The sequence below is a fragment of the Streptomyces sp. NPDC033221 genome, assembly GCF_055577005.1.
Map to the genome: position 1 here is coordinate 1 of NZ_JBVIQN010000051.1, position 45524 is coordinate 45524.

Annotated in this window: 42 protein-coding genes, 1 tRNA gene and 1 pseudogene; 19 read left to right on the forward strand and 25 right to left on the reverse strand. The window is 72.8% G+C overall.

The genetic code is table 11. From position 1 onward, the window contains the following. Positions 1-313: 313 nt before the first annotated feature. The 4 genes from ACZ53K_RS38955 to ACZ53K_RS38970 all read left to right on the forward strand — a co-directional run bounded on the left by ACZ53K_RS38955 (position 314) and on the right by ACZ53K_RS38970 (position 4139). A complete protein-coding gene (locus tag ACZ53K_RS38955; protein WP_468846754.1) occupies positions 314-646 on the forward strand; it encodes a DUF427 domain-containing protein in 333 nt (110 codons plus the stop codon). Positions 647-768: 122 nt separating this feature from the next. Continuing rightward, a complete protein-coding gene (locus ACZ53K_RS38960) occupies positions 769-1749 on the forward strand; it encodes a metallophosphoesterase family protein (protein ID WP_468846756.1) in 981 nt (326 codons plus the stop codon). 21 nt (positions 1750-1770) lie between these two features. Then, positions 1771-3033, forward strand: a complete 1263-nt coding sequence (locus tag ACZ53K_RS38965; RefSeq protein ID WP_468846758.1) for an MFS transporter — start codon at positions 1771-1773, stop codon at positions 3031-3033. A 74-nt stretch (positions 3034-3107) separates the two neighbouring features. Beyond that, positions 3108-4139 (forward strand): TolB-like translocation protein, encoded by a 1032-nt coding sequence (locus tag ACZ53K_RS38970; RefSeq protein WP_468846760.1) that lies wholly within the window; start codon positions 3108-3110, stop codon positions 4137-4139. Positions 4140-4222: 83 nt separating this feature from the next. Here ACZ53K_RS38970 and ACZ53K_RS38975 read toward each other — a convergent pair whose 3' ends face one another. Then, the gene (locus ACZ53K_RS38975) at positions 4223-4780 is read right to left on the reverse strand and encodes a DUF309 domain-containing protein (protein WP_468846848.1); all 558 of its coding nucleotides are present in this window, start codon (positions 4778-4780) and stop codon (positions 4223-4225) included. A 480-nt stretch (positions 4781-5260) separates the two neighbouring features. On the opposite strand from ACZ53K_RS38975, the gene ACZ53K_RS38980 reads away from it, so the two are divergent. After that, positions 5261-5545: an SDR family NAD(P)-dependent oxidoreductase gene (locus ACZ53K_RS38980; RefSeq protein ID WP_468846850.1), complete on the forward strand. Its 285-nt coding sequence runs from the start codon at positions 5261-5263 to the stop codon at positions 5543-5545. 212 nt (positions 5546-5757) lie between these two features. Here the strand turns inward: ACZ53K_RS38980 and ACZ53K_RS38985 are convergent, their stop codons facing one another. The 5 genes from ACZ53K_RS38985 to ACZ53K_RS39005 form a co-directional block, all read right to left on the reverse strand. Beyond that, positions 5758-7011, reverse strand: coding sequence for a D-alanyl-D-alanine carboxypeptidase family protein (locus ACZ53K_RS38985; protein ID WP_468846763.1), 1254 nt, complete (start codon positions 7009-7011; stop codon positions 5758-5760). Between the two features lie 317 nt (positions 7012-7328). Continuing rightward, positions 7329-8579 carry a cytochrome P450 family protein gene (locus ACZ53K_RS38990; RefSeq protein ID WP_468846766.1) on the reverse strand — a complete coding sequence of 417 codons (1251 nt, stop codon included), beginning with the start codon at positions 8577-8579 and terminating at the stop codon, positions 7329-7331. 59 nt (positions 8580-8638) lie between these two features. Continuing rightward, positions 8639-9943 (reverse strand): MAB_1171c family putative transporter, encoded by a 1305-nt coding sequence (locus tag ACZ53K_RS38995; protein ID WP_468846768.1) that lies wholly within the window; start codon positions 9941-9943, stop codon positions 8639-8641. After that, positions 9936-10418, reverse strand: coding sequence for a hypothetical protein (locus ACZ53K_RS39000; protein ID WP_468846771.1), 483 nt, complete (start codon positions 10416-10418; stop codon positions 9936-9938). Before ACZ53K_RS39000 ends, ACZ53K_RS38995 begins: the two co-directional genes overlap by 8 nt. A gap of 504 nt (positions 10419-10922) precedes the next feature. Beyond that, positions 10923-10999 (reverse strand) — tRNA-Pro (locus ACZ53K_RS39005). A 191-nt stretch (positions 11000-11190) separates the two neighbouring features. On the opposite strand from ACZ53K_RS39005, the gene ACZ53K_RS39010 reads away from it, so the two are divergent. Then, on the forward strand, positions 11191-11484 hold the full coding sequence (locus tag ACZ53K_RS39010) for a YiaA/YiaB family inner membrane protein (protein ID WP_361592677.1): 294 nt from the start codon (positions 11191-11193) through the stop codon (positions 11482-11484). Here ACZ53K_RS39010 and soxR read toward each other — a convergent pair. Continuing rightward, positions 11465-11962, reverse strand: a complete 498-nt coding sequence (soxR, locus tag ACZ53K_RS39015; RefSeq protein ID WP_468846774.1) for a redox-sensitive transcriptional activator SoxR — start codon at positions 11960-11962, stop codon at positions 11465-11467. The genes ACZ53K_RS39010 and soxR overlap by 20 nt on opposite strands. Before the next feature lie 55 nt (positions 11963-12017). Between soxR and ACZ53K_RS39020 the strand changes: the two genes are divergently transcribed. Next, positions 12018-12773, forward strand: coding sequence for a transketolase (locus ACZ53K_RS39020; RefSeq protein ID WP_468846776.1), 756 nt, complete (start codon positions 12018-12020; stop codon positions 12771-12773). Between the two features lie 106 nt (positions 12774-12879). Continuing rightward, positions 12880-13782, forward strand: a complete 903-nt coding sequence (locus ACZ53K_RS39025) for a transketolase family protein (protein ID WP_468846778.1) — start codon at positions 12880-12882, stop codon at positions 13780-13782. A gap of 37 nt (positions 13783-13819) precedes the next feature. Here the strand turns inward: ACZ53K_RS39025 and ACZ53K_RS39030 are convergent, their stop codons facing one another. After that, entirely contained in the window at positions 13820-14743 is a 924-nt protein-coding gene (locus ACZ53K_RS39030; protein ID WP_468846780.1) for an alpha/beta fold hydrolase, read from the reverse strand. 258 nt (positions 14744-15001) lie between these two features. Here ACZ53K_RS39030 and ACZ53K_RS39035 point away from each other — a divergent pair, with 258 nt between their 5' ends. Then, positions 15002-18244 carry an amidohydrolase family protein gene (locus ACZ53K_RS39035; RefSeq protein ID WP_468846782.1) on the forward strand — a complete coding sequence of 1081 codons (3243 nt, stop codon included), beginning with the start codon at positions 15002-15004 and terminating at the stop codon, positions 18242-18244. A gap of 92 nt (positions 18245-18336) precedes the next feature. Here the strand turns inward: ACZ53K_RS39035 and ACZ53K_RS39040 are convergent, their stop codons facing one another. Then, complete coding sequence (locus ACZ53K_RS39040; protein WP_468846785.1) at positions 18337-19536, reverse strand: Gfo/Idh/MocA family protein; 1200 nt, start codon at positions 19534-19536, stop codon at positions 18337-18339. Positions 19537-19925: 389 nt separating this feature from the next. Between ACZ53K_RS39040 and ACZ53K_RS39045 the strand changes: the two genes are divergently transcribed. Next, the gene (locus ACZ53K_RS39045; protein WP_468846787.1) at positions 19926-21212 is read left to right on the forward strand and encodes an acyl-CoA dehydrogenase family protein; all 1287 of its coding nucleotides are present in this window, start codon (positions 19926-19928) and stop codon (positions 21210-21212) included. A gap of 122 nt (positions 21213-21334) precedes the next feature. Here the strand turns inward: ACZ53K_RS39045 and ACZ53K_RS39050 are convergent, their stop codons facing one another. Genes ACZ53K_RS39050 through ACZ53K_RS39070 form a run of 5 tightly spaced genes read right to left on the reverse strand, consistent with a single transcriptional unit; the run spans position 21335 to position 25378 of the window. After that, a complete protein-coding gene (locus ACZ53K_RS39050) occupies positions 21335-21943 on the reverse strand; it encodes a GAF domain-containing protein (protein WP_468846790.1) in 609 nt (202 codons plus the stop codon). Then, on the reverse strand, positions 21940-22608 hold the full coding sequence (locus tag ACZ53K_RS39055) for a GTP-binding protein (protein ID WP_468846793.1): 669 nt from the start codon (positions 22606-22608) through the stop codon (positions 21940-21942). Before ACZ53K_RS39055 ends, ACZ53K_RS39050 begins: the two co-directional genes overlap by 4 nt. Further along, positions 22586-22996: a DUF742 domain-containing protein gene (locus tag ACZ53K_RS39060; RefSeq protein WP_468846796.1), complete on the reverse strand. Its 411-nt coding sequence runs from the start codon at positions 22994-22996 to the stop codon at positions 22586-22588. Before ACZ53K_RS39060 ends, ACZ53K_RS39055 begins: the two co-directional genes overlap by 23 nt. A gap of 2 nt (positions 22997-22998) precedes the next feature. Continuing rightward, a complete protein-coding gene (locus ACZ53K_RS39065; RefSeq protein WP_468846799.1) occupies positions 22999-23448 on the reverse strand; it encodes a roadblock/LC7 domain-containing protein in 450 nt (149 codons plus the stop codon). Beyond that, entirely contained in the window at positions 23438-25378 is a 1941-nt protein-coding gene (locus ACZ53K_RS39070) for a sensor histidine kinase (RefSeq protein WP_468846801.1), read from the reverse strand. The genes ACZ53K_RS39065 and ACZ53K_RS39070 overlap by 11 nt, the downstream gene beginning before the upstream one ends. 481 nt (positions 25379-25859) lie before the next feature. Here ACZ53K_RS39070 and ACZ53K_RS39075 point away from each other — a divergent pair, with 481 nt between their 5' ends. The 3 genes from ACZ53K_RS39075 to ACZ53K_RS39085 all read left to right on the forward strand — a co-directional run bounded on the left by ACZ53K_RS39075 (position 25860) and on the right by ACZ53K_RS39085 (position 28095). After that, on the forward strand, positions 25860-27110 hold the full coding sequence (locus tag ACZ53K_RS39075) for an MFS transporter (protein ID WP_468846804.1): 1251 nt from the start codon (positions 25860-25862) through the stop codon (positions 27108-27110). After that, a complete protein-coding gene (locus ACZ53K_RS39080; RefSeq protein WP_468846807.1) occupies positions 27107-27526 on the forward strand; it encodes a nitroreductase family deazaflavin-dependent oxidoreductase in 420 nt (139 codons plus the stop codon). Before ACZ53K_RS39075 ends, ACZ53K_RS39080 begins: the two co-directional genes overlap by 4 nt. 62 nt (positions 27527-27588) lie before the next feature. After that, complete coding sequence (locus ACZ53K_RS39085) at positions 27589-28095, forward strand: MerR family transcriptional regulator (RefSeq protein WP_468846810.1); 507 nt, start codon at positions 27589-27591, stop codon at positions 28093-28095. A 69-nt stretch (positions 28096-28164) separates the two neighbouring features. Here the strand turns inward: ACZ53K_RS39085 and ACZ53K_RS39090 are convergent, their stop codons facing one another. Then, positions 28165-29616, reverse strand: a complete 1452-nt coding sequence (locus tag ACZ53K_RS39090; RefSeq protein ID WP_468846813.1) for an MFS transporter — start codon at positions 29614-29616, stop codon at positions 28165-28167. A 155-nt stretch (positions 29617-29771) separates the two neighbouring features. Here ACZ53K_RS39090 and ACZ53K_RS39095 point away from each other — a divergent pair, with 155 nt between their 5' ends. Then, positions 29772-30644: a helix-turn-helix transcriptional regulator gene (locus ACZ53K_RS39095; protein WP_468846815.1), complete on the forward strand. Its 873-nt coding sequence runs from the start codon at positions 29772-29774 to the stop codon at positions 30642-30644. Between the two features lie 66 nt (positions 30645-30710). Here the strand turns inward: ACZ53K_RS39095 and ACZ53K_RS39100 are convergent, their stop codons facing one another. After that, the gene (locus ACZ53K_RS39100) at positions 30711-31910 is read right to left on the reverse strand and encodes an MBL fold metallo-hydrolase (protein ID WP_468846818.1); all 1200 of its coding nucleotides are present in this window, start codon (positions 31908-31910) and stop codon (positions 30711-30713) included. Between the two features lie 215 nt (positions 31911-32125). On the opposite strand from ACZ53K_RS39100, the gene ACZ53K_RS39105 reads away from it, so the two are divergent. After that, positions 32126-33271, forward strand: coding sequence for a hypothetical protein (locus tag ACZ53K_RS39105; RefSeq protein WP_468846821.1), 1146 nt, complete (start codon positions 32126-32128; stop codon positions 33269-33271). A 7-nt stretch (positions 33272-33278) separates the two neighbouring features. Here ACZ53K_RS39105 and ACZ53K_RS39110 read toward each other — a convergent pair whose 3' ends face one another. The 4 genes from ACZ53K_RS39110 to ACZ53K_RS39125 form a co-directional block, all read right to left on the reverse strand. Further along, positions 33279-34670 carry an NAD(P)/FAD-dependent oxidoreductase gene (locus ACZ53K_RS39110; RefSeq protein WP_468846851.1) on the reverse strand — a complete coding sequence of 464 codons (1392 nt, stop codon included), beginning with the start codon at positions 34668-34670 and terminating at the stop codon, positions 33279-33281. 226 nt (positions 34671-34896) lie between these two features. Then, on the reverse strand, positions 34897-35733 hold the full coding sequence (locus tag ACZ53K_RS39115; protein WP_468846853.1) for an SAM-dependent methyltransferase: 837 nt from the start codon (positions 35731-35733) through the stop codon (positions 34897-34899). Positions 35734-35792: 59 nt separating this feature from the next. Continuing rightward, a complete protein-coding gene (locus ACZ53K_RS39120; protein ID WP_030023883.1) occupies positions 35793-36080 on the reverse strand; it encodes a DUF397 domain-containing protein in 288 nt (95 codons plus the stop codon). 3 nt (positions 36081-36083) lie between these two features. Continuing rightward, positions 36084-36950 (reverse strand): helix-turn-helix domain-containing protein, encoded by an 867-nt coding sequence (locus tag ACZ53K_RS39125; RefSeq protein WP_468846824.1) that lies wholly within the window; start codon positions 36948-36950, stop codon positions 36084-36086. 139 nt (positions 36951-37089) lie between these two features. On the opposite strand from ACZ53K_RS39125, the gene ACZ53K_RS39130 reads away from it, so the two are divergent. Beyond that, positions 37090-37551, forward strand: coding sequence for an ATP-binding protein (locus tag ACZ53K_RS39130; protein WP_468846827.1), 462 nt, complete (start codon positions 37090-37092; stop codon positions 37549-37551). 52 nt (positions 37552-37603) lie between these two features. On the opposite strand, the gene ACZ53K_RS39135 is transcribed toward ACZ53K_RS39130, so the two are convergent. Next, positions 37604-38404 (reverse strand): SGNH/GDSL hydrolase family protein, encoded by an 801-nt coding sequence (locus ACZ53K_RS39135; protein WP_468846830.1) that lies wholly within the window; start codon positions 38402-38404, stop codon positions 37604-37606. Positions 38405-38764: 360 nt separating this feature from the next. Between ACZ53K_RS39135 and ACZ53K_RS39140 the strand changes: the two genes are divergently transcribed. Together ACZ53K_RS39140 and ACZ53K_RS39145 are read left to right on the forward strand one after the other, a co-directional pair. Further along, a complete protein-coding gene (locus tag ACZ53K_RS39140) occupies positions 38765-39574 on the forward strand; it encodes a tyrosine-protein phosphatase (RefSeq protein WP_468846833.1) in 810 nt (269 codons plus the stop codon). Between the two features lie 69 nt (positions 39575-39643). Continuing rightward, positions 39644-40306 (forward strand): hypothetical protein, encoded by a 663-nt coding sequence (locus tag ACZ53K_RS39145; protein WP_468846835.1) that lies wholly within the window; start codon positions 39644-39646, stop codon positions 40304-40306. Positions 40307-40324: 18 nt separating this feature from the next. On the opposite strand, the gene def is transcribed toward ACZ53K_RS39145, so the two are convergent. After that, a complete protein-coding gene (gene def / locus ACZ53K_RS39150; RefSeq protein WP_468846838.1) occupies positions 40325-40984 on the reverse strand; it encodes a peptide deformylase in 660 nt (219 codons plus the stop codon). Between the two features lie 107 nt (positions 40985-41091). Here def and ACZ53K_RS39155 point away from each other — a divergent pair, with 107 nt between their 5' ends. Beyond that, a complete protein-coding gene (locus ACZ53K_RS39155; RefSeq protein WP_468846840.1) occupies positions 41092-41679 on the forward strand; it encodes a helix-turn-helix domain-containing protein in 588 nt (195 codons plus the stop codon). Positions 41680-42047: 368 nt separating this feature from the next. On the opposite strand, the gene ACZ53K_RS39160 is transcribed toward ACZ53K_RS39155, so the two are convergent. The 3 genes and pseudogenes from ACZ53K_RS39160 to ACZ53K_RS39170 form a co-directional block, all read right to left on the reverse strand. Next, positions 42048-43430 (reverse strand): aspartate aminotransferase family protein, encoded by a 1383-nt coding sequence (locus tag ACZ53K_RS39160; RefSeq protein ID WP_468846843.1) that lies wholly within the window; start codon positions 43428-43430, stop codon positions 42048-42050. 13 nt (positions 43431-43443) lie between these two features. After that, positions 43444-45324, reverse strand: a complete 1881-nt coding sequence (dxs, locus tag ACZ53K_RS39165; protein WP_468846845.1) for a 1-deoxy-D-xylulose-5-phosphate synthase — start codon at positions 45322-45324, stop codon at positions 43444-43446. A gap of 35 nt (positions 45325-45359) precedes the next feature. Beyond that, a pseudogene (locus tag ACZ53K_RS39170) lies at positions 45360-45524 on the reverse strand (flavodoxin-dependent (E)-4-hydroxy-3-methylbut-2-enyl-diphosphate synthase); the annotation flags it as partial.

Sequence of the window (45524 nt, forward strand, 5' to 3'; positions counted from 1 at the left end):
CTCCAGTACCGCAGCGACGTCATCGACGGCTGCCTCACCGGCACCGGACTCATCCCCGCCCCACCATGACGACATCACGCATTCAAGGTCAGTAAGCGGCTTGGCGTGAAGGCCACCGTCACGGGCTGAAGGACGACGAACTCGCCGCGGTCGTCGAGGCCACCCGGCTCAAGGCCGCAGCTCCGGGAGGTGTAGGGCGGCGTTGCACGGCGTGTCCCCGGCTGGCCGGGGGCGCGCCGTCCCGGGTCGGCCGTCCATCCGCCGCGCGGTGCGACTCTAGGAGTGCCGCACCCCCGTCCGGAGAGGAACCGTCATGCCGTCCGTACCAGGCCACCGCATCACCGTCGAGCAGGGCACCGACCACGTCCGGGTCGTCCACGACGGCCAGGTCGTCGCCGACAGCCGCCGTCCGCTGCTGCTTCACGAGACCGGCTATCCGGTGCGCTATTACCTGCCGCCCGAGGATGTACGGACGGATCTGCTGGTTCCGTCCGACACCCGTACCCACTGCCCGTTCAAGGGAGATGCCTCCTACTGGTCACTTTCCGGTGGTCCGGAGGACATCGCGTGGGCCTACCCTGCGCCGAAGTCCGCGGTCGCGCAGATCAAGGATCACCTGTGCTTCTACGAGGCGGAGTTGGGGTAGGGGCACGGCACGGCGGTGAGTAGGAAAGTTTCCTAACTATTCCCCGTCAGGCTTATTGACGCGTACATGCGCTGTCGTCAAGATTCCTCCGAACGGCACCTCCGCCGACCGAGGAGACGGACATGACGCCCACCCCCCGCGCCGCGAAGTCCCGCACCACCCGCCCGGCCAGGCCCTTCCTCACCAACCCCCGCACCGGCATACCCACCGCCGCGGGCGCGGTCCTCGCGCTCGTCGGCGGTGCGCTGCTGTGGTCGCCGGCCGGGCGCGCGGACGCCGCGCCCGAGCGGACGGCCGCCAAGGCCGGTGCCTTCACCGTGGTCGCCGCCGGTGACATCGCCGAACGCTGCACCGCGAGCAGCAGCAGCTGTGTGCACCCGAAGACCGCGGCCCAGGTCAAGAAGATCGACCCGGCCTTCGTGCTCACCATGGGCGACAACCAGTACGACGACGCCCGGCTGGAGGACTTCCAGAAGTACTACGACACCTCCTGGGGCGCCTTCAAGGCCAAGACCCACCCGGTGGCCGGCAACCACGAGACGTACGACCCGGCCGGCAAGCTGGCCGGCTACAAGTCCTACTTCGGCTCCGTCGCCTACCCCAAGGGCAAGAGCTACTACAGCTTCGACCACGGCAACTGGCACTTCGTCGCGCTGGACTCCAACAGCCTGAACTCCACCCAGGCCAAGTGGCTCAAGGACGACCTCGCCGCCAACTCCAAGAAGTGCGTGGCCGCTTACTGGCACCACCCGCTGTACTCCTCCGGCGAGCACGGCAACCAGCCGGTCAGCCGCTCGGTGTGGAAGCTGCTGTACGACGCCAAGGCGGAGCTGGTCCTGAACGGGCACGACCACCACTACGAGCGCTTCGCGCCGCAGGACGCGGACGGCAAGGCCGACCCCAAGGGCCTGGTCGAACTGCTCGCCGGGATGGGCGGCGCCAACCCGTACACGATCGAGGAGGTCCAGCCGAACAGCGAGAAGCGGCTGACGAAGACCTTCGGCGTGGTCAAGCTGAACCTCACCGAGGACGGGTTCTCCTGGGACCTGATCGGCACGGACGGCAAGACGAAGGACAGCAGCCCGTCCTACCAGTGCCACTGACCGGCCCGGGACCCACCCGCCATGTATCTCGCCACCACGGACGCGGCCGCCGCCACCTCGAAGCTGACGCGCGGCCGCGTCGCCGGACCGGTCCTCGCGCTCGGCACGGTCAGCCTGGTCACCGACATCTCCTCGGAGATGGTCACCGCGGTACTCCCGCTCTACTTCGTCCTGCAACTGGGCCTCTCGCCCCTCCAGTTCGGGTTCCTGGACGGGCTCTACAACGGCGTCACCGCACTCGTACGGCTGGTGGGCGGACACGCCGCCGACCGCGGCGGGCGGCACAAGCTCGTGGCCGGCACCGGTTACGCGCTGTCCGCGCTCTCCCGGCTGGGCCTGTTGCTCGCGGGCGGCGGCACAGCCGGGATCAGCGCGGCCATCGCCGGCGACCGCATCGGCAAGGGCGTACGGACCGCCCCGCGCGACGCGCTGATCTCGCTCAGCAGCCCGCCCGACGCGCTGGGCCGGGCATTCGGCGTGCACCGCGCGATGGACACCACGGGCGCGCTGCTCGGACCGCTGGCCGCGTTCGCCCTGCTGTGGGCGACCGCCGATGCCTACGACGCGGTGTTCGTCGTCAGCTTCTGCGTCGGGCTGCTGGGCGTGCTGCTGCTGGTCGCGTTCGTGCCGGGGCGCGACGCCCTGGGCCCGGCGGCCGCCGCACCCGCCGCCGGGCCGCGGGTCCCGCTGCGCAGCCGGATCGCCGAGCCGCTGCGCGACGCCGCCTTCCGGCGCATCATGCTGGCCGCCGCCCTCCTGGGCGCGGCCACCATCGGCGACTCGTTCGTCTACCTGCTGCTCCAGCGGCAACTGGACTTCGCGGTGCGCTGGTTCCCGCTGCTGCCGCTCGGCACCGCCGCGGTCTACCTGCTGCTCGCGGTGCCCGCCGGGTGGCTCGGTGACCGCATCGGACGCCGGGTGCCGTTCCTCCTCGGCCACGCGGCACTGCTCGCCGCCTACCTGCTGCTGCTCACCGTCGGCGACGGCACTGTGCTGCTGGCCGGTGTGCTGGTGCTGGTCGGTGTGTTCTACGCGGCCACCGACGGCGTGCTGATGGCTCTGGCAGGGCCGGTCCTTCCGGTGGCGCGCCAGGCGAGCGGCATGGCCCTGCTGCAAACGGGCCAGGCGCTGTGCAGGCTGCTCGCTGCGGCCGGGTTCGGTGCCGTCTGGACACTGTGGGGCAGCCGGGCGGCGCTGGTCGCCGCCGCCTTCGTCCTCGCGGCCGCCCTGGCGGGCGCCGCCGCACTGCTCCCCCGTACGGAAAGGCGGTCCTCGTGGTCGTGACGGATACGGCAGACCTCCCGGAGACGGAGGACGCAACGGGCACGGCCCGCCGAAGCCACCCCGCCGGGTTCTCGATGCGCGCTCGCATCATCGCCATCGCGGTGGCCACGGCCGTCCTCACCACGGTCGCCGTGGTCTACACGGTGTCGGCGGCCCGGCGCGCTGACTCCGCCGACACACCCTCGGCGTTCGGCCTGGACCGCGGGCAGTTGTACTTCCGCAGTACGCGGGACGGGGAGGGAGCGGGGCGGATCGCGCGCGTGGCCGCCCCTGCCGCGGGTCCCGGCGCCGCCGCTGCGGCGTTGACAGCGGACGCGTCCCCGGCCCCGGACCGCCGCACCACCGGCGGCCCCGCCTGCGAACGTTTCTACGCGGCCGGCGGCACCGCCCTGTGCCTCCAGCGCCGCCCCGGCATCCCCCCGGCCTCGTACGCCGTCGTACTGGACGAACGGCTGCGGGAGAAGCGCCGTATCGCCCTGACCGGCATCCCCAACCGGGCGCGGGTCTCCGCCTCGGGCCGGATGCTGTCCTGGACGATGTTCGCCACCGGCGACTCCTACGCCACCACGTCCTTCTCCACCCGTACGTCCATCCTCGACACCCGCACCGGCTACCTGATCAAGAACATGGAGGACATCCCGCTCACTCTCGACGGCCGCCGCTACCACTCCCCCGACGTCAATTACTGGGGCGTCACCTTCGCCCGCGACGACAACCGCTTCTACGCCACGGTCTCCACCAAGGGCCGCACCCACCTCGTCGAGGGCGACATGCGCCGCTGGGAGGCCCGCACCCTGCGCGAGAACCTGGAGTGCCCGTCGCTCTCGCCCGACAACACCCGCCTCGCCTTCAAGAAGCGGGTACGGGAGGCGGCCCGCGACCCCTGGCGGCTGTACGTGCTCGACCTCCGCACCATGCGCGAACATCCGCTCGCGGAACAGCGCAGCGTGGACGACCAGGCGGCCTGGCTGGACGACCACACGCTCGGCTACGCGCTGCCGGGCAGCGGCGGCAAGGGCAGCGACATCTGGACCGTCCCGGCGGACGGCACGGGCGCCCCGGCGCTACGGGTGGCCGGGGCCTCGTCGCCGGCGCTGGTGCGCTGACCGGGGCGGGGGCCTGGGCCGGGGCTCCGGCCCAGGCCGAGACGCTGGCCGAGGCCGAGACCGGGCGCTGCTCCGCCGGGCGGCTAACCCGCCGTCCGGGGACCCTCGCCGACGCACAGGCGAGGCGCGCTCCCGGCCGCGTCCACCGGCCCGTCGAGCCGGTCCGCCAGCCCCTGCGCCCAGCGGGTGAGGCCGGACACGTCGATGTCGTACGGAACGGTGTCCGCGTACGGGCCGATGGCACCGGCGCCCCGGAGCAGCAGCGCCGCGCCGCCCTTGGCGTTGCCCCGGGCGGCGTGGGTCAGGCCGACGGCCAGCTGGGCGAGACCGCGCCACAGCTGCCGCTCCGCCTCGGGGGACATCTTCCAGGCGTCCTCCAGCACCTCGTGGGCGTGGAAGGGCAGTCCGCGGTCCAGGAGGTCCTGTGCCTCGGTGAGGGCCTCGCGGGGACTGCGTTCGACACCCTCGGGCTGGCGTGCCACGCCCGGCGCGCCGTACGGCAGCGGGCGCCCGAGACCGTCCCGCGGCCGGGCGTTACGGGCCCGGCCCTCGGGGTCCCGGTCCCGGACACCGGCCGGGTCCGCGCCCGGGGCTTCGGGCAGGCCGGTGTCCAGTCCTCGGTTCGGGTCGCGGGCAGCCATGGTCCGTCCTTCCGGTTGCGGCGGGGCCGCCACGGGAGCGTCGGCGGCCCCGGCACCGGCTCCGGACCTGCCTACGGTTCCAGCTCCGGCTCCGCAGTGTTCGCAGCCGGGCTCCGCCGGTCGGTCCGTGATCCGGCCGCACTCCCGGCACACCCGGTCCAGCCAGCAGGCCGGGTCGCCGCCCTCGTCGTGTCGTGTCACGTTCACGGTTTCGATTGTGCAGGGTGTGACCGGGCCCTGTTCTCCCGAGACTGCCGCGAAGTGATGCGGGCCGTAGCCGGAACCGACAGGAGGCGTCCCCGCGGACCGGTCCGCGCCGGGCGGGACCGTCGGCAAAGCGCAGGGAGTTTCCAAGGATCGACCGGCTGGAGAAGTGTGGCCTGGTCCGCCGTATGCCCCACCCCACCGACCGCCGCGTGAAAGTCATCAGCTCACCCCCGGGGGCTGCGCGCTGCGTGATCGCGTCATCCTGCACACCACCTGGTCAAGGCCGGGCACAGCGTCGTCCTTGTCGGCCGGGACGCGAAGCGCACCCGGGACGCCGCTGAAAGCCTGCACGGCCTGGGCTCTTCGGAGCGGGAAGCAGGCCCGCCGAGGACGTTCACCGCCGATCTGGATCAGTGGTCACAGGTACGGGCCCTGGCCGCGGAACTCGCTGCCGACAGCCGCCCGGTGGACATCCTCATCAACAACGCGGGGGCGGCCTTCCCCCGGTACGAGCAGACAGCGGACGGCACAGCAACGCCGGCGGGCCGATGCGGTTGAGCGCTCCGCTGTTCCGGCCGATCGCCATCACCCCGGACGAAGGGGTGCAGACCCCTGTCCGGCTCGCCACCGCCTCGTCCGCACCCCAGCCCAGCGGCGGCTTCTTCAGCGAGTCCCAGTCGGACACCCCTTTGCGCCTGGCTCTGGGCCGGCCGCGAGATGGCCGGAACACGACGGTGCCCAGCACCCGTACGTCCCTGGGGATCAGCCGTTCAGGAACCGTCCCCGGGCGTGCGCCGGCCGCGTACGTACATCCGCCAGCCGTACACCGCTCCCACCGCGAGGGCCACCGAGAAACCGCCGGCGACCGCCCACGCCGTGGTGTCCGACCACCGTCCGGGCTCCCGGGAGACCTGTGCGGCGACCGGCCGCGCCGAGGCGGAGCGGTGTCCGGACCCGCTCCGCGCTCCGTCGGCCGTCGGGGCTGCCCGGCCGCCCGGCGCGGCGGCGGCCTGGAGCGAGCCCACCGGGCGCGCCTTGCCCACGGCGCTGAAGCCCCAGTCCAGCAGTGCCGCCGCCTCGTTGTACACGGCGTTGGACGCGCCGGACTGCGGGTTCAGCACCGTCACCAGGAGCGTGCGACCGCCCCGTTCGGCCGCTGCGATCAAGGTGTTGCCGGCGTTGCTGGTGTAGCCGTTCTTGACGCCGACGATGCCGGGGTAGCGCCGCGTCCCGTTCGCGCCGGACAGCATCCGGTTGGTGTTCTGGATCTCGAACGAGGGACTGCCCCTGCTGGGGAACCGGGCTGTCGTCGTGCCGCAGTACCTGGCGAAGTCCGCGTGGGCGAGGCCCGCGCGGCCGAACACGCTCAGGTCGTACGCCGAGGAGACCTGCCCCGGGCTGTCGTACCCGTCCGGGGACTTCACCGTGGTGTCCTTGGCGCCCAGCTGCCGCGCCCGGGCCTGCATCTCCCTGGCCGTGGCCGCCCAGCCGCCGTTCATCGCGGCAAGCACCCGTACCGCGTCGTTGCCGGAGCGCAGGAAGACACCGCGCCACAGATCGGCGACCTGATAGCTGCGGCCCTCCTTGATGCCGACGAGGCTGCTGCCCGGGCCGATGCCCGCCAGCTCCTGCGGGGTGACCTTGTGCACGGCCCCCGCGCGGAACTTCGGCAGCACGGTGACCGCGAACAGGGTCTTGAGGGTGCTGGCCGGCGCGAGCCGCTGGTGCGCGTTGCGGGCCGCCAGCACATCGCCCGTACGGACGTCGGTCACCGTCCAGGCCCGGGCCGACACGCCGTCCGGCAGCGCGGGGGCCCCGGCCCCCAGCACTTCGCGTCCCGTACGGTCGCCCAGCTGGTCCGCCGCCCGCCCCTCGGCCGCCCCCGCCCCCGGTTCCACGGCCCGCCGGCCCGCCGTCACCTGCCCGGCGTGGGCCGCCCCCGGTATGGAGGTGAGCGTCAGCCCGGTGGCGGCGATGACGGCCAGCACACCGGCTTTCCGGGACAAAAGCGCGTGAAGTGCCATGCCTTCACGCTAGGAAGCGCGCACGCGGACCGCAGACGGGCCTACGCCAGACGGCCGAAGCGCCGGAAAGCGGAACGGATGCGGGCGGGATGCGGGGGTTCGACGCACATCTCGCACAGCAGAGGCCAAAGGCTCACGGGCGGCCACGACGGGGCCGGGGGCCGCCGACCAGGCCCGCGGCGCGACGCTCGGGCCGCACCGGCCCCGTACGCACGAGGACCCGCCCGGTGCGACGGGGGATGCACACCGGGCGGGCCTCACGACCTTTCTACCGCATGAAGGAACGGTTATGCCTCAAAAACTTGTTCGCCCCGCGATTACCAGGCGACGGGGAGCGAGATCAAGCCACGTGCGCGCAGCGTCCGCCGGTGACGCAGCGCGGACCGCGGAACATCGAGCCGCAGCCCGGGAAAACGGCTGATGAGAGCGGCCAGCGCGGTCTCCGTCTCCAACCGTGCCAGGGCCGCGCCGAGGCAGTAGTGAATGCCGTGCCCGAACGTGAGGTGGCCCCCGGCATCGCGGCCCGGATCCAGCACGCCGGCATCGGCGAAACGGTGCGGGTCCCGATTGGCCGAGGCAAGGGAGAGCAGCACAGTCTCGCCCGCGGGCACCCGTACGCCGCCGAACTCCACGTCCTCCACGGGGAACCGGCGGATGGCCAGTGCGACCGGCCCGTCGTAGCGTGCGAACTCCTCCACCGCCCCGGAGAGTTCGGCCGGATTCGCACGCAACGCCGTGAGGCGGTCGGGGTGGTCCAGCAGGGCGAGTACGGAATTGCCTATGAGATGGACGGTGTTCTCGTAGCCGGCGAAGAGCAGGAGGAAGGCCAGCGAGGTCAACTCGTCCTCGGTGAGCCGGTCCCCGGCGGCGTCCGGCCCCGCACCGCCGTCCGTACCACCGCCCTCCGTACCGCCGTCCCTGACCATGATCAGATCGGACAGCAGATCGTCCCCCGGCGCGGTCCGCTTCGCCGCGATCAGGCCGGTGTAATAGCGCATCATCGCCCCGACCGCCTTCTTCATCTGCTCGGGCCGGGCGGGGTCAGGCGTGATGAGCGCGTCCGTCCAGCTCCGGAAGTCCGGGCGGTCCGCCTCCGGTACGCCCAGCAGGTCGCAGATGACGACGATGGGCAGCGGACCGGCGTAACTCTCCATCAGGTCGGTACGGCCCGCGTCCGCCACCGCGTCCAGCAAGCCGTCCGCGAGCCGCCGCACGGGATCCCGCAGCTTCTCGACCCGGGCGGGGGTGAACGCCTTCGCCACCAGGCGGCGCACCCGTGTGTGGTCCGGCGGGTCCATGTTGAGCAGGTTGGCGTCCAGCGCGGGCGGCAGTGAGAAGCCCCGGTAACCACCCTGAGCGTGGCGCTTGTCCAGCGAGAGCCGGGGATCGGCCAGGCCCCGGCGCACATCCTCGTACCGGGTCACCAGCCACGCGGGCTGCCCGTCGGGGCCGGCGATGCGGTGTACGGGCCCGGCCTTCCGCAGCGCGTCGTAGCCGGTGTACGGGTCGTCCAGAAGGTACGTCACATCGATGAGGTCGTCGGGGCCGGTCTCGGCGGTGTTCTGCATGGTCCACGACTCTAGGGGGTGGCCGCCGGGACGGTCGGCGCCCGGCGGCGCCACCGGCTTCAGTGTTGCTGCATGGCGCTGCGCTGCCGCAGTTCGGTGAGCACCGTGTCGGTCAGCGGTGAATGATAGACGTCCGCGACCCGCGCCAAGTGCTCGTACTCCGCCGCCAGTTCGGCGACCCTGCTCGGCCCGCACGTACCGAACCGGCCCTCCGGCAGCTGCTCCCGCGCCCCGGCCGCCCAGTGCGGCGGGCGCGCCCCGGGCCGTTCGTCGGCCGTCACCACCACGCTGTCGGCCCCGAGGACGGGCACCAGCCCGATCGCCCGGTTCTCCAGCCCCCGGCGCAGCGCGGCGGCCTCCGCGACGGCAGCCAGCTGCCGTTCGTCCGCCACGACCGCACGCCCGCGCTCGCGCGCGATGTCGATCGTGTCCGACTCCACGTACCGCCGGATGCCGCGCTGGACGTCCCGGATCTCCGCCATCTGCTGGTCGGCGCGCCACTGCAGGCCGGTCAGCGGCCACCGGCCGGACCAGGCGGCATGCCGCTCGGTCACCTCGGAGGCCTGCGCCGCGACGTCCTTCCACAGCGGGTGCAGCCGGCGCAGCCGGCGCCAGGCGCACGCCCGGGTGGCCGCGGCGGGCAGCGCGAGCCCGGCCAGCACCAGGACCGCGGCGACCGAAGCGCACAGCGGCGCCACCCCGTTGGAGAGCCACAGCGCCTCGTGCCCGGCCCACGACAGCGCGAAGCCGGCCAGCTTGCAGGCGCAGTACACCAGGCCGAGCCAGCAGCCCGCTGCCAGCACCCGCAGCCCGCCGGCGAGCCAGGACGGGCCGAGCCGGCGGGCGTAGCGCGGGCAGAGGGTGCCCAGGCCCGCGAGGCTCGTGCCGAAAATGGCCAGATACAGCACCAGGAACGCCATCACTCCCGGCGATCCGGCGTACGCCGTACTGAAGTCGCGGGGGTGTTCGACGTCGTCGGGCCGCCCGAAGACGAAGCAGGCCACCGCCGCCACCCAGGCCGCGGCCACGACCGTCACGGCCGTACGGGACCGCTGCCGGGCCCGCGCCCGGCCTTCCGCGCCCGTGCCGCCGTTCCAGCGCAGCAGCAGGACGAACGCGCCGGCCGCGAACACCACGACCGAGGAGTAGACGCACACCATCGCCAGGTTCGGCACGCCGGTCAGCCGGTCGAACCCCTGGTAGACGCTGGGCGCGGAGAAGACGAACACCGTCGCCACGCCCACGCTCATCACACAGGTCAGCCCCAGGTCCGCGTTGCCGCGGTCGTGAAGCCAGGCACGGATCTTGAAGGCGACGACCGTCCAGGCCACCGCGCCGAAACACAGATACAGCACGTCAAACACTCGATCCCCCGTCCGAGTCACCCGTACCGGCACCATCCACGGCGCCGCCCTCCCCGCCGAATCCGTCCTTCCCGCCGGCGCCGCCCTCCCTGCCGACTCCGCCACTGTCGCGGCCCGTGCTGCCGTCCCACTCGGCGCGCCGGTGCCGCAGCGCGGGTGCCAGAGCGGCGGCGAGGGCGGCGTCCTGCCCCGTCAGCTCTGGTTCACGGTCCACCGCCGATGGCACGACCCGCTCCATGAGCAGCGCGCCCAGCACCTCCGCCGCCCGGCGGCCGGGCCCGTAGCGGCCCGGCGTGTCGCACTCAGACGCTTCGGCCGTCCCGTGGTCCAGCAGCAGACGGCCCAGTTCGTGCAGCACGATGTGTGTTTGGTGCCAGGGTGTGGTCCGGAGTTCGCAGAAGATCCAGTACCCGTCGGCGGCACGGGTCGTCAGCCCGGAGGCCGCGCCGCCCAGCCGCACCGGGGCCACTCGCACGGAACACCCCAGACGCGCCGCGACGGCATCGCACACGTCCGCCAGACCTGTCGGAGTGGGCAGGCCCAGCTCCCTGACCAGCCGCTCACACCGATACCGTCCACGCCGGGCCCGCGCGCCCGCGCGCAGCCGCCCCCACCGCTTCGCGCGCACACTCCGCGCCCCGTTTCCGGTCCGCGCGCCCCCCATCAGCATCCGCCCCCCGGCTGTGCTCCCCCGGATCCCGGCCGCCCGCGCCCCGCACGCAGTTGTCACCGCCGAAACCGCAGCCCGCATCGTGTCACGCGCGCGATATCGCGCACCAGTGCACTTACGGACAGTGAAAAACCGGGAAACGGCGACCCGCCGCCAAGGATTCCCAACCCGACCGTCCCCCGAACCGCGGCCACACCCCGGCCCGTTCGGCCGGCTCCGCACCCCGCCCCGGCCGCCGGCCCCGTACGGAAACGCCACGAAGGCCGCCCCCGCATCCCTGCGAGAACGGCCTACGACCTGCGAAAACGCTGGTCGGGACGACAGGATTTGAACCTGCGACCCCTTGACCCCCAGTCAAGTGCGCTACCAAGCTGCGCCACGTCCCGATGCCCGGCCGGTGCGGGTTTCTCCCCCGGCTGGCCGCGCATGAGAACAATACCGCATGTCAGGGGGTGTCCACCGCCAGGTTCCGGGTGGCGGCACGGCCCCGGCCGCCGCGGACCGGCCCGCAGGGGCGTGCGGGGTGATGAGTACGCGTACTCATGCGCCCCCGGCGAGGTGGCGGGACGCTACGCGCATGACCACTCCTTCGATACAGCGGCCGACGACCACCGCCTTCTTCGTGCAGTCCGCGATCTCGTTCGGGCTCTCCCTCGTCGCTCTGATGGTCGGGATCGCCAAGCTGCCCGTGGGCGCCTGGGAGCGGGGGTTTCTCGGGCTCGGTCTGGTCTTCGTGGTCTCGTCGGCGTTCACGCTGGCCAAGTGCGTACGGGACCGGCAGGAGGTCGAGGAGGTCACCAACCGGGTGGACAAGGCCAGGATCGACAAGCTCCTGATCGAGCAGGACGTCTTCAAGCCGGGTCAGGTCTGACGGCCGGCGTGCGGACGCCGACGGTTTCGGGGCGGTCGCCCATGAGGTAACGGGCGCCCGCCCCCTTCACGGCCGCGGCGTCGTCCGGGTTGTACAGGCCGCACTTGCGCATGCTCAGGCAGCCGCACCCGATGCAGCTGGTCAACTGGCCGCGCAGTTTCTGGAGTTCGGCGATCTGCTGGTCGATGCGGCGGGTCCAGGTGCGGGCGACCTTGTTCCACTCGGTGGCGTTGGGGGCGCGGTCCTGCGGCAGCCTGGCCAGGGCCGCGCTGGTCTCCTCCAGGGAGAGACCGACCGTTTGGGCGGCCCGGATGAAGGCGATCCGGCGCAGGGTGGCACGGGCGAAGCGACGCTGGCCGCCGCCGGTGCGTTCGGAGTGGATCAGGCCCAGGCCCTCGTAGTAGCGCAGCGCGGAGGCGGCCAGTCCGCTGCGCCCGGCGAATTCCCCGATCGGGAGGCGGTCGTGGGATGAGGTCATGCCCGTCAGACTAGCGCTTGACTTCAAGTGGACTTGAAGTTGCAGGCTCTCTTCCATGACGAACGCGACCACGAACGGACCCGCTTCACCCGACGCGGACTTCGCCGAACTCCCGCGCCTGATGAGCCTGATGACCGGGGACGAGAAGCACGGCCCGGCCGCCACCTCCACCCTCGACGCCTTGTGGGTGCTCTACGACCGGGTGCTGCGGGTCTCCCCCGCCACCGCCGAGGCCCCGGACCGGGACCGCTTCCTGCTCTCCAAGGGGCACGGCCCGATGGCCTATTACGCGGTGCTCGCCGCCAAGGGCTTCTTCCCCACCGCGTGGCTGCCGGGCTTCGGCTCGTACGACTCGCCGCTCGGCCACCACCCGGACCGGCTGCTGGTGCCGGGCGCGGAGATCGGCAGCGGTTCGCTGGGGCACGGGCTGCCACTGGCCGTGGGAACGGCGCTGGGCCTGCATGCCCAGGGCCTCACCGACCCGGCGGTGTGGGTGCTGATCGGCGACGCCGAGCTGGACGAGGGCAGCAACCACGAGGCCATCGCGTACGCGGGTGCCGCGGGCCTGTCCCGGCTGCACACGCTGGTCGTCGACAACTCCTCGTCGTCCCACGGCTGGCGCGGCGGGATCGCCTCGCGGTTCGAGGCCGCCGGCTGGTCGGCGGTGACCGTGGACGGGCGCGACCACGAAGCGCTGTACGCGGCGTTCACCGCGCCGCACCCGGACCGGCCGCACGCGGTGATCGCCCGGGTGGAGGCCAAGGAGCACGCGGGCGAGCCGGAGACGGAGCCAGAGGCGGAGGCGGCCTGAGGCGGGCCCCCGACCCCAGCCCCGGCTCCGTACCCGTACCCGCACGCCCCCGCATCGCCCCGCCCCGCATCACCCGCCCCCACCGACTTCACAAAGGATCACTCTGATGGACACCATGCGCGAACGTTTCGCCTCGGTCACCACCCAGCTGCTGGACGAAGACCCGCGACTGGCGGTCGTCCTCGCCGACATCGGCGTGGACGGCTTCCGGTCCGCACGGAAACGCCACCCCCGGAGGGTGGTGAACGTCGGTATCAGAGAGCAGTTGCTCGTCGGGGTGGGCGGCGGCCTGGCCCTGTCCGGGCTGCGGCCCGTCATGCACACCTTTGCCAGCTTTCTGGTGGAACGCCCCTTCGAGCAGGTGAAGCTGGACTTCGGGCACCAGGACGTGGGCGGCGTGCTGGTGAGCGCCGGCGGTTCGTACGACTGGCCGGCCGGTGGCTTCACCCACATGGCTCCGGGGGACATCGCCCTGCTCGACAGCCTGGAGGGCTGGACGATGCACGTCCCCGGCCACCCGGACGAGGCCGAGACGCTGCTGCGGCACGCCGCCGCGGCCGGTGACGACAAGGTCTATGTGCGGCTGTCCGTCCAGGGCAACGAAGCGCCGCGGGCGGTCGACGGAGCGCGCTTCCTCACGGTGCGCGAGGGGCGCGGCGGTGTCGTGCTCGCGGTCGGGCCGATGCTGGACAACGTCCTGGCCGCGACCGAGGGCCTGGACGTGACCGTGCTGTACGCGACGACCGTCCGGCCCTTCGACGCCGCGGCGCTGCGTACCGCGGTGGCCGGGTCGACGGCGGCGGACGTGGTGATCGTGGAGCCGTACCACGAGGGCACCTCGACCCGGCACGCGAACGACGCTCTGGCGCACGTGCCGCACCGCGTGCTCGGGCTCGGCGTCGGGCGCCGGGAGCTGCGCCGTTACGGGCAGCTCGACGAGCACGTGGCGGGCCAGGGCCTGGACGCGCGCTCGCTGCGCGAGCGGATCACCGGTTTCCTCAGCCGGTGAGGCCGGTCGTCCATGCGGCGCCTGGCGCCCACGCCCGCTATACCCGCTCGTCCAGCCACATCAACAGATCCCGCTGGACCTCGTCGCGGTTGGTCTCGTTCAGGATCTCGTGGCGGGCCCCGGGGTAGGCCCGCCAGGTCAGGTCCCGCAGGCCCAGGTAGCGGAAGTCCTCCAGGAGTTCGGCGACCTGCGTCAGCCGCTGGTTGCACGGGTCCTGGTCGCCGACGGCGAGGTGGACGGGCAGCCCGAGCGGTACGCGGGCGAGGTTGCGCGGGTCGTTGAGCTTGCGGACCGCGCGTACCCAGTCCAGGGCCAGCCCGGCGCTGAAGGGGAAGCCGCATGCCTCGTCGGCCACGTAGCGGTCCACCTCGGCGGTGTCGCGGGAGAGCCATTCGAAACCGGTGCGGGGCTCGTACGGGTCGTTGAAGGAGCTGAAGAGGTGCGGTACGAAGCCGGAGCGGGCCGCCCGGCCGCTCTCGGCGATCTCCGCCTCCAGGGTGGCGACGCTGGTCTCGATCTCGGCTCCGGGCAGGCTGCGGAAGGTGCCGCTGAGGATCAGGCCGGCCAGGTCGGCACCGTACTCCTGAGCGTAGTCGCGGGCCAGCATCGCGCCCATGCTGTGGCCGAGGAGGAACAGCGGCAGGCCGGGGTGGCCGGCGCCGGCCCGGTCTCCGATGTGCTTGAGGTCGCTGACGATGGCGCGCCAGGCGTCGTCACCCACGACGCCCAGGCCGCCGGTGGAGGCAGCCGTCGCGCCGTGGCCCCGGTGGTCGGAGGCGATCACCGCGTAGCCGTGGCCGGTCAGGAAGCGTGCGAACCGGTCGTAGCGCCGGGCGTGCTCCGCCGCGCCGTGCGCGATCTGGACCAGCGCTCGCGGCGGTCCGGATTCCGGCAGCCAGGTGTACGTGGCGATGCGGGCACCGTCCGGAGCCTGGTGGAAGTCCTGCTGTACGGCCTGCATGGCGCGCTCTCCTGACTGCCGGAACGTAGGGGGTGCGGGGTGGAGGTGGCAGGTGGGCGGGCCGCCCGCTGCGGGCCTCCGCCGCGGATCTTCGGCCCCACTCTCTCCCCGGAACCCGCCACCGGCCAAGAGGCTCTTCCGGCTGTTGCCGGGACGCGCCTTCCGCGAGGTGTTGACCTCGGACCAGCAGCGCGTGACACGATCAGTCGGCTCGCCGCAGGCCACCGACCCACGCAACCCCCCACTGCTGGAGGACCGTTGGACACCACGGACAGATCTGACAACGCTTCCCGGACCGCGCGCCTTCCGCGGCCCTTCTCCCGGCGCAGTTTCCTGCAGGGCACGGCGTCCGCCGCGGCGGTCACGGGCCTGGCCGGGCTGCCGGGACCGCTCGCCGCCACCGCGCACGCCGCCGGTACCGCCCGGTTGCCCACCCTCTCGTTCACCGCCGCCACGAACGGCGCCGGTACCCTCTCCCCCGCCGGCGACCGGCTGATCGCCGAGGTCCAGAACGTCCTGTGGTCCCTGCCGCGCGACGGCGGCGAGGCCCGCGCGCTGACGCCGCCGGACCTGGAACCCACCCGGCCGGTCTTCTCCCCCGACGGCAGCCGGCTCGCCGTCTGCGCCTACCGCGGCGGCGGCTTCCACCTCTGGACGCTGCGCCCCGACGGCTCGGACCTGCGGCAGCTGACCGACGGGCCGTGGGACGACCGCGGCCCGGCCTGGTCGCCGGACGGCACCCGGATCGCCTTCGCGTCCGAGCGGGGCGGTGATCCGGTGGCGGGCAGTCCGTACCGGATCTGGGTGCTGGACGTACGGACGCGGAAGCTGACCCGCGTCACCGGGCGGGACGGGCAGCAGGGCCCCCACCAGGACGGCGCGTGGGAGGACTTCGACCCCACCTGGTCGCCGGACGGTGAACGGCTGTGGTTCGTGCGCGGCGCGGTGTCCGATACGGCCCTGGACAGCCGTACCATCGCGTCCGTACGGGCCGACGGCGGCGGCGAGGTCGCCACCGAGCACACGGCCGTCGCCGGCACCCAGGCCATGGTTCCGGCCTTGGCGCCCGCCGCGAAGGGCGGTGCAGTCCGGCTCGCCTATCTGCGGACCACCGAGCGCCCCGGCGCGACGTGCGCCCTCGTGGTGGACGGCGCGGAGATCCCGGTGGACGGTGACGTGGAGCCCGTACCGCCGCGCTGGATCTCGCGCGAGGAGCTGCTGCTGACCGTCGGCGGACAGTTCACGGTGCTGCGGCCCGCCGCGCCGAACTCCGCGGAAACCATTCCCTTCAACGCCGACCTGCCGGTACGGCGGCCCCGCTACGAGGTCAAGGACTACGGTTTCGAGCGCACCGGCGTCCGGCCGGTACGCGGCGTGCACCTGCCCGCGCTCTCCCCCGACGGGCGCCAGGTGGCCTTCGCCGCCCTCAACTCGCTGTGGCTGGTGTCCGCTTCGGGCGGCAGGCCGCGGCGGCTCGTCCGGGCGGACGCCACCCGGTACGTCCTCGGGCCGAGCTGGGCCCGCGACGGCCGCTCCCTGCTGTACGCCGACGACCGGGACGGACTGTTCGCGGTCCGCCGGCACGACCTGGCGACCGGCGAGGAGACGGTGCTGGTGGGCGGGGGCCGGGTGCAGCCCGCCCTGTCGCCGGACGGCGGGCGGCTCGCCACCATCGACATGTCGGGAAATCTCGTCGTACGGAATCTGGCCGACGGCAAGGAGACAGTGACCGCCCCCCTGGGCGGCGGCGGGGTCCCGGGCCGGCCCAGCTGGTCCCCGGACGGCCGCTACGTCGTCTTCTGCGACCGCAACCGCCTCAACCGGCGCTTCCGCGAGGGCTACAACCTCATCCGGATCGTCGACACCCGCACCGGAAAGGACCGGCTGCACGCCCCGGACCCCGGGCACACACTGCGGTCGATCGCCGACCGTTACGACTCGGGCCCCGTCTGGTCGCCGGACGGCCGCTGGATGGCGCTGATCGCCGAATCCGCGCTGTGGGTGGTCCCCGTACGCCCGGACGGCACCCCCGACGGCGCCCCGCGCCGGCTGACCGACGAGAGCGCCGACCACCCGTCCTGGTCCGGCGACTCCCGCACCCTGCTGTACCTGTCGGCCGGCCGGCTGCGGCTGACCGGTGTGGACGGCGGCTCCGCCCGTACGGTCAGGGTGGACCTGGACCACCGTGGATCGCGCGCCCGGGACGCGGTCGTGCATGCGGGCCGGTTCTGGGACGGCACCGGCGAGGAGGTGCGCGAGGACGTCGACGTGGTGGTGCGGGACGGCCGGATCACCGGCGTCGAGCCGCACGGCCGGGCGGCCGGCCGGCGTGCCGCCCGCCGCGTCGACGCGTCCGGGCGCACCGTGATCCCCGGCCTGTGGGACTCGCACACCCACCCCTGGCAGACGACGTACGGAGGCCGGCAGACCGCGCTCCAGCTCGCCTACGGCATCACCACCGCGGTCTCCTTCGGCGGCTTCTCCTACGAGCAGGCCCGCATCCGGGAGGCCGTCGCCGCCGGCACGCTGGTCGGCCCCCGGCTGCTGTCCTGCGGCGAACTGCTGGACGGCAGCCGCGTCGCCTACAGCATGGGCCGCGCCCATGCCACGCGGGAGGGTTTGCGCCGGTCGCTGGAGCGCGGCGCGGCGCTGGACTGGGACTTCGTCAAGACGTACGTACGGGCCCCGGGCTGGATCATGGAGGAGGCCGCGCGCTTCGCGCACCAGCGGCTGGGGGTACGGTCCGGCAGCCATCTGCTGTCCCCCGGCGTGCAGCTCGGGCAAGACCTGACGACCCATCTGCAAGCCACTCAGCGACTGGAGTTCGGGCACGCCGTGTCCGCCTCCGGCCATGCCTACCAGGACGTGGAGGAGATCTACACCGACACGGACTTCCACCTCATCGCCACCCCCTTCACCGCCTCCGTGCTGCTGGGAGAGGACCCCGGTCTCGCCGACGACGACCGGGTCACGTCCCTCATGCCGCCGTGGGACGCCGCGCTGGCGCGGGAGAACGCGGGCCAGCGGCCCACCCCGGAGCAGCTCGGCGACATCGAGACCGAGGTCGGCGTCTACCGGCGGGTGCTGCGCGGCGGCGGTCTCGTCGCCCTGGGTACGGACCAGCCGCTGACACCGATCGGCCTGCATCTGCACCTGGCGCTGCGCGCACTGCACCGGTACGGGCTCACCGCGGCTCAGGCCCTGCGTACCGCCACCGCCCTGCCCGCCCGCGTCTTCGGCGCAGACCAGGACCTCGGCACGCTGGAGGAAGGCAAGCTGGCGGACCTGGTGATCGTGGACGGCGACCCGTTCACCGATTTCGACTCGCTGGTCCGTACGACGGCGACGCTGCGGGGCGGGCGGCTGTTCGAGACGCGGGAGCTGGTCGAGGCGTTCCCGTCGACGACCGACCGTGCGGTCAAGGCCGGGCCGGGTGAGGCGCACTGGCTGGAGGTCGGGCGGCAGCACCGGCGGGACTCATGCTGCGGGGCGGCCGACTGAGCGGCCGGGCCCGCGTGAAAGGGGGCGTGCGGGGCGGGACGGCGGCGCGCGGCGAACACCCACCGCGCCTCCCGCCGTCCTCCCGCGCGCCCTCACCCCTCCTTGGTCTGCCCCCGCTCGAAGTAGTCCACCAGCTCCGGGTCGAGGGGCGGCACCTCGCGCGGGGTGCCGCCGTCGCGGAGCGAGGCGGTGGCCCGGTCGCCCGCCGCCACCGCCATCCGGGCGGCGACCGGCGAGGTGTCGGTCCGCCCGCCGTGCCGGACGAACCGCAGGAACTCGTCCACGAGCAGCGGGTCGGCGCCGCCGTGCCCGGCTTCGTCGTCCGTCTCGCCGGACGGCAGCTCGTACACGGCATCGGCGTCGGCGCGGTACCCGGACTGGCGGGAGTTCCACACCCGTACCGAACCGCCCGGCCCGTCACCGAAGTTCTCCAGCCGGCCCGCGTCGCCGATGACGGTGTAGTTGCGCCAGTAATCGGGGCTGAAGTGACACTGCTGGTAGGCGGCCAGCACCCCGTTGTCCAGGCGCATGTTGACCAGGGATACGTCCTCGACGTCGATCCGCGGGTTCAGGCCGCGCTGGCTGCCGGGAGGCCAGTGCGTGTCGTGCGCCAGCCAGTCCGCCGGCCGGGGCTCCCCCGCCGCCCGCCTCATCCCGGGGTCGCCGTACACGGTCAGGTCGCCCAGCGCCTGCACCTGCCGCGCGTAACCGTTCGCGAGCCAGTGCAGCGCGTCCAGGTCGTGCGCGCCCTTCTGGAGCAGCAGCCCGTTGGTGTGCCGCCGCTCGGCGTGCCAGTCCTTGAAGTAATAGTCGCCGCCGTGTCCGACGAAGTGCCGTACCCACACGGTTCTGACCCGGCCGATGTCGCCGCGCGTGATCAGTTCGCGCATCAGGCGGATGACGGGCATGTGGCGCATGTTGTGGCCGACGTACAGCCGCGTACCGGTCTCGTGGGCGGTGCGCAGTATGGCGTCACAGTCCTCGATGGTGGTGGCGAGCGGCTTCTCCACGAAGACGGACCGGCCGGCGCGCAGCGCCTGGCGCGCCAGGTCCGCGTGGGTGTGGTCGGGCGTCAGGAGCAGGAGCGCGTCGAGACCGGGGTGGTGCAGCAGTGCGCGGTGGTCGGCGAACGTCTCGGCGCCGGGGAGGCGTCGGGTGGCGTACGCCAACGCGTCCGGGTCGGGGTCGGCCACCGCGGCGACCCGGGAGCCGTACCCCGGCCGGTGGGCGGTGAGCGCGAGATCGCCGCGCAGTCCGAAGCCGATGACGCCCAGGCGCAGATCGTCGGTCATGAGGTGCCTCCAGAGGCTGACGGACTCCATGGTCGGCGGGGTGCGGGACCAAGGAACGGCGGGGCGGCGAGGGCAGTGGGCCACCGGCGTCGCGCCTCCCTTCGCCACCCCACGGGAACACCGCCGGACGTGTTGCACGCACCGTAAACCACAGGGGTGGTGAACGGGTTCCGCGCGCTCCCATTGCTCGCATAAATGCAGGGAGTTGATGTTTTATGCGCCGTGCAGCAGGTATGCCAACGGGTATTGCACGAGGTAAGCAACCCGTGACGGTCCGGAACGGCAGGGTCGGGGACCAGGGCGACCGGCGGCGTACGCCCGGAGCGCGCCGTCCGGCAGGCAAGCAGGGAGCAGCACAGCGCGGGGGCGTTCGACGGAGGAGGCTCGTCTTGCACCGCTACTTCACCAACCAGCGGCATGAAGCACTCCGGCGCCGGGTACGGGATTTCGCCGAGCGCGAGGTCCGGCCCCGGATAGCCGAGATGGAGGCAGCCCGTACCGTCTGCCATGATCTGTCGCGCCTGATCGCCCGCCAAGGGTGGATCGGCGCGACCGTCCACCGGGCCTACGGCGGGATGGGCGCCGGGCATCTGGCCAAGACCCTCATCATCGAGGAACTGTCGCGGGTGAGCGGCGCCATGGGCGCCATGGTGCAGGCGTCCCAGCTCGGCGCCGCGAAGATCATCCACTTCGGCAGCGAGGCACAGAAGAAGGCCTGGCTGCCGGCCATCGCCACCGGCGCGTGCCTGCCGACCATCGCCGTCACCGAGCCGCAGTCGGGCGGCCATGTGCTCGGCATGACGAGCCGTGCGGTCCGGGACGGCGGCGATTACGTCCTCACCGGCCGCAAGATCTACGTCGGCAACAGCCACGTCGGCGACCTGCACGGCGTCGTCGTCCGTACGGGCGAGGGCTCCAAGGGCCTGTCGGCGTTCCTGGTGGAGGCGGACCGGCCGGGTCTGCGGGTCGGCGAGCAGCGGCAGGCGATGGGGCTGCACGGCTTCAGCTTCGGCGAGCTGTTCTTCGACGACTGCCGCATACCGGCGGCCAATCTGCTCGGCCGGGAAGGCGACGGGCTGGCCGTCGCGTACTCCTCCAGCGTGCTGTACGGACGGCCGAACCTGACCGCGGTGTCGCTCGGCATCCACCAGGCCGTGCTGGACGAGACCTCGCGCTTCTGCGCTGAGCGGGAACGCTACGGCAAGCCGCTGGCGCACCTCGGCAACATCAAGATCAAGCTCGGGCGCATCCAGTCCCGGCTGCTGATCGCCCGGCTGGCCGCCTACCACGCCGTCCACCTGCTCGACCAGGGCCTGCCCTGCGACGCGGAGCTGATGAACGCCAAGCTGGTCAACGTCGAGACCGCGCTGGAGTCGGCGCGCGACGCGATGGACATCCACGCCGCGTGCGGGCTGTTCACGGACCGCCCGGTGGAGCGCTACCTGCGCGACGCCCACCACATCTTCGCCCCGGCCGGCACCTCCGACATCCAGCTGCTGCGCCTGGGCGAGCTGGCGCTGGGCACGGCCAAGGGCGAGTGGTCCAGCCGGCTGGCGAACCTGGTGCGCCGGGAGCCGTCGGATGCCGCGGACGACGACCGGGCCGTGGAGCCCGCCGTCGCCGGCCGGTGCGCCTCCGCCCGGCGGGAGCGGGCGGAGTTGCAGCCGACCGGTTAGAGCGGCGCGAGGTGGCGCGGGCCTTCTTCCCGGGGCCCGCGCCACCCGTCCTCCCGGAACCCGCGCCGACCGCCCCACAGCCCGTATCACCTGCCCCGGAGCCCCGGTGGCCCGTGCCGCCGTCAGCCCTCCCCGGTGCGCTGCCGCTCCATGCGGTGGATCTGCTCAACGAGTTCGGCCGCCATCGACTTGATCGTCTCCAGCCCCTCGCGCCCCCACGGGCGGCGTTCGAGGTCCACCACGCAGACCGTGCCGAGGGCCGTGCCCGTACGGTCGATGAGCGGTGCGCCCAGGTAGGAGCGGATGCCGATCTCGTCCACGACCGGGTTGCCCGCGAAGCGCGGGTAATCGCACACGTCCTCCAGGACGAGCGCCTTGCGGCGGACGATGACGTGCGGGCAGTAGCCGTGGTCGCGGGCCATCACCCGGCCGGGCTGGGCGCTCGGCGGCGCGGGGCCCAGTTCGACGGGCGCCTGCTCGCCGCCGGGCGTGTAGAGGCCGGCGAAGTACTGCCGGTGCTCGTCGATGAAGTTGACCATGGCGTACGGCGCCCGGGTCGTCCGGGCCAGCTTGCGCGCGAACTCGTCGAAGGCGGGCAGCGGCGCCTCGCCGATGCCCAGCGCGCGCAGCCGGGCGACGCGGGCCGGCGCCTCGTGATCCTCCGGGGTCAGCAGCAGATGGCGTGTGGGGTCGTAGGAGACGTACGACGCGCGCGGGGCGGGACGGGTCACGGGAACTCCCGGGTGGCGGCGAGGGCGGGGGTCAGCAGGTGCTGGACGAGTGAGACCAGGACGTGGGTGGAAGAGCTGCACTGGCGGGCGTCGCAGAGCACGACCGGGGTGCCGGGCGCGAGGTCTATGGCGGTGCGCACCTCGTCCGGGCCGTAGTGGTACGCGCCGTCGAACTCGTTGACCGCGACGACGAACGCGATGCCGCGCCGCTCGAAGAAGTCGACGGCGGCGAAGCACTGGTCCAGGCGGCGGGTGTCGGCCAGGATGACGGCGCCGAGCGCCCCGTTGGACAGCTCGTCCCACATGAACCAGAAGCGTTCCTGCCCGGGTGTGCCGAAGAGGTAGAGGATGTGCTCGCGGTCGAGGGTGATCCGGCCGAAGTCCATGGCGACGGTGGTGGTGTTCTTGTCCTCGACCCCGGCCAGGTCGTCGGTGCCCACGCTGACCTGGGTGAGCAGTTCCTCCGTACTGAGCGGCTCGATCTCGCTGACCGCGCCGACGAAGGTCGTCTTGCCGACGCCGAAGCCGCCGGCCACCAGGATCTTCAGCGCCAGCGGGAACGGGTCGGCGGCGAAGTCCGCCGCGGCCCGCGCGGGTGACGAGCCCGCCGCCGACGGGAGCCGGGCGTCGGCGGACAGGGCGTCAGAGCCGTGTGCGTAGTCCATGCAACACCGCCTCCAGCAGGGCTCGGTCGGTACGGTTCGGGGGGCCCGACCCGCAGGTGGACACCTGCACGGGCGCGCGTGCGGCGAGCGCCCCGCAGTCGACCAGGTCGGCCAGCAGGACCTTGGTGACCACGGCGGGCAGATGTATGTGCGCGGCGACCTCGGCGACCGACATCGGCCCGCCGCACAGCCCCAGCACCTGGGCGTAATCGGGACCCTGGCAGGTGACGGGCGGCTTGCCGGTGGCTATCACCATGGTCAGCAGGTCGAAGTGCGCGGTCGGGCGGGTACGGCCGTTGCTGACCGTGTACGGGCGGACCAGGCGGCCGGCCTCGTCGTCCAGCCAGGGGATCTCCCGGCCCGCTCTGCGGCGGCGCCGCGCCCCCATGGTCAGCGACCACCCGCCGGGGCCTGCTGCCGCACCGGCGTCGCCAGGTAGGGCCGTACGCTCTTGACCAGCATCCCCATCTCGTAGCCGAGGACGGCCACATCGGCCTCCCGGCCGGCCAGCACGGCCAGGCAGGCGCCCGAGCCAGCGGTGGAGACGAACAGGAAGGTGGTCTCCAGCTCGACGACGACCTGGAGCACGTCGTCGCCGTTGCCGAAGCGCACTCCGGCGCTGCGGGCCAGCGAGTACAGGCCGGAGGAGAGGGCTGCCAGGTGGTCGGCGCTGTCCGGGTCGAACCCGTGGGCGGCCTTGACCAGGCCGTCGGAGGACAGCAGCAGCGCGCTGGTCGCATGCGGTACGCGGTTCACGAGTCCGGTCAGCAGCCAGGACAGGTCGGTCTGCCGGCTTCCCTGCAGGTGCGCAGGTGCCTGCGCGTGCACGTCACTCACCATGGTCGCGGTCGTCTCCTCGGCGGGGTTCGGGCCTGTCGTGGCCGGCGTCGTCGCCAGCCCGGTAACTGTCGTAACCGTCGTGGTCGCCGGGACTGCCGTAGCTGTCGTCGGCGAGGCTGACGCCGCGCCGGAACGCGGCCATCAGGCCGGGGTCGTGCTCGGGTTCGGGACGCCCGTCGCGGCGCCCCGCGTTCGGCAGGATCGGCTCGCCGCGCAGCTGCGGCACCAGGTGCTCCTGCTTGCGGCGGCGCGGCAGGCTCGGCCGGGCGCCGTCGTCTGCCGCGCTGGGCGGGGCGGGCGGCAGCAGGACCGGGCCGGGGCCGGCGCCGGGCGTGGCGGGGTGCGGGCCGGTGTGCGGGCCGTCGCCGCCGTGGGTGCCGGGGGCCCGGTGGGTGCCGGCGGGCGGCGGGCCGCCGGCCGGTGCGGCGGGGGCGCGCACGGCGTGCGTGCCGGCGGGTGGCGTTTCGGCCGCGCTGGGCCACACTCCCTCGCCGTACGCGGTGTCCGGGTACGCGCCGGCGGCGGCCCCGGCGACCGGCGACCCGTGCGCGGCGCGTACGAGCCTGCGGCGCGGTCCGTGCGGCGTGGCGGGGTCCGCGGGGCCGGCGCCGTCATCGCCGTACCCGCTCCGGTGGCCGGACGCGGAGTCGGCGCCGGTCAGGGAACGCGGCTCGGCGACCGTCAGGGTGATCTCCCCGGCGTCCACGTACTGCTCACCCTCGTGCGGCTGCTCGGCCTCCGGGCCCAGCAGGCCCTTCGGCACCACGAGGACGGCCTGCACCCCGCCGTAGATGTTGCTCTGCAGGCGGACCGCGATGCCGTGCCGCCGGGCGAGCGAGGAGACCACGAAGAGCCCGATGCGCCCGTCGCTCAGCAGCTCGGCCACGTCGACGTGGTCGGGGTCGGCGAGCAGGCCGTTCATCCGGGTCTGCTCGGCCGGTGACATGCCCAGGCCGCGGTCCTCGACCTCGACGGCGAGGCCCGCCGTGACCAGTTGGGCGCGGAGCAGGACGTGGGTGTGCGGGGCGGAGTAGACGGAGGCGTTCTCGACGAGTTCGGCGAGCAGGTGGATGACGTCGGCGACGGCGTGGCCGCGCAGCGTGCCCTCGATGGGCGGCACCAGTTTGATCCGCGGGTACTGCTCGACCTCGGCGATGGAGGAGCGCAGCACCTCGGTCATGGTGACCGGGCGGCTCCACTGGCGACGGGAGATGGCGCCGCCGAGGACGGCGAGGTTCTCGGCGTGCCGGCGGATGCGGGTGGCGAGGTGGTCGACGTGGAAGAGCCCCTTGAGCAGGTCGGGGTCCTCGACCTGGTTCTCCAGTTCGTCCAGCAGCTCGATCTCGCGGTGCACCAGGGACTGCAGGCGCCGGGCGAGGTTCACGAACACCTCGACCTTCTGCTCGTTGCCGCTGGCGTTGCCGCGCGCGATGGCCACCGCGTCCACGACCGCCGCCTCGGCCGCCCGGCCGGCCGCCGCCACTTCGTGGGTGAGCAGGTCGAGGGTGTCGCCGGTCGGCGGTGCAGCCGGTTCGCCCGCCCGCTGCTGGAGCCATTCGCCCTGGCGGACGCGGTCCAGCAGGTCGTAGAGGTCGTGCTGGCTGCGGGCGCAGACCTCGCGCAGCCGGGCGTAGCGGGCCACGGCGGCGCGCGCCTCGTTGTTGGCCGCGGCGCCCGCGGCCGTCACGATGGCGCAGACCAGGCCGCAGGCACCGAGCAGTACGGCCCACTCGCGGCCGGTCAGTCCGGTGCCGCCGACCCGTACGACGAAGGCGGTGGCGGCCGAGCAGGTGGCGGCGACGAGGAGGCAGGGCACGGCGGCGAGGCGCACCAGGCGGGTCCGTATGGCCGAATCGGCGGCGGTCTCCGGGAAGGCGGCCCGGCCGTGCCGCCCGCCCTCCCGCTCCCGGCGCCGCGTGGCCGCCGACACGGGGTCCGCCCCCCGGGGACCATGGGGGCCCAGGGGACCCTGGGTCTCCTGGGGGGCAGGGGTCCCCTGGGGGAATGCAGCAGGCATCGGCGCTCTCCGGATCGGCCGTCGGCAGTTCGCGGAGCACGCACGCTAGTTGTTGCGGAGGTGGGGTACGGACGCACTTCGGTGTTTCGCCACCCCGCGCCACCTCCCCCCGAGGGGATCGCTCGCACGCGCGTGCGCTTCTATCCGAACTCGCGTTCAGCCGAGCGCAGTTGAGGAGCAGCGCGGCACAGCACGGCCGGGCGGCAGACAGCACCCCGGCCGGTCCGTCCGCTCAGGCCCGCTCCGCAGGGAGACTGCCCACTTTTCCGAGCACGGATGCGGATCGGACCGACAACCACACCACCGAAAAACGGAAGAGACGGCTCCGCGGACCGCGCGGCGCCGCGGACTCCGGCTTGACCTTCACGCCGACGTCAAGGTTGAGGGTGGCGCCATGGACACCTCGGACCACCCCACCGACCACCGGACGCATCACGGGCCCCCATGGGCGCTGACGGTGCTGACCTGGTGCGCGTTCACCCTCGGCACCGGCGAGATGATGATCGCCGGGCTGCTGCCGGACATCGCCGCCGACGCCGGCGTGTCACTGTCGACCGCCGGCCTTCTGGTCAGCGTCTTCGCCCTGACGGTCGTCGTGGGCGGCCCGGTGCTGGCCCTGGCCACCACCACCGCGCGGCGCAGGCGGCTGCCGGCCGTACTGCTGGCACTGTTCGTCCTCGGCAACGCCGTGTCGGCGCTGACCTCGTCCTTCACCGTCATCGCCACCGGCCGTGTCCTGTCGGCGCTCGCCCACTCCGCCCTGATGCCGCTGTTCTTCGGCCTGGCCGCCGACGCGGTGCCGGAGCACCGGCGCGGGGCGGCCGTCGCCCGGGTCTCCCTCGGGCTCGGCCTCGCGATGATTGCGGGCCTCCCGATCGGTACGGCGATCGGCCAGTGGCTCTCCTGGCAGGCCACCTTCGCCGCGGTGGCCCTGCTCGCCGCCGTCGCGGCCGGGCCACTGCTGGCGCTGGCCCGCACACCGCACCCCCCTGCCGCGGCCGGACCGGGCAGCGACCTCGCAGGCGAACTCCGGGTGCTCACGGAACGCCGGGTGCAGACCGTCATCACCGTGACCGCGCTCAGCGCCGCCGCGGCCTTCACCGCGTACACCTTCATCACTCCGCTGCTCACCGGCACCGCCGGGTTCAGCGCGTCCGCCGTCACCGTCCTCCTGCTGCTCTTCGGCCTCGGCGGGACGGCCGGCAACCTGGCCGGCGGGAAGCTGGCGGACCGTTCGGTGACGGCGGCGGTCTGCATCGGGGTGGCCGCCCTCGCGGCGGCCCTGCTGCTCCTGGGACTGACGAGCACCAGGCCGCTCACCGTGATCTTCCTCTTCCTGTTCGGCGCCGCCTATTACGCCGTCATCCCCGCCGTGAACACCCGGATGCTGGACGTGGCCTCGCGGCGGGCCAGAACCCTGGCACTCACCATGCAGAGTTCGGCGTTCAACCTGGGCATCGCCGGGGGCGGCTGGCTGGGCGGCCGCGTGCTCGCGACCGGAATGTCGCTGCGCCGGCTTCCCCTGACGGGCGGACTGGTCGCGCTGCTCGCCCTGACGATCGCCCTCGCCGAACACCGTGGCGACCGAAGGCGCGAGGCCGCTCTCGACACCCCGGCAGCCCACCCGGGCGAGGTGGCCGCGTGAACGCCTTCAACCAGCGCATCATTGAGGAGTTCCGCGCCGGCCAGGGCCGGGTCGGCGGCATGTTCGAGGGGCAGCCACTGCTCCTGCTGACCACCACCGGCGCGAAGTCCGGCCTGCCGCGCACCAATCCCGCCGTCTACCTGCCGGACGGAGAGGACCGGCTGGCCGTCTTCCCTTCCAACGGGGGCTCACCCACCGCCCCCGCCTGGTACCACAACCTGATCGCCCACCCCCTGGCGACGGTCGAGGTCGGCACCCGTACCCACCGTGTCCGTGCGACCGAAGCCACAGGCGCGGAACGGGACCGGCTGTGGGCCCGGCAAGTAGCAGCCGATCCGCAGTTCGCGGCCTTCCAGGAGCGGGCCGGGCGGCGCATTCCCGTGCTGGTGCTCACCCGGCAGGACACCCACCCATGACCTTCACGTCCACGGCAGGGTTTACGCTTCCTCCTGAAAGCACCGATCAGGAGGACGGCGCCATGCGCATCGGGGAGCTGGCCCGTGCCACCGGTACGACAACCCGGGCCCTGCGCTACTACGAGGAGCAGGGCCTGCTGCGCCCCGACCGGTCCGCGAACGGCTACCGCAGCTACGGGGACGGCGCGGTGCGCGCCGTGGAGAACATCCGGCTGCTCCTGGCCTCCGGCCTCACCACCGACGACCTGCGCCTGATCGACGGCTGCCTGCGCGACGAGCTGATCGGCGCGCACGCCTGCGCCGATCCCGCGCCCAAGGCCGAGGTCTTCGAACAGCGTCTGGCTCTGATACAGGAGCGCATCAACGATCTGGTCGCGGTACGCGACCACCTCCTCGACCGGCTCTCCGAGCTGCGACGGCCGTACGAAACGACCGGCCGGCGGGGTTGTGTGGCGGAGACTGCGGCGGCCCCGCGTTGGGGGGCCGCGGGAGCGGCCGGTCAGATTCTCGGCGACCAGGTCCGCAGTGATCGTCTCGCGGGCCCGGAAGGGTGTACGCGAGTGAGGTAAGTCCACACAACGCGAACCCCGTCCGCGCGAGACGTCCGGCGCCCACGGCGGCGGCTGACGGGCCCCGGGCTAACGGGCCTCAGCTCGAACCGGCCCCGGCAGCAGCACCGCCGCCCCCACCGCCGTGACCGCCGGCAGGCAGGCGGCGAGCAGCAGGCTTTCCCGCATCCCCGGCATGAAGTCCCCCGCGAGGAGCGCGCCGAAGACGGCGATGCTGAGCGCTCCGCCCGTCTGGCGGCTGGTGTTCAGCAGGGCCGCCGCCGTACCGGCCCGCTCGGCGGCGACGCTGTCCAGCATCAGGGAGGTCAGCGCCGGCATCGCGAGCGAGCCGCCGACGCCCAGCGGGACCATCAGCAGGGCCGTCACCCAGGCGGGTGTGCCGGTGCCGACGGTGAGCAGTGCGCCGCAGCCCAGTGCGCAGACCAGCAGCCCCGTGACGACCACGGCCCGCGGGCCGTGGCGGGAGACCGCCCGCGGTGATACGTGGTTGACGTTGGCGGTGATCGCTGCCAGCGGCACGAACATCAGTCCGGCCGAGAGTGCCGACTGTCCCCGCTGCTCCTGGAAGAAGAGGCTCAGCACGAACACGCCACCGTAGAAAGCGGCGTTGAGGGAGAATCCCGCGATGACCGGGACGGTGACGCCGCGCTGCCGGAACAGTTCCAGCGGCAGCATCGGCGTGCGCCGCCGTGCCTCCACGGCCACGAATCCGGCGCCGGCCAGCACCGCGGTTCCGGCAGCGGCCAGTACGGTGCCGGTGAGCCCGGCGTGTCCGCCCTCGATCACGGCGAAGGTCAGCGCGGCCAGCGCCACGACCGCCGTCAGCTGGCCCGGCAGGTCGAACGCGACACGGTGGCGCGGGGAGCGCGCCGCGCGGGTCAGGATCAGGATTCCGGCCAGTCCGGCAGGCGCGTTGAGGCAGAACACGGCGCGCCAGCTCCATTCCGTGGTGAGCAGTCCGCCCAGGACGGGCCCCGCGGCGACCGCCACCGCGCCGCCGACCGTCCACAGGGCGACGGCGCGCGCCCGTGCCCCGGACTCGGGGAACGCCTGCCGGATCAGCGCCAGTGAGGCGGGCACCATCAGTGCCGCCGCGCTCCCCTGAACGACACGCGCCGCCGTCAGCGCCCCGAGCGTCGGTGCCGCTCCGCAGGCCAGCGAGGCGAGCGTGAAGACGGCGAGCCCCCAGCCGTACGCACGGCGCGCGCCCACCGCGTCCGAGAGGGCGCCGGCGGAGAGCATCAGCGCCGCGAACATCAGTGTGTAACTGTCGAGGACCCACTGGAGCCCGGACATCGAGCCGCCGAGTTCGTCCCGCATGGCGGGCAGCGCGACATTGACACCCGATACGTCGAGCGTGATCACGAAGAAGCCGAGGACGGCGGCGGCCAGCGCCGGGCCGGCGCCCGTCGGCCGCCCCTGCCCGCTCCGTGCCTCCGCGCCCGCCCCGGATTCCGCCCCGGGTTCCGGTGTGGAATCCGCCCCTGCTTCCGCCCCTGCCCCGGACCGTGTCGCGCTCATCGTGCACTGCTCCTCACCGTGCCGCCCCTGTCGGATACGCGGAGCAGCCTCCCTCGGCGGGGGACGGCACCGGCAGACCGGACCGTGCGGGGGAACGCCATGCCAGGCCCTGGTACGGCCCCCCTCCGCGGGCGGCCCTTTGCGACAATGACCGGATGAGCGAAGGCACGGAACTGGGCCGCTTCCTCCGCGCCCGCCGAGGGCAGATCCGCCCGCAGGACGTGGGACTGCCCGCGGGAACCGGCATCCGCCGCACCCCGGGGCTGCGTCGCGAGGAGCTGGCGACGCTGGCCGGGGTCAGCGTGGACTACTACACGCGGCTGGAGCGCGGCCGCGAGACCCGGCCCTCACCCGCCGTCGTCGGCGCGCTGGGCGATGCGCTCCGGCTCTCCGACGACGCGCTGCACCGGCTCCACGAGCTGGTGGCACTCGCCGCGGGCCAGGCACCGGCCCGGTCCCCGGGCCCGGCGCGCACGGTGCGCGAGTCGGTCCGCTCCCTGCTGGAGACGCTGCGGCCCTCCCCGGCGTATGTCGTCAGCCGCGCCAACGACCTGCTGGCCGCCAACCGGCCCGGCCTGCGCCTCTTTCCCGGCATCACGGAGTGGCCGCCGGAGCGCCGTAACATCACCCGCTATATGTTCCTGCACCCCATGGGCCGCAGGCTGTACCGCGACTGGGAGAAGATGGCGGCACACAGCGCGGCCCATCTGCGGGCGATGGCGGGCGCCGACCCGGACATGCCGGAGCTGGCCCAGCTCGTCGGCGAACTGGTCGTCAAGAGCCCGGAGTTCGCCCGCCTGTGGGAACGGTACGACGTACGGGCACGCGGCGGCGGCCAGAAGCACTTCCAGCACCCGGAGGTCGGCTCGATGCGCCTCTCCTTCGAGGTCATGGCCATCTTCCGTACGGACGGCCAGCGCCTGGTCACCTACCAGGCGCCACCCGGTACCCCGGACCACGACGCGATGCTGCTGCTGGACATGGCCAGCCCGGAGGACACGACGCTGCCGCGGGGAGCCGGCCGGTAGGGCCGACGGCCGGGGCACGGCGCGGCATCCGGGCCGTCGTGAGCGGGCCTTCTCGCCCGCCCGCCGCTACTGCGCCACCTCGAAAGCATCGCCGGACGGCGCACCGGCGGGCCAGGACGGCCAGCCGTGCGTCGGGGGCAGGGCGACCGCGCGCCACCACGGGTCGACGATCTGCTCGTCGGCCGGTTCGAAGGGCTTGCCGGGCAGCGGCGCGGCCACCGTCGCGCCGGCCGCACGCGCCGCCGCGACGGTCCGTTCGACCGGCTCGGACCACGGGTGCGGTGCGAGGTTGAAGGTGCCCCAGTGGATGGGCAGCAGCGTGCCCGCCGGGGTGCCCTGGGACAGGTCGGTGTGGGCGCGCAGGCCGTCTTCGGGTGTCATGTGGACGTCCGGCCAGAACTCGCTGTACGCGCCTATCTGGATCATCGTCGCGTCGAACGGGCCGTGCTCGGCGCCGATCTCGGCGAAGCCGGGGAAGTAGCCGGTGTCGCCGCTGTGGAAGACGCGGTGCGCGGGGCCGGCCACCACCCAGGACGCCCACAGGGTGTGCTGCGGGCCGCGCAGTCCGCGTCCGCAGAAGTGCTGTGCGGGCGTCGCGGTGAGTGTCAGGTCCCCGACGGCCGTCGACTCGTGCCAGTCCAGTTCGGTGATCCGGTTCTCGGGTACGCCCCACAGTTCGAGGTCGGCGCCGATGCCGAGCGGTACGACGAAGCGGGTGCCCGTACGGATCAGGGCCTTGACCGTCGGCATGTCCAGGTGGTCGTAGTGATCGTGCGAGATCACCACGGCGTCGACCGGGTCCAGGTCCCGGAGGGGCAGCGGTACGGGGTGCAGGCGCCTGGGGCCGGCCCAGGTGAACGGTGAGCAGCGCTCGCCCCAGACCGGGTCGAACAGCACCCGGTGCCCGTCGATCTCGGCGAGCACGCTCGAATGCCCCATCCACGTCAGCCGCAGCCCGGAGGCGGGCGGCTCGCCCCAGTCCGCGGCGGTCGGCCGGTGTACGGGGATGCGGCCGACCGGTGCCCGGCGCAGTCTGCCCTCGCGGCTCAGCTGCGTACGGGCCATGGCCAGCGCGGCGCCCTGCGCCATCTGCCGGGTCGGCCGGGGATTGCGGAACTGGCCGTCCACGAACTGCGGTGACCGCTGTATCCGCGCCAGCCGCTCCCCGGTGGGCCACGCGCCGAAGACGGCGGGGCGGCGCAGCGCGAACCGCTCTGCGGAGCGCGGGGCGGACGGGGTCTCACTGCGGGGTCGGTAGCCGGGCACGGCACCTCCATGGTTCGGGGGGTAGCGCTGTCAACGAGTCGCCGCGCAGTGAACGGACCGCCGCGGTGACGGGTTCCGGCACGCCGGCGTCCGGGCAGGTGGCGCCCGCCGCGAACACCGCGACGCCCGGACAGGACACGTGTTCCCTGACCGTTCCGAACCACTCGGCCCTCCCGGGCATTCCGCGGCGGGCCGTCCGGCCCTACCTTCATGGTATGAGTCAGACGCTGCCGCCCGGGCAGCCACCGGAACGCGAAGACGCCCTGGGCGGTGGGCTGCCCGGCGGCGATGGGCCACCGTCACCGTTACCGCCGCAAGGGGCGGCCGGGCCCCTGGAAGCCGCGGAAGGTCTTGATACGGAGACGGTCGTCCCGGCCGACCTGCCGCCGCCCGTGGCCCGCGCCGCCCCGCGGCTGTCCCGGCCGGGAGTGCGGCTGGTGGCCATGCCCCTGGCGGTCACGCTCGGTCTGCTGGCCGTCGCCGCGCTCGGTACGGGTTTCGTCGGGCGGTTCCGTGCCGCGGAGTCGCCCGAGGCGCGCGCCTTCACCTCGCTCCTGGAGTTCGATCTGTGGAGCGCCCTGGTCGGTGCCTCGATCGCGCTGTACGTGGCGGTGGCGTACGCGATGTCGTACGCGGTGCGCCAACGCTGGCGGGAGCCGGTCGACCGGCCGGCGCCCCAAGCCGTGGCGGTGCTGGCGGCGGGGGCCGTCGTGCTGATGGGTGCCGTCTTCGGTGTGCTGCGCTTCTTCACGCCGCCCGGCAGTGTGCCCGTACCGCTCGACGGGCTGGCGTGGCGGATTCCGCTGCTGCTCGTCCTGGGGATGCTGGCGGCGTCGCCGGGCGCGGTCGGCCTGTGGGACGTCCAGGTCCGGCTGCTGCGGCTGAGCCGCCGGCTGCCCACCGAGCCGGACGTCCTCGCGCCGGTGGGGGCGCTGCGGGAGCTGCACCGCGCGTGGCGGGACGCGGTGCGCTTCCTGACCGGCGGCAGCCTGATCATCTCGACCGCGGTCGTCGACGCGGGTGCGCTGCGCAACGCCCTGCTGGCGTACGGCGTGCCGGAGAAGACCTTCCCGGCGTCGTCCGTGCTGCTCTACGGCGCCTTCTTCAGCGTGATGTTCGCGCTGGTCTTCGTGCCGGTCGTGGTGTTGTGGCGGTCGGTCGCCGGCCGGCTGGTCGAGGCGACGGTCCGCATTCCGGAGGCCGACGAGCTGACCGTCGACTGGATCGAGCGCCGGGCGCGGCTGGTGGCGTTCCTGCGTCTGGACATCTCACTGCCGAAGGTGCTGGCCCCGGCGTTCGGCATCCTCGCGCCCCTGGCCACCGGCGCGGTGAGCCTGTTCCTGCCGGGCGGGAGCCAGTGACGGGCCGTCAGGCCGCCCTGCGCGGCGGTTCGACGTCCGCCGGCGGTGCCCCTGGGCCGAGCCGGAGCGGCAGCAGCAGGACGCGCAGGGCCACGCGCGGGGACATCAGGCGGGACGGCGGCGCGGTGAGGCAGAAGACGTCGCGGAAGGCGGCGCCGAGGACGGGGTCGGTGGTCGCCCGGGATATGAGCCGTTGCAGATACCAGGTGGTCAGCCGTTCGCGCAGGCCGGCCCGGGCCTCGGCGCCGCTCGCGTAGGGGCGGTCGGCGCCGACCGCGCCGAGCCAGGCGGCGTCGGAGGCGCGGGCCACCGCGCGCTGCGCCTCGCCCGCGAACCCCGGCCGCAGTCCGCCGGACTCCAGGACCCGGCGCAGCGCCCGGGCGCCGAGCGCGGCCACCGACATGCCCTGCCCGTAGACGGGGTTGAAGGTGCAGTTGGCGTCGCCCAGGACGAGGAAGCCTTCGGGTACGCCGCCGGGCCGCTCGTAGTGGCGGCGGCGGTTGGAGGTGTCGCGGAAGCCGTGCACGGGCGAGACCGGTTCGATGTACGGGAGCAGGCCGTGGATGTACGGGTCGCCGACGGTGGCGGTGAAGTCGGCGAACCCCTGGTCGTCGGTGGGCGGCTGGTGGCCTCGGGTGCCGGAGACGGTCATCAGCCACTTGCCGTCCTCGACCGGTACGTACACGGCCCCGCGCGGATTGCCCGGCCAGCCGGGGATGTTGACGCCGATGTCCGGTGCGCCGGCGGGGCCGGTGGGCCGGAAGATGCGGGTGGCGTAGGCGATGCCCGCGTCCACGGTCTCTTCCCGCGGGGCGGGGAGGCCCAGGTCGGCGTACCACTTCGGCGTCTTGGAGGTACGGCCGGAGGCGTCGACGACGAGCTCGGCGGGGATGATCCGATCGGCGGTGCCCGCGGCACTTCCGTCGGCCGGCCGCCCGTCGCCCGCGTCGTTCCGCCCGCCGCGGGCCCGTACGCGTACGCCCGTGACCCGCCCCGCGTCGCCGGTCAAGCCGACCGCCTCGGTCGCCTCCAGCACCTCCAGGCGGGTCTTCGACCCGGCGGCCGCCTGCAGGGCTCGGTCCCGGACGATGCCGTCGATCACCGGGCGGGTGACCGACACACAGGTGTTGCGCCGCTCGTCCAAGCGGCGCTGCCAGCCTGTCGCCGTACGGGTGACCAGGTCGCGCGGCATGTGGAGGGTGCGCGCTCCGGCGTCGGTGAGGGCCCGCACCGTGCCGGGCAGCAGCTCGTCCAGGGCACGCTGGCCGCCGGTGAGGAAGACGTGCAGATGGCGGGCCTGTGGCACCCCCTTGCGGAAGGCGTGTCCCGCCGGGTACCGGTCGCGTTCCACGACGGTGACCGCGTCCACGTGCCCGAGCAGGGCGGTGACCGCGAGCATCCCGGCGAGTCCGCCGCCGATGACGACCGCGTGCCGTTCCCCCGCCACTTCGGCGGTCTCTTCCACCGCTGCCCCCGTTCCGCCCCTCGGGCGACCCTCACGTCCGGCAGGCGGCCTTCGCACCACCGGCCCTGTACGGAATCACCCTCAGTGCGCGGGGTGGCGCTGTCAACCACTCGTGCCGCCCGCGCACTTGGACGTCCCGCACGCGCGGCGCCGGTGGGCGCTACGGCTTCCGGCCCACCCCACCGTAGAAGATGATGTTGTTCAGCTCGGCCGGGCCCGGGGGCGGCCCGTCCGGACGCCACAGCGGCACCCGCACCACGCCCGGTTCCAGCAGTTCGAACGGCCCGAAGAGCGGCTCGACCTCGGTCCTGGTGCGCAGGTTCAGGGTGGCCGTCGCGTTCTTGTAGACGTCCAGCACGCCGTCCCGCGCCCGCTCGTCCGTACGGCCCTGCTCGTACTCCTCGTACGGCTCACCCGTGGCGTGCGACAGCACGAGGACGCTGCCGGCGGGCAGGGCGCGTGCCAGGGCCGCGACGATGCCCGCCGGGTCCTCGTCGTCGCGGACGAAGTGCAGGACGGCGACCAGCAGCAGTGCCACCGGCCGGTCGAAGTCGATCAGCTCGCGCACGGTCGGGTGGTCGAGGATGGCCTGCGGGTCCCGCACGTCGGCCAGGACGAAGCCGGTGTCCTCGGTGGTGGTCAGCCGCGCGCCCGCGTGCGTGGCGACGATGGGGTCGTTGTCCACGTAGACGACCCGCACGCCGGGTGCGGTCTCCCGGGCCACCTCGTGGGTGTTGGGGGAGGTCGGGATGCCCGTACCGATGTCGATGATCTGCCGGATGCCGCCGGCGACCACCTCGCGCACCGCGCGGTGCAGGAACGCCCGGTTGGCGCGGGCGCTCAGCCGCACCTGCGGGTGCACCTCGATGACGCGCTGCGCGGCTTCCCGGTCGACCTCGTAATTGTCCCGGCCGTCCAGGTAGTAGTCGTACATCCGGGCGGGGTGCGGCTTGCTGGTGTCGATCTCGTCGGCCTTGAAGGCGGCCGCGTCCTGCAGCCCCTGCGAGCCGTCCTCGTCCCACGAGCCGATCACGGCCCGGGAGAACTCCGTTTCCTTCACGCCGTCCTCCGGTCGGTTCCGCAGCCGCAGCCGCACGGTGCGGCGGTGAGCAGGAAGTCGGCGGCGCCGGCCTTCGCGCCCTCGATGAAGCTCTTGATCTCGCGGTGGGTGTAGATCAGGGCCGGGCCGCCCGGGTCGGTGGACTGGCGCAGCGCCACCCGTCCGTCGCCCAGCCGCAGCGCCTCGACGCACTCGCCGCCGTTGCCGCCGCTCCACGGCTTGTGCCAGCCGTCGCTGCCCAGCTCGGTGGCGGGCATGCCGTTGTAGATGCGTATGCGATCCATGGTTCAGATCTCCTTGCGAAAGCCGCCCAGAAGGGCCTCGGTGGTCTGGGCCGGTGCGGCTTGCGCGCACATCCGGTCCAGTGCCTCCAGGAACTGCGAGACGTCGTCGCGCTGGTCGAAGTACACGGCGCCCACCAGGTTCTCCGCGTAGGCGATGTCGGGCAGTTCCGGGATCGGGAAGCGGAAGATGTGGAACGGCCCGTACATCGAGGGGTGCGGTCCGGCGGCGAACGGGATGATCTGGAGCCGGACGTTGGGCAGGGTGGTGGCCTCGGCGAGGCGGGCGATCTGCTCGCGCATCACCCGCGGTCCGCCGATCGGGCGCCGGAAGACCGTCTCGTCCATGACCACCCAGAGCATGGGCGCGTCGGGGCGGGTGAGCAGCGACTGCCGTTCCAGGCGCAGCGCGACCGCGCGGTCGATCTCCTCCCGCGCCGCGTGCGGCATGCCGGCGCGCAGCACGGCGTGGGCGTACTCCTCGGTCTGCAGCAGCCCCGGTACGTAGTGGGGCTGGTAACCCCGGATGAGGTTGGCCTCGCTCTCCAGGCTCACGTAGGCGCTGAACCACTCGGGCAGCACGTCGCGGTAGTTGTGCCACCAGCCGGGCCGGTTGGCCTCGCGGGCGAGCTTGAGGAAGCCGTCGATCTCTTCCCGGTCGGTGACGCCGTAGGTCGCCAGCAGCTTCTCCACGTACGGGATCTTGAGGCCGACCTCGGCCTTCTCCATGCGCCGTACGGTCGCGTGGGTGACATCGAGGGCGGCGGCCGCCTGCTCGTAGGAGAGCCCCGCCTTCTCGCGCAGGTCCTGCAGCCTCTTGCCGAGCACCACCCGCAGGACGGTCGGAGCGCCACCCGACCGTGCTTCCGCCACTTCTGCTCCCCTCCCACCACCAACATGAGTGATCAGCAGTGTGTCATGCCGTCAGCAGAGCGAACAGACTGCGCTTGCGATTCTGCAAATTACACATTGATCCTTGCCATCGGTGACCAACATCGCACATAGTTGCGGAGTGGCTTCCTCCAACAACGCTCCTTCGTTAGGGCGCTGTGGCGGCTTCGTCGCCGAGCGTCTCCGGGACGCGTTCCACTTGCCGGCGCGCCGCACCTCCGTACCGGAGGCGCGCAGACGCGTGATCGCCGTGCTGCACGAGTGGGGCGCGGCAGAACAAGTCTGTGACGACGCCGAGTTGGTGGTGTCGGAGTTGTTCACCAACGCCGTACGGCACACCGACAGCGAAAAGGTCGACTGCGAACTGACGATCGTCGGCGCTTTCCTGCGCCTGGAGATCACCGATCAGGGCCGGGGCGACTCGGCACCGCACGTCCAGCCCGGCAGCGTGGACAAGGAATGCGGCCGCGGCCTGTTCCTCGTGGGCGCCCTCTCCGAAAGCTGGGGTGTCCGCCCCGACCCCTCCGGCCGCGGCCGGACCGTCTGGGCCGACCTCCCCTACGCACGCCCCGCCGCACACTGAAACCGCCGCCCGCGCCTCGACGGCGGGCGGCGGCGTCCGACTGCTGCCTCCGCTACAGCGGCAGCAGGTCCGGCCGCTTCGGCTCCACATGGTCACCGGAGGACTCGCCGCGCAGCCGGCGGCCGATCCAGGGCACCAGGTGCTCGCGCGCCCAGTGGATGTTGTCCCGGCGCGCCTCGGCGGCGGTGCGCTCCGCCTCCGGCGGCCAGGCCTGGTCCGGATCGGCCGGGACGTCGAGCCCCAGCACCTGCGCGGCACGCAGCGCCACCCGGGTGTGCCCGTCGGGCGACAGGTGGAGCCGGTCGTCACCCCAGGCCCGCCGGTCCTGCACGGACTTCAGCGACCACAGGTCCAGGACCGGGCAGTCGTGCCGGTCGGCGATCGCCCGTACGTGTGCGGTGTACGTCGCGATCTTGCCGCGCAGATGCCGCAGCACCGGCATGCCCCGGGTGTCGAACCCCGTGCACAGCAGCACGGTCCCGACCTTCTCCCGCAGGTCGGCGACGGCCGCCTCGTACCGCTCGGCCACCGCGTCCGGGTCCGAGCCCGGACGCAGGATGTCGTTGCCGCCGGCACAGAACGTCACCAGGTCGGGGGCCAGCTCCTTGGCCCGCGGCACCTGCTCCTCCACGATCTGGTCCAGCAGGCGCCCGCGGACCGCGAGGTTGGCGTAGCGGAACTCACCCTCCGCACGCCGGTCCGACAGCAGGACCGCCAGCCGGTCCGCCCAGCCGATGTACGCCCCGTCACGGCCGGGATCCCCGACTCCCTCGGTGAAGCTGTCGCCGACGGCTGCGTACGACCCGATGGCGCCATATGCGCCACTGCTCATCTTCTTCGAATCGTCTGCCACGTCAGGACATACTTCACCCCGGGAAGTGACTTACGCCACCGTAACCAGGGGTTGACGTGGGGTGATTAATGCCACCCGGTCAAATTCTGATCAAGTCGGAATAAGAATCAGGGGTGATAAACGACTTTTTTCGGCCGTTTGGCGGGGTGTGCGGAGGCCCGGGCGGCGGGCGGGCTCGGGAGCGTCCGCAGGCGCCGGGCGACCGCGCTCGTTCCGGTGTGCGATCGGGACGGTGGCAGCAGGTCCGGGCCCCGCTCCCCCGCCGTCACCGTCCTGATTGCGGAGTGCACCAATGTCGTATCGTCGGAGTGGCCCGCCTCGTCGACGAGCAGCGTCGGCGACCGATCCCGAGGAGCGCCCGTGACGCAGCAGACCCCGGAGGTCCCGTCGACCGACGCCGAACTCGCGGAGGTGCGCAACTTCCGTGACGTGGGCGGGTTGCCGACCGTGGACGGGCGCCGGGTGCGCGCGGGCCGGCTGTTCCGCAGCGGCCACCTGGCGGCGGCGACCGAGGCGGACGCCGCCTTCCTCGCCGGCCTGGGGCTGCACACGATCTTCGACTTCCGCAACGCCGCCGACATCAGGCTGGAGGGCCCGGACGTCACGCTGCCCGGCGTACGGAACGTCAACATCCCGCTGACCGACCCGGCCGACGGCGCCGAGTTCTGGGCGATGGTGCGCGACGGCGAGCTGGGGCATCTGCGAACGGCGCTGGGCGACGGCAAGGCGGCGGGCCGGATGGCCCAGACGTACCGCCACATCATCACCACCCGCACCGCCGACCACAGCCGCGTCCTGCACGCGCTCGCCGAGGACAGCGTCCCCGCGCTCATGCACTGCGCGGCCGGCAAGGACCGGGCGGGCCTGTCCGTCGCCGTCACGCTGCTCGCGGTCGGTGTCGAGCCGGAAGCCATCGAGGCCGACTACCTGGAGTCCAACGCCGCGCACCGCCGGTACAAGGTGCGCCGCTCCGACAAGTCGGCCGCCGGCATGTCCCCCGAGGTCATGGAACTGCTCGCGCCGCTCTTCGACGCCCGCGCCGCATACCTGTCCGCGGCCCTCGACGCCATCGGGACCACCTGGGGCTCGACGGACGCATACCTGAGCGAGGGCCTGAAGCTGTCCCCCGAGACCCGCGAGCGGCTGCGCTTCCAGCTCCTGGAGGACTGAGGGCCCGCGTCCGCACGGCCGGCCGGGTCCTGCCGGCCGTGCCCTTCCGCGCCCGGGGACAATGGGCGCGTGATCGACCACACGACTCCCTGCCTCCCCTTCCTCCAGCCCGGCGAAGTCCTGTTGCGGAGCGAGCAGTACGAGGTGTACCCGTCGCTGCCGCTCGTTCCCGCCCACCTGCGGGTGCCGCGCAAGCAGTCACCTCTGGAGAAGCGGCTCCGCGGCGCGCTGGGCAGCGTCCTGGGCAAGGCGTCGCGGCCGCTCGGCATCGCCACGGACAACCGTTTCACCAACCACCGGCTGACTCGCACCGCCGGAAACTTCGCGGACGGGCTCAGCGAAGCCCAGGAGAACTTCGAGGACGCCGTCGACAGGGCCGCCGAGCACATGATGTACGGCAAGCCCATGGAAGGCGGCTGGACGAGCATGGCCGGCCGGTTCCACGTCCGGGTCACCAACGCCGGCGGCTCCCCCGTGCACCAAGCGGTCACCGACCGCCGCCTGTTCGTCGTCACCGACCACGCCACCGGCTGGCGGGCCCGCGATCCCCAGCTGGAACTCGCCGTGGAGGTCCCGCGCTCCGACATCGCCGAACTGCGCCCCAGGCCGCGAACGACCTTCCCCCGCGGCCGCTTCGACCTGGTCTTCGTCGACGGATCGTGGATCGCGCTCAGCTGCTCGTTCCGCAAGAGCATGGAGACGCTGGTGAACGCGTTCTACGGGCGGAGCTGACGCGGCGTCACCGCCGCGTCACTTGCCCAGTTGCGCGGCCAGTTCGGCACGCCGGGCGAACTTCGCCTCCTTGGCCTCCGCCATCTCACGCAACGCCGTCCTGCGCTCGCGGTGCGCGAGCCGGTCCAGATACAGGTGGCCGCGCAGATGGTCCGTCTCATGCTGCAGACACCGGGCGAAGTAGCCCCGGCCCTCGATCACCAGCGGATTGCCGTCCTTGTCCCGGCCCCGCACCACGGCGTGGTCCAAGCGGGGCACGACACGGTAGGGGCCGGGCACGGACAGGCACCCTTCGGACTCCTCGACCAGCCTGCGCCGTTCGGCCGGCACCTCGTCCAGGACCGGGTTGGCGATGTGCCCGACGTGGCGCACCCCCCAGTCGTCCGTCATGTCCCACACGAACAGCCGCAGGTCCACGCCGACCTGGCTGGCCGCGAGTCCGGCGCCCTCCGCCACCTGGTTGGTGGCGAACATGTCGTCGATCAGCCGCGAGAGTTCCGGCGTGCCGAACCGGGTGACCTCCCGGCACGGGCGGTGCAGCACCTCCTCCCCGACCACGGTGATACGGCGTACCGCACCCCGTTCGACCTCCGGCGCGAGCCGCGGGTAGGAGTCCACGGGTACGCCCTGCACACGTACCCGGCGGTCCTGTGAGAGGTCACCGGAACCGACAGCCATGGAGTATCAACGCCTTTCGCACAGGCCTGAGCCGGCCGGGGCGGGCACCCCGCCCCGACGGCAAGCCGACTTGACCGAACGCTTTGCAAAGTAGCACCCTTTGCAAAGTGAGCGAGGAGAACCATCGAACAGCACCCACCGGACCGCCGTCGCACCGCGCCCGGCAGTCACTCCCGGACCACCCCGTACGCATCGCCCTGCTGGACCTGCTCGCCGAGGTCGGCACCGTCACGTCCACACAGGCCGCTGCCCGGCTCGGCCACAGCTCCGGCCTCTGCTCGTTCCACCTGCGCCAACTCGCCCGGCACGGCCTCATCGAGGAAGTCCCGCACACCGGCGGGCGGGCCCGGCCGTGGCGGCTCCGCTGGGAGTCCCCGTCCTCCCGCACGCCGCCCCCCTCCGGACAGGAAGCGCCGGAGGAGTTCGACGTGCTCGCACGCGGACTGGAGGACGAGAGTTACCAACGCTGGCTCGCCCACCGGGACCGGGCACCGGCCGAGTGGCAGCACGACGCATCGTTCAGCGCCGTCGTCCACCTGACCCCGGCCGAAATGGCCGAACTCGCCGCCTCCGTCCGCGCCCTGCTGGCCCCCTACGGCGAACGCGACCAACGGCCCGCCACACGCCCGGCGGGCACGGTGGCGGTGGCCGCCGTCACCAGGCTGTTCCCGCTCCTGAACGAGGACTCCGCGTAGGGCGCGGGTTCACGCCCCCGGAGGCCCGACGGGCGGCTGCGGCGGATACGGGTACGGAGCGGGCGGCGGCGCGTAGGGCCCAATGATGGAGGCCATGCTCGTGCCGTGGTCACCATCGTCCTTGCCTCCGCCGACGCGGCCGGGGCGGCTCCGAAGAGCAAGACTCCCGCCAGCACCGTGCTGCCCGCCGCGCGGAGAGTACGCGCCGATATCACCCCGTGATGTCCTTCCCGCCCAGGACGCAGCCCGGCTTCGCAGGCCACGGCCGCGTCGCTCCATGTCGGCCGTCCGGCCTCGGCCGTCGGCTTGCGGCGCGGCGACCTGGGCGTTCACCCTACGTGGCACCAGGGCGTGGGCGGGTCTCGGCGCTACCGCGTCTGCAGGGCCTGCTTCATCAGCGTCCGTCCGAAGTCCCACATCAGGCCGCCGCCCTGGTGCGCGTCGTCCATCACCTCGGTGAACGCCGCCACGAACCGGTCCACCTCCCGTTCGCCGATCGTCAGCGGCGGAATCAACTTGATGACCTCCAGGTGGTCGCCGGAGACCTGGGTGAGGATGCGGTGGCGCTGGAGGAGAGGGACCACGACCATCTGGGCGAACAGGCCCTTGCGGGCCGCCTGGAGCATGGTCCAGTGGCCGCGCAGTTTCAGGGACTTGGGGCGGCAGAATTCGATGCCGATCATCAGGCCCCGGCCGCGTACGTCGTGCAGCAGCTCGTACCGGTCGACGAGGGCCGCCAGTTTCGTGCGGAGCAGGTCGCCGGTGTGGCGGGCGTTGGCGACGGTCTGTTCGTCCGCCATGACCGTGAGGACCGCCAGGCCGGCGGCCATCGCCTGGGCGTTGGCGCCGAAGCTGGCGGAGTGGACGAGGACGCGGTCCATGGACGAGTAGACCTTCTTGAAGATCCAGTCCTTGCCCAGGGTCGCGCCGACCGGTACGTAGCCGCCGGAGAGTGCCTTGGCCACGCACACCAGGTCGGGTTCCACACCGTCTTCGTGCTGGTAGGCGAAGAAGTCGCCGGTACGGCCGAGGCCGGTCTGCACCTCGTCGGCGATGAGCAGGGCCTTGTGCCGGTGCAGCAGTTCCTGGGCAGCGCGCAGGAAGCCGGGGGGTGTGGGGTGTACGCCCTTGCCCTGGATGGGCTCGACGATGAAGGCCGCCACGTCGCCGCGGCGCAGCTCCCGCTCCAGTGCGTCCAGGTCGCCCATCTCGATGCCGGTGTCGGGCAGCAGCGGTGCGAAGCCGTCCCGGAAGCCGTCCTCGCCGTTGACCGACAGGGAGCCGGTCGTCAGGCCGTGGAAAGCGTGGGTGCAGTACAGGACGCGGGGTTTGCCGGTGGCATAGCGGGCGAACTTCAGGGCGGTCTCGACGGCTTCGGTGCCGCTGTTGCCGAAGAAGACGCGGTCCAGGTGGGGTGTGTGGGACAGCAGTTTCTCGGCGAGCAGGCCGGGCAGCGGCTGGCAGTCGAAGCGGGTGAGGTCGGCCAGCTGCGCGTCGAGGACGTCGTGCAGGGCCTGCCGGACGACCGGGTGGTGCCGGCCCAGGCCCATCACGCCGAAGCCGGCCAGCATGTCGAGGTAATCCAGGCCGTCCGCGTCCCAGAAGTAGGCGCCCTCGGCCCGCTCGTAGACCTTGTCGAAGCCGATGGTGTGCAGCATGCGCGGCAGTTGGTGGTTGATGTGCTTGGCGTGCAGGTCGTAGCGCTCGGCGCCGCGTTCGGCGAGCAGCTTGGTCAGGTCGAATCCGGTCACGAGCCGTTCTCCGTCACGAGTCGTTCTCCTTACGGGCCAGGGAGGCGCTGATCCGGCCGGCGATCTCGGCCGGGGTGAGCCCGATGTCGGCGAGCACCTCGCCGCGCTTGGCGTGCGCCAGGAACTGTTCGGGGATGCCGAAGGTCCGCAGCGGTACGTCCACGTCCGCGTCGCGCAGCGCCTGGCCGACCGCCGCGCCCACTCCCCCGTTGCGGCTGTTGTCCTCCACGACGGCCACCGCGGCGTGCCGGGCGGCCAGCCGGACGATGGCGGGGTCGACGGGCTTGACCCAGCGCGGGTCGACGACGGTGACGCCGATGCCGCGTTCGGTGAGCAGTTCCGCGGCCGCCAGGCAGATCGGGGCCAGTACGCCCACCGAGACCAGCAGGACGTCCGCGCGCTCGCCGCGGGCCAGCACGTCCACGCCGCCGGTCCGCTCCAGCGCCGGTATGGGCTCGCCCACCGACTCCTTGGGGAAGCGCAGCACGGTCGGCGCGTCGTCGATGTCGATGGCCTCGCGCAGTTGGGCGCGCAGCTGGTCGGCGTCGCGCGGCGCGGCGATCCGCAGGCCGGGGACGACGTTGAGGACCGACAGGTCCCACATGCCGTTGTGGCTCGGCCCGTCGGTGCCGGTCACGCCGGCCCGGTCGAGGACGAAGGTGACGCCGCACTTGTGCAGCGCGACGTCCATCAGGACCTGGTCGAAGGCGCGGTTGAGGAAGGTCGCGTAGACCGCGAAGACCGGGTGCAGGCCGCCGGTGGCCAGGCCGGCCGCCGAGACGGCCGCGTGCTGTTCGGCGATGCCCACGTCCCACGTACGGTCGGGGAAGGCGGCGGCGAACTTGCCGAGGCCGACGGGCTGCAGCATCGCCGCGGTGATCGCGACGACGTCCGGGCGCTCCGCGCCGATCTTCACCATCTCGTCGCCGAAGACCGAGGTCCACGAGGGCGGGCCGGGCGGCGCGACGGGTGCGCAGGTCAGCGGGTCCATGGCGCCGACGGTGTGGAAGCGGTCCGCCTCGTCCTCCAGCGCGGGGCGGTAGCCGCGGCCCTTCTCCGTACGGCAGTGCACGAGGACGGGTCCGTGGAAGCGGGCGGCGCGGCGCAGCGCGGACTCGACGGCGGCGATGTCGTGGCCGTCGATCGGGCCGACGTATTTCAGGCCCAGGTCCTCGAACATGCCCTGGGGGGCGAAGGCGTCCTTGAAGCCCTTCTTGGCGCCGTGCAGCGATTCGTACAGCGGGCGGCCCACGACGGGGGCGCGCTGTACGACCTCCTTTCCCCAGGCGAGGAAGCGCTCGTAACCGTCGGTGGTGCGCAGGGTGGCGAGGTGGTTGGCGAGGCCGCCGATGGTGGGCGCGTAGGAGCGCTCGTTGTCGTTGACGACGATGATGAGGGGGCGGTCCTTGGCGGCGGCGATGTTGTTGAGCGCTTCCCAGGCCATGCCGCCAGTCAGCGCGCCGTCCCCGATGACGGCGACGACGTGGTCGGCCCGGCCGCGTACCTGGTTGGCCTTGGCCAGGCCGTCGGCCCAGCCGAGGACGGTGGAGGCGTGGGAGTTCTCGATGACGTCGTGGTCGGATTCCTCGCGGGACGGGTAGCCGGACAGTCCGCCCTTGCCGCGCAGCTTGGAGAAGTCCTGGCGGCCGGTCAGCAGTTTGTGCACGTACGACTGGTGGCCGGTGTCCCACAGGATGCGGTCGGCGGGCGAGTCGAAGACCCGGTGCAGGGCGATGGTCAGTTCCACCACGCCCAGGTTGGGCCCGAGGTGGCCGCCGGTCCGCGCCACCGCGTGCACGAGGAACTGCCTGATCTCCTCGGCGAGTGTGCCGAGGGCTTCGCCGGGAATCTCCTTGAGGTCGCGCGGGTGGCGGATCTGTTCCAGCATCGACATGCTCGGTCCCCCTCCATGGGTACAGCTCTACGGGTTCAGCTGACGGTGATGTCGGGGGCGCCCGGTATCACTCCCTCGGCCTCCATGCCCGCCGCGATCTTCATGGCCTCTTCGATGAGGGTCTCGACGATCTTCGACTCGGGCACCGTCTTGATGACCTCGCCCTTCACGAAGATCTGGCCCTTGCCGTTGCCGGACGC

Bases quoted from the DNA above. Each gene is read 5' to 3' on its own strand.
- ACZ53K_RS38955 (WP_468846754.1), top strand. From the start codon at position 314: ATGCCGTCCGTACCAGGCCACCGCATCACCGTCGAGCAGGGCACCGAC.
- ACZ53K_RS38960 (WP_468846756.1), top strand. From the start codon at position 769: ATGACGCCCACCCCCCGCGCCGCGAAGTCCCGCACCACCCGCCCGGCC.
- ACZ53K_RS38965 (WP_468846758.1), top strand. From the start codon at position 1,771: ATGTATCTCGCCACCACGGACGCGGCCGCCGCCACCTCGAAGCTGACG.
- ACZ53K_RS38970 (WP_468846760.1), top strand. From the start codon at position 3,108: ATGCGCGCTCGCATCATCGCCATCGCGGTGGCCACGGCCGTCCTCACC.
- ACZ53K_RS38975 (WP_468846848.1), bottom strand. From the start codon at position 4,780: ATGGCTGCCCGCGACCCGAACCGAGGACTGGACACCGGCCTGCCCGAA.
- ACZ53K_RS38985 (WP_468846763.1), bottom strand. From the start codon at position 7,011: ATGGCACTTCACGCGCTTTTGTCCCGGAAAGCCGGTGTGCTGGCCGTC.
- ACZ53K_RS38990 (WP_468846766.1), bottom strand. From the start codon at position 8,579: ATGCAGAACACCGCCGAGACCGGCCCCGACGACCTCATCGATGTGACG.
- ACZ53K_RS39010 (WP_361592677.1), top strand. From the start codon at position 11,191: ATGACCACTCCTTCGATACAGCGGCCGACGACCACCGCCTTCTTCGTG.
- soxR (WP_468846774.1), bottom strand. From the start codon at position 11,962: ATGACCTCATCCCACGACCGCCTCCCGATCGGGGAATTCGCCGGGCGC.
- ACZ53K_RS39020 (WP_468846776.1), top strand. From the start codon at position 12,018: ATGACGAACGCGACCACGAACGGACCCGCTTCACCCGACGCGGACTTC.
- ACZ53K_RS39025 (WP_468846778.1), top strand. From the start codon at position 12,880: ATGGACACCATGCGCGAACGTTTCGCCTCGGTCACCACCCAGCTGCTG.
- ACZ53K_RS39030 (WP_468846780.1), bottom strand. From the start codon at position 14,743: ATGCAGGCCGTACAGCAGGACTTCCACCAGGCTCCGGACGGTGCCCGC.
- ACZ53K_RS39040 (WP_468846785.1), bottom strand. From the start codon at position 19,536: ATGACCGACGATCTGCGCCTGGGCGTCATCGGCTTCGGACTGCGCGGC.
- ACZ53K_RS39055 (WP_468846793.1), bottom strand. From the start codon at position 22,608: ATGGACTACGCACACGGCTCTGACGCCCTGTCCGCCGACGCCCGGCTC.
- ACZ53K_RS39060 (WP_468846796.1), bottom strand. From the start codon at position 22,996: ATGGGGGCGCGGCGCCGCCGCAGAGCGGGCCGGGAGATCCCCTGGCTG.
- ACZ53K_RS39065 (WP_468846799.1), bottom strand. From the start codon at position 23,448: ATGGTGAGTGACGTGCACGCGCAGGCACCTGCGCACCTGCAGGGAAGC.
- ACZ53K_RS39075 (WP_468846804.1), top strand. From the start codon at position 25,860: ATGGACACCTCGGACCACCCCACCGACCACCGGACGCATCACGGGCCC.
- ACZ53K_RS39085 (WP_468846810.1), top strand. From the start codon at position 27,589: ATGCGCATCGGGGAGCTGGCCCGTGCCACCGGTACGACAACCCGGGCC.
- ACZ53K_RS39090 (WP_468846813.1), bottom strand. From the start codon at position 29,616: ATGAGCGCGACACGGTCCGGGGCAGGGGCGGAAGCAGGGGCGGATTCC.
- ACZ53K_RS39095 (WP_468846815.1), top strand. From the start codon at position 29,772: ATGAGCGAAGGCACGGAACTGGGCCGCTTCCTCCGCGCCCGCCGAGGG.
- ACZ53K_RS39105 (WP_468846821.1), top strand. From the start codon at position 32,126: ATGAGTCAGACGCTGCCGCCCGGGCAGCCACCGGAACGCGAAGACGCC.
- ACZ53K_RS39110 (WP_468846851.1), bottom strand. From the start codon at position 34,670: ATGCTCGCGGTCACCGCCCTGCTCGGGCACGTGGACGCGGTCACCGTC.
- ACZ53K_RS39120 (WP_030023883.1), bottom strand. From the start codon at position 36,080: ATGGATCGCATACGCATCTACAACGGCATGCCCGCCACCGAGCTGGGC.
- def (WP_468846838.1), bottom strand. From the start codon at position 40,984: ATGGCTGTCGGTTCCGGTGACCTCTCACAGGACCGCCGGGTACGTGTG.
- dxs (WP_468846845.1), bottom strand. From the start codon at position 45,324: ATGTCGATGCTGGAACAGATCCGCCACCCGCGCGACCTCAAGGAGATT.